Genomic DNA, 57671 nt, shown 5'->3' with positions numbered 1-57671 from the left:
GCTAAAACGATTATTCGCCACGACATCTTTGCTCAAGACCCAGAGCTCGCGATGTCAATCCATCGTCCGTGGATAGCAATTGAGGTAATCAATACGCACTTTCCAGATGAGCAGACATTCAATGCCATGCTCAAGACAAGCGAAGCTCTACCGCTGATGGTTCTTTTCGACTTCGTCGAGCGTAAGGATTACTTCTTGAAAGTCGATGAAGCGAAAAAGACTCTACGCATTCAGGGAACGACCTACTACATTAAAGAAGGCAAACTCTGGAGAGGTGAAAATGCCACGAAAATTGCGAGCTCTAGGGAGTTTGAAACAGAGTACAAAGCGATGATTAAGCGTTGGACTGAGTACCGTAAAAACAATCCTCTCGCTTGAGAGCATCGGAAGTCATTTTTCAAAACCCTATCGAGGGAAAGCGCGTATAGCGAACGATTAACGCGTTAATTCCGGCAGCCCGATTAATCCCGCTGCCACTCTCTCGGCTTCCAGACGTCGTCCAGCCCGGGCAAGCACAGCAAAGTGAACGTTTGGTCGTAATTCTGGGAGCTTACCTTCATCTCCCGCAACATCAATGATTTATCTGCATGTTTGAACCAGAGCGATGCTGATATTGACACTCCCTCTCGATTTATCTCTACAGAACTGTCGTCTGCGAGCGAGCCGACAGGAATCTCAACAGGACTGCCCTTCGACCTGATGAATGCACCTGCCTTGAATGCCGGGTCACTAGCCCATGCCCAATTTATGTATCCATCTCTAGACACAACCAACACTGCTTTTTGGGTTGTATAGCTCAGCCACTTGAGCGTCGCCGCAGTAAGCGATACACCATAGCGCTTTGCGCAAGCACTCAAGATATTAAGGTCGACCTTATCAGGAACTTGATTCCGGAAATCATCAAGTGGCATTAACAAGTACGAAGCGAACATATCGGCTTGAGCCTCGATGTTTTGCTCATCCGGGCTCCAATCCCGCATGTCCTCTTCCGTACATTGGAATGCGTCTCGCGTTAGGCGGTGAAGAATATAGTGTCCAAGCTCATGCGCCTGGGTAAACCTGATTCTGCCTTCCGATGGAAGCGTCTCGTTATAGACCAGCATCCAATTCTTGCGTCCTTCGCTCGCAAACAATCCGCCTTCAAACGACTTGATATCAGCAGCTACAACTTGCGATATCGGGTCTTGCCATTGAAAAATATTTGCTGCTTCAAGCGCTAACTGTTCCACATCTATAGGGAACAAAGGAGTTTTATGGGCGTTAGCCGCTAACTCTGCGAGTTTGAATAAACGAGAAGCCGCGCGAGGCGGAGTCCAGAGTTGGGCGTTCAAAATTTACTTTTTGAAAGTACTTAGAATCTTACGTAGTTGCTCTTTCGCCTCGGGCTCAAGAGTCTGATATCCACGGAAAAAGGCATCGTCTATATGACGTTCCTCTGGAACCCGCGAATCTTCTTCTAGAAAGAAACTTGAAGATACGCCTAATGCATCACCTAATGCAGTTAGCTTTTCTGCAGATGGACGCTGGGACTCTCGATTCTCGAGCTCCCACAAGTAACTTTTACTAAGACTAGCCTTTGCAGCTAATACATCGAGCGTCCAACCACGCTCTTTACGCAATGTGCGTAATTTTTCGCCAAGACGGGTGGGCATTAACTTGGCCTCCTAAAACATATATCGTTAAAAAATAGTATCACTATTCCGAACTTTTTGTTTGACAAAGGAAGGTTAACCTGAAAAACTAAGAATGTTCGCTTTTCCGAACTTTTTCTCCCGATGAACACAAATCATTGAAAGAACCGGATGTCCAGAGCTCATATAGACCATCGCGACCTAATTAGGTTTGCAGAAGACAAAGTAAATCTGTCGAAGAACGACGCTACCGATTATCGCGCTCAGGTACGCCGGTTGCGTGAAAAGCTGGAAACGCACATCAGTGAAAATCCTGACTTTACACTCCGTAAAATGCAGTTGTCCGGAAGTTTGGCAAAAGGTACAGCCCTTCGCACGCTGAACGATATCGACGTTGCCATGTACGTCAGCGGTCCGGATGCACCCGGAAAAATCTCCGACCTGCTTGATTACATCGTTAAGCGTCTGCAGACAGCCTTCCCCAACTTCTCGGACGACCAAGTCAAAAAGCAGACCTATTCAGTCACAGTATCGTTTAGAGGCAGTGGACTTGACGTCGACGTCGTGCCTGTCTTGTATTACGACGAGCCAGATTGGCGCGGCAATCTAGTCAGTCAAGAAGATGGTTCATTCCTCGAGACCAGCATCCCACTTCATCTCGAATTCATCAAAAAACGTAAGGAAAAGCACCCGCAACATTTTGCTCAGGTCGTTCGACTGGTCAAGTGGTGGGTACGCAAACTAAAGCTGGAAGATGAAAACTTCCGCTTTAAATCGTTCATGGTCGAACTTATGTTGGCCAAGCTCAGCGACGACGGGGTCGATTTTTCAGACTATCCGAATGCGCTTCAAGAATTCTTCACATTCCTTGCTGCTGGTGGCCTGGAAAAGCGGATTGTTTTCTCTGACCACTACAAGCCATCAGATGTCCCGGCTTGCAATGATGTAGTCCAGATTTTTGACCCTATCAATCCACTCAATAATGTCGCCAAACTGTACCAGCAGGCTCAAGTCGATGCTATATCAGATGCAGCAAATGATGCTGGCGATGCTATCGATGCAGCTTTAAATGCTCCTACTAAGGAGCTCACGGTGAAGTATTGGCAAAAAGTTTTTGGCAGTTCTTTTCAGGGGTGAACCATGAGCAGCTCTTTTACCGTTTCTTCGTCCTCCACTTTCACTGTGACCCATGCTCGTCACCTCGCGGCTAAGGTGAAAACTGATTTAAAGCGCATGCAACGCTTTTATAACAGCCCATCGGATGTAATGCTGGACAAATATGAAACTGAACTTACCGAGCTTATAAGGAACGGGTACCTTAGCTCTGTAATTTTTGGGTATAAGCGCGATGGTCAGTTCATCGAACCTACCCTAAAGTACACCGCCCAAGAACTTAGTGGTGCAGGCGCCGACGATGACCCAGGCAAGGTAAAACCTGGCGCTGACATCCAAGGGGCATCTTTCTCGAGCTATCTTACATATAGCGCCAAATGGCATGCGCTAACGCTTGATGAACAGAATCGATTCGAAGCTACGTTGCCCTTTCAAAGAAACAGTGTTCCTGAACCCACTTCTGCTGGCTACTACGTCAGCGACAACAACTATTCCTCGGGTGGCCGCACCCTAGGCAGACAATCAATGAGGAGCTACTAATGAGCGACCAGAATCCGTCTTTGTTTGAGCGCACTACGAACTTTCCAGACCCTGATGCCAATCGCCGTCTTCAGCGCCTCATTGGCATGGAAGACAAAATCAAGCGTCTGGCCAATATGTTGGGTGTGCTCGTCAATCCACAGGGCTTGAACGATTGGCTCAAAAAGCATCACTCTGAAGCCACTTCACTTTTGGATACAGTCATGCGCCGTCCTCCTCTCATCATCCTGAATGGCGATGTTGGCTCGGGTAAGACCGAACTCGCAGAGACCATCGGTGATTTGGTTGCACGCCAAGAAAAAATCGAGATTGAGCTGCTGCCGCTGAGCCTTTCTTCACGTGGTCAAGGTCGCGTAGGTGAGATGACTCAGCTGGTTAGCGCGGCTTTTGAGACCGCCTACGATAAGGCTGCAAAGTTGAAGTCGAGTAACGGTGGTCGCGCTCGCGGTGGCGTCATTTTGCTTGTCGATGAAGCAGATGCTCTTGCGCAGTCACGTGAAGAAAGCCAGATGCACCACGAAGACCGCGCTGGCGTCAACGCATTCATTCGTGGAATCGACAAGCTTGCCAACGGTCGAGTCCCTGCCGCAGTCATCATGTGTACCAATCGACTCAACGCCCTCGACCCAGCGGTTAGACGACGTGCTGCTGATATTCTGGACTTCGCGCGACCAACCGACGAGCAGAGGCATCATGTGTTCGAACGTTGGCTGTCTGATGCAGGATTCAAAAAAGCTGAATTGGCACAGTTGACCGAAGCAACCGGTAATAACGGCAATGGTCGTCATGGGTTCACGTACTCCGACCTGACTCAACGCCTCCTGCCTTCGATTGTGTTGGACGCTTATCCAGCAGGACCAATCAAGGCTGCTCGGGCTATTGAGATTGCACGTAGTATGTTGCCGACTCCACCGTTCAAGGACGCTTAAGTAGTCTTTATTACCAACAAGGGAAATCTATGACCACAGCTCTGGCTGCAGTTAATGACGGGATGAGTTTCCAAGCACGACTATTCTGGAAGAAGGCTGTTTATCTCTTTGAAGAGAATCCCTCCATTGTGAAAGTCGCCTTCGAGTCAGGGCCGAAGTCGTTCGACGATATTTGGGTCGAGTACGCTCCCGGGCGTGGTCATAGCGATTTGTATGGTCGCCCCATCCAGCGTGAACACATTCAGTGCAAATGGCATGTTAATGCCGGCGACTTCGGTTATGAAGACTTGACTGACCCTGATTTCATTAATGCCAAGACTAATTCCCATCTCCAAAAAGCATGGGCGGCATATCAGAACTTCGGAGCTATCCCAGACGGGGCCGGTCGCTTCGTACTTCTGTCAAATTGGCACCCCAGAATGACAGACCCCATTAAAAAAATCGTCAATCAGCGAGATGGGGGCATTCAGTTACACAAACTGTTTGACGGCACAACTCAGCGAAGTGAAATGGGAAAAGTTCGAAAAGCTTGGTCCAAACACCTTGGCATAGACGAAGACAAGCTCCAAGAGCTGTGTAAGTCACTGGCGTTTACAACGGACTCACAGACGCTTTTGTATCATCGCAATGACCTAGACTTAATGTTGCAACGTCATGGTCTGCGGCGCGTTCCGGCTAATGAGGATGCCTGCTGGTTTGACACATTACCTTATCAATGGCTCGCTCAAGGACGGATTGAATTCACCTCTCAAACGCTTCGTGACGCGTGCACGCAGCAAAATCTATTCGAGAAGGCATCTAACAAGATTTACTCGTTGGGCGTCAAATCGTTCGAACATCCAATCGACCATCTGGAAGACCGATGCGCGAAAGTGCTAAACCTCACTCACTCATTTAATGAACGCAAGATTCGCTCCCATGAAGAATGGGCACAGACGCTATATCCAAACTTGAAAAGCTTTTTGCTGACAGAAGCCAAAGACCATGAGCGGATTCAGTTAGCCTTAGATGCACATTTGACGCTTTCATTCGCAGCCGGCTCTATTCTGAACATCAAATGCGGCAGACAAATCGAGCTTGAGCAGCGCGTGTTCCGCACCAAAATCTGGCATGCAGAAGATGATGACGTTGATACTAATCTAGCGGCATGGAATTTTGACTACCAAACTCCTGAAGATGAAGGTGTAGAGCCTACAGACCTTTATGTATCTGTCTCGTTAACCCATGACGCCCTGCCAGATGTGAAGAAACACATCCAGATAATTGGTATTCACCCGTCAATACTGGCAGCCAAATTTGTTGATGGAACTGGAAACGCTGTAGTTAAGAACGGTCGACATGCAGCCAAATTGGCCGAAGAATTGACGAAACAGATTAATGCTTTGAAACGTCCAAGGCAGACTATCCACCTTTTCATCTCAGCACCAGCTGCGTTCGCATTCTTCCTAGGCCAACTTCAACCTTCGCTGGGGTGCGTTCGGCTTTACGAGTACGATTTTGGCGGGATGAACGGCGGGGGCTATAGTCAATCGTTGGAATTGCCCATTTAATCTGTGGCAACAGGAAATATATGCAGATTAACAAGCACTATAGACTCACTAATAGCCGCCCACAAAAACAAAAGCCGCACTTAATTAAGTGCGGCTTCGTCGAGCATTGAGCCGCTTAAAAGTTGTTATAAAGTAATGCGCATTTGCATGCTGCGTCTCTAAGAGACCATATCTTTGCCTCATGCAATGGTAAAGCCTGCGCGGTTGAGGCGGCCGAAAAAATTGACATGGTTCTTGCCAATTACCCAAATGCTAGATAATCTACTTTTCAGGTCTATGACCAAACGCTAGAAATTTAGTTAGTTTTACTGCCTTGCTGACCCCGTCAGCAGGTCGATTCGCTATTTGTGAGAGGGTACACAATGGAGAATCGATGGATAAGCGCTTTATATGCTGCCCTAAACAGGCCGCACTATCTAAAGAGATATCAGGCAGACAAAGTCACCGTGCCTTAAAGTTGGCCTTGCCGTTTTCAGCTAACTATGCTCAGGTTCAAAGCCCATATTTCCAATACGTGGCAGCACGCCAGGAAAAGCGCTGCAGCAAAACGTCGACTATTAATTTTTCGATTAAGCCCCTCTGGCGTTTCATAAATTCCCAACTCTTTAAGCCTACGCGGCAGTTCTTTGGCACCGTCTTTGCGCGGCGCCTTTTCATCTACCAACGCTTCTCAGCAGTATGGTTCGTAATCGAACCTGCTATCCGATTGCTATGGTCACACCATAACTTTCAGGTTCGATTACATCGTGTCTTAAAACCTAAAATCGCCACCCACTCCCCAAACTTTTTAACATCACTGACTACGTTTCTATATGTCAGCAGAAACCAATCCATTGGGAATGCTGATGCTAGATAAAACACAACTCGTTGATTTATTCGACCGCCTGGAAACACCACGCTCAGGTCGCGTATTAGTTACAAACGCAAGAACGCAGGCCCCGGTACGTTCCGTCAAATCTCGCGGTAGCAACGTCATTACGCTTTTGGCAAGTCATAAAATGGGGTGCGAAATTCGCACCGAGAGTCGTCACATCGAATTCGCTGCTGCTATCGAGCGAGAGTATGACCCACGAGTTCTTGAATATTACGCACAGCCCTGTGAACTAAAGCTGGAGCTGACCGACCCGGCCACTGGCGAGATTCGCCGCATTACCCACTTCCCTGATTTTCTTGTCATACGCCGAGATGGCTTCACGCTTGAAGAGTGGAAGTCAGAAAGCAAGCTAGAGCGTCTCGCAGAAATGTATCCCTATCGCTTTGTAAAAGGCAGCGACGGGAGATGGTATTCGCCACAAATTGAAAAGCAATTAACCGAGCTTGGCATTGGCTATCGCATCTTTAGTGACTTAGACCTACCTCGACGTCGCGTAGACAACCTATTGCATCTGGCGGATTACTTTCATCCCGCAGCCCCGCCTTGCGACCAGCAGGAACTTGTCCGTCTCAACGCGATACTGGCGCAGCAAGGTTGCCTGCATATCGCTGAATTGATGGCGCAACCATTCAACTTTAGCGCCGATGACTTGTTCAAGGCCATCGCCGATAACCTGGCCGTCGCTGACTTGGACCATGAGCTGCTGTCAGAACCGCGCCGCTCTCGGCTTTATCGCGATGCCACATTCCGAGATTTCGTGCGCGCGGAACAACAGCCCACCGTCGCCCTTGGTCAAGAACGGTTTGTTTTCGAAATCGCAGAAGGAGTCTGCTTTCTCTATGAATCACAGCAACTGGTTATTTCGCTGGTCGGCGAGAAAGACATCGTCTGCCGCAAAGCAGACGGAGCCACTCTTAGCCTCACCCGCACTTGGCTAACCCATGCTTTTGAGTCTGGCCAAATCGTTATGGATAACCCGGCAACACACGCTGGCCTCGATTTGGTACGTCACTCTCAGGAAGCACTCAATTCTGCCTTGCACCGACGAGCAATCTTAAATGATGCTGAGCAGCAGCAAGTCAGCGAACGCACCATGCGCCGCTGGCTTGCGCGCCAACGCGCAGCAACCTCCAACGGTGCCAACGACGTTTTAGCGCTTGTCCCACGTACCACTGCAAGGGGCAATCGAAGTGAGCGATTGAGCACGGAACAGGTCGACATGTTGCATAAAATTTATGAGACGAAATGGCGCACTACTGAAGCAAAGAACTACAAGAACTGTCACAGGGAGTTACGCGTTGCGTGCGATGCGATAGGCATTCAAGCGCCGTCATATCCAACATTGATTAACTACATCAAGACGCAGCAAACCGAAGGTGATGTGCGAACCCGCCATGGAAAACGCATGGCCTACCAAAACAGCGAATGGACTGATTTTTTGCGCTACGACACGCCAATGCATGGCAGTCGTCCATTTCAATACATACACGTCGACCATACACAACTTGATATCGAGCTCATTTCTAGTCGCTCCGACAAGCCACTCGGGCGGCCTTGGCTCTCACTGGCAGTCGATTCATATACAAGGCGCATCGTTGCTCTCTACTTGACCTATGACCCACCGTCATACAGGTCAGTGATGATGGTGATGCGGGACCTTGTAAATCGTCATGAACGACTACCTGAATTTATCGTCGTGGACAACGGTCGCGATTTCATGTCTGAAGCCTTTGAATCATTTTTGCAAGTAATGAAAGTGCACTTGCGGTTTCGTCCTGCCGGCAAGCCACGCCACGGCGCGGTACTCGAGCGGATGTTTGGTCGCGCGCATTCTGAATACGTCCACAACCTAGCAGGCAACACAAAAGAAACCAAAAACGTCAGGTCACTTTCCGGGTCGCACCTACCTGAAAAATTTGCGGAATGGACATTGGAAAATATGTATTGCGGACTGCAAGCCTGGGCATTCGATTACTACAACCAAGAGCGCCACCCCGCTCTGGACTGCAGTCCAATTGAACTACACGCCAAAGGTATCAGGAACAGCGGTGCTCGTCCGCAACGCCAAGTACTTTGCAACCAAGACTTCCTGATTGCAACTTGCCCTCCCGCTGACCGAGGTGGAGTTCGCAAGGTGCACCGACAACATGGCATCAAAGTTAACGACATGTTTTATTGGAATGCTGAATTCAGAGACCACCGTATATCAGGTCAAACCCTGCAAGTGCGATATGACCCGTGGGATGCCTCATCGGTATACGTGCGTTTAAAAAACCAATGGGTTCACGCCCGGTGCCGAGCCATGGTGCAACTGGGCCAGTTAACGGAAACCGAACGGAAAGCCCTTACCGAGGAATACCGCAATCACAGCAAAGACCAGCACGATGACGAGAAGGCTATGCAGCGACTTCGTGAATTCATGCAGATTTTTAAGCCTGAAGGAGCTATGCAAATCGCTATGGACCGTCAACAAGAAAACAAAGCCCTTTATAACCACCTACAACTGAGCAGTATTAACCCAGTTGTTCAGTCAATAAAAACATGTCTTGTAGAAGAAGCATCCGAGTCCGCTGCGTCTTTGGAAATCAGTTCCGTCACACCCAAGCTACCAATGACGCATCCCCAGACAACAGAGCACAACCTTTTACCTGATTTTGATAATTTTTAGAATGAATACCATGACCAAAACAACTAACCAAACCGCTCCATCACTACTGGCAGCACTGCCAGACTCTCCAGAGAAACTCAATGGCGTGCGCATCAAGCACACCCGCATCGGCCAGATGATGAATGAACTGGAAACCCTTATCTATCCTGAAAGCCAAGACAGCATTTTGTTAGTTTGCGGTCCGACTGGTGTGGGCAAAAGCACACTAGCCACACACATAGTTAGCAACGCGCTTCAGAAGGCAACTGAAGAGATGGAGCAAGATGCAGGAGTAATACCGGCGGTATATGTCCAAGCGCCTTCTTCCGGCGAAGACGATTTTTCTTGGCGCCTGTTCTATCAGCGCATTCTGCAACAACTAGAAGGCGAGTTGAGCATGAAGAAAACCGCTTATGGCATCGATACAGAAACTGGAAGGATGGTGCGTCCGCGAGGAGCTACGGGCAATAGCCTTAGTGCATTGCGTACGGCAGTCGAGAAAGCATTGACTGCTCGACAAACGCGTTTCTTGGTGATTGACGAAGCAGCTCATATCATTCGCCAGACGCGACAGAGTCGGCTGGGAATTCAGCTCGACACGCTGAAATCCCTAGCAAACGAATGCGGTACTCAAATGGTCTTGGTCGGCGCGTACGACTTATACCAACTGGTTTCATTGTCTGGTCAGCTTGCTCGGCGCACCCATGTGCTGCATTTCGAGCGATATCGACAGGACAGTGAAGAAGACTTGCGCGCATTTCGAGCTTGCGTTCAGAAATTCCAGAATACTCTGCCCGACTTGTGGGGCGAGCAGCTCATGCCACATGCCGAAGCTCTGCTGGAAAATACACTAGGCTGTGTCGGCACTTTGAGTTGCGTACTGACCCGCGCAGCGAAACTGGCGCAAAAGGACGGACGGTGGTCAGTTGATGCATTGCGACGCGCACTTTTGACGGAGGCGCAACGTCACCAAATTTTGGAGGAGATTATGGATGGTGAAGCAGCCATCAATCCCGGATTAACGAGAACAATGCCACGCTCGCATATTCATAATAATCGCCGGCCTAGCAGGAGCGTTGCATGAGTCAAATTCAACGCAATCCGCGCTCAACCTTGCATGCACTCATTCCATACGGAAAAGGGACTTCTGAAGTTGAAAGTCTGGTGAGCTACTTTTGCCGTTTGGCAGCATCCCACAGTGTTTCGACTCTGGTGCTATCTCGTACGATTGCAGAACATTTCGAACAAATAGTCGCTGCAGGCTTTGATTGGCATGAACGACAAATCGCAGGTATACGGGAGTCGGCATTCACGTGGTCGGCCGGACTATCTGCTTTAACCTCTGTACAAGGTTTGGATAGATTAACCTTCTTGCCATGGCGAGAAGTTATTTCGCAGAACGGGTTATCTATCGTGAAACGGGGTCAATTCTGCAGCGCGTGCTTTGCAGAAGACATCGAATGTGGACGACAACCATATTTCCGTTTGGCATGGGAGTCAGCAGAGGTCTCGGTATGTAGTAAGCACGGCCAACGTTTGACGCGCCACTGCCAACACTGCGGAAAAGACAACGTTCGCCACGCTGCTGCCTTCGTTGTGCCAGGCTGGTGTACACATTGCGGCGTGCCATTAGCGAAAGCAAAAGAATACCAAGCAGATGTTGCGATTGAACCTGATGAATTGTGGCGGGCAAGGCAAGTCGGAGAATTACTTGCCTCGCAAGAAAGCATAACCGCTGAGGTGAGTCGAAACACATATCTCGCAGGCATCACACGAATTATCACTGAGCTGCATAAGGGGCATAGTGCTTCTTTTGCACGCAGAATCGGGATTGCTAAAAGTACGGTGCATCATTGGTTCAAAGGAGATGGCACACCGACATTAGCTATTAGCATGAAGATTGCTGCCCATCACGGCACAAGCCTCAAACAACTACTCACCGGCGACCTAAGTGACTGGCAACCGCCAATGATACAAAAGCAATTAGTTTTGCAGCTATCATCCGCGGTCCCAAAACCGCACAAGACACCAAGAGAAATAGATTGGCTGGAAATCGAGAAGCAACTTTCTACATTTCTGCTTTTACCGACACCAATCAGCGTACTGGAAGCAGCACGCCGACTGGATTTGGAGGCAAGACAGCTTTATTTGCGGGCAAATAAAACCACTCGTCAGTTAGGTGAACGATGGAAAACTTATTTGAAACGACGACAAGAATCCAAAGTCATTGCAGCTTGGCCCTATCTTGAGGTGGCTTGTCTTGATTTATGGGCAGAAGGGAAAGCAGTGACGCGACGAGAAATTGTGGCGAGAGTACCAGAAGAAATTCTGTCGCCGGTCGCCAATTTACTTAATGTCCTGAAGGAAGTTCAGGCGCATCTTCAACGTACCGGTGAAAACGAAAATACCCACACCTAAAACCAATTCTCTTCTTTGTACAAAAACGCCGGCCCTTAGTGGTCGGCTTTTTTATGCGCAGATTTTTTTAATTATTGGAGTGTCACCGGCGGCTAACACATTTTTTGAATAAAGCAAAATGTGGCCTATCGGGAAATAAAGCATAAGCTGTCCAAGTGGCCAAGTTATGCTTAACGGCACATGCTTAACGGCACACAAACTTATGAGGGATTGGCGGAAGCGGTGAGATTCGAACTCACGAACGGGATAAACCGTCGCCAGTTTTCAAGACTGGTGCCTTCAACCACTCGGCCACACTTCCTTTTGGATATACACAGATGAACTGTATCGGCCCGATTCCAACCTTGTTGCACAGAGCGTGCAAGCTATCGGCGACCATGTTCATCAACTTCCAAGAGGTCGCATTATACCTAAATCTCGCTGGAATGCCGACTGCCGGCGATAATTTATCGATTATTCGGTTAGAAACATCTGTTGCAGATCATTCAAAAAGCGCTGGCCCAGCTCGGTCGGCTTGATCGTCTTGTAGTCGCGATACAGCAAGCCTTTGGCTTCCGCATCGTTCAAGGCACGTTCTATCGCGTTCAGCGGCATGCCGGTGCGTTCGGCGAATAAATTCACTTCCACGCCGTTGGTCAAACGCATGGCGTTGAGCATGAATTCAAAACCCAGTTCTGAACGTGTGATTTCTGTTTCTTCCTGTATCGGATTGCCGAGTCGCATCTGCTCCATGTAGGACTTGGGCTGTTTGTAACGTGCCTGCCGCACAACGCGATGCGGGAACGATAATTTGGTATGCGCACCAGCGCCTATGCCGAGGTAATCGCCGAACTCCCAGTAGTTGAGATTGTGACGCGCCTGGCGCTTCGGCTGCGCATAGGCAGAAACCTCGTAGTGTTGATAACCGGCGGCAGTAGTTACTTCCGCAATCATGTCTTGCATGTCGGCGCTGGCATCGTCGTCCGGCACCACCGGCGGATATTTGGCGAAGACGGTATTCGGCTCCATCGTCAGGTGATACAGCGACAGATGCGGCGGTGCGAATGCGATTGCAGTCTGCACATCCTGCCTCGCCTCTTCCAGTGTTTGCGATGGCAAGGCGTACATCAGATCGAGGTTGAAGTTGTCGAAATTCGCCATCGCGATATCAACCGCACGACGCGCTTCATCACCGTCATGAATACGCCCCAAGGCTTGCAGATGTCTCGCGTTAAAACTTTGAATGCCGATAGACAGTCGATTGATGCCGCTATTGCGATAAGACTTGAATTTCTCTGCTTCAAAAGTGCCGGGATTGGCTTCCATCGTGATCTCGACCGCGCCATCCAAAGGCAGCAAAGTGCGTATATCCGATAGCAGACGATCCAATCCTTTTGCCGACAATAAACTTGGCGTGCCGCCGCCTATGAAGATCGTGTAAATCTTGCGGCCCCAGATCAGCGGCAATGCCTGTTCCAGATCAGCACGCAAGGCAGACAAATATTCGTCTTCTGGAAAACCGCCAGTAGCTTCATGCGAATTGAAATCGCAATACGGACACTTCTTCACACACCACGGGAAATGCACATACAGCGATAAAGGCGGTAGCGCAGTCAGGTTCAGTGCACCTGGCTGGAGGTAGGCAGTAGCGGCGCGTGCAGGTTGTGAATTATCCAGATTGAATGCAGCGTCATTGCTTATCGGTTTGATCGGAATCATCGCAACTTCTCTATCAGCGCACGCAAGGCCTGACCGCGATGTGACAGGAGATTTTTTTCTTCTGCGGTTAATTCTGCAGCGGTTTTTTGCAACTCAGGAATCCAGAAGTAAGGGTCATAGCCGAAGCCGCCCTGTCCGCGTGGCTCAGCGATCATTTCACCGTTCCAGCGACCGTCGGCAATCACCGGTTGTGGATCGTCAGCGTGACGCACGAAGACCAGCACGCAATAGTAGTAAGCGGATTTATCTGCATGTGCGGCGAGATCGGCAATCAGTTTTTCATTGTTGCGCTGATCGGATTTTGGTTCGCCTGCATAACGCGCCGAATAGACGCCTGGCGCACCGCCCAAGGTATTGACGCAGACGCCAGAATCATCGGCCAGCGCCGGCTTGCCGGTCAAACGTGAAGCGTGACGCGCTTTGGCAATTGCATTCTCGACGAAGGTGACATGCGGCTCTTCCGCTTCCGGCACATTGAATTCGGACTGTGTATGCAAATCGAAATTGATAGGCGCGAGCAGTGCGCTGAATTCTTTCAATTTACCGGCATTATTGGAGGCGAGGATGAGGGTACGCGACATGAAATCTAATCAATTCAAAATTAAAACGATATAAAAAACCCGGCATCAACAGCAGCCGGGTTATGCAAGGGAAAAAACCTTGGCGATTACATTAAAACAAGTTTGCGGGGCTGGCGTGGCTCTATCGATTTGGCTATTTTACTCAGCAATCGCCAAAGCCTGTTTTTGCATCACGATCAGATCTCGAATACCGTCTTGCGCCAGATCGAGTAAACGGTCCATCGTGGCGCGATCGAAAGCCGCGCCTTCTGCAGTGCCCTGCACTTCAATGAAGTGGCCGGCGTCGGTCATGACGATGTTCATATCGGTATCGCAATCGGAATCTTCAAGGTAATCCAGGTCCAGCACAGGCTGGCCTTTGTACACGCCAACCGAAATCGCTGCGACAAAATGCTTGAGTGGAATTGCCGTGATCACGTTTTGTGCGACCAGCTTGCTGAACGCATCGTAGGCAGCAACCATGGTGCCGGTAATCGCTGCAGTACGCGTGCCGCCATCGGCCTGGATCACGTCGCAATCCAGATGCAGAGTGCGTTCGCCAAATGCCTGCAGATCAAAAGCTGCGCGCAGCGAACGACCGATCAGGCGCTGGATTTCTTGTGTGCGACCGGATTGTTTGCCGCGTGCGGCTTCACGGTCCATGCGGGTGTGCGTCGAGCGCGGCAGCATGCCGTATTCCGCGGTTAACCAGCCTTGGCCTTTGCCCTTCAAAAAGCCGGGAACGCGATCTTCAATACTGGCAGTGCAGATGACTTTGGTGTCACCACACTCGATCAATACAGAACCTTCGGCATGCTTGGTGTAATTGCGGGTGAGTTTGATGGCGCGCAATGCATCAGCGGCGCGTCCGCTGGGACGATTTTCATACGACATGAGACATTAATTCCTGGAAGTGATACGAGATGATTTATCGATGGCATTACGGATTTCTTCTATCGCTTTTTCGATATCCGAATCGTTGTATGTGTCTGCGTTCTCCAGATCGAGGTGCCGCGGCGCCTGGATCGTGGTGGTAACGCTGCCGACCGGTAAGGTATGCGTGGTGATGGTGCTATTGCCTTGCAGGTTTTCGCTGCTTTCCCACATCATTGCCAACGCGGTGACATTATCACCGGTTTTGCCGGCGATGCCCGTGGCAGTCGTCAGCAATTCTGGAACAGCACGCACGATGGTATTGCTGTGCAGGCGCTGCGCCAGTTCGTGATCCGGCAAGACTGACCACAAGCCATCCGAGCACAACAGCATGATGTCGCCGGCTTGCAAGCTGGCCCTACGTGAAATTTCGACGATAGGCATGTTCGGCGCACCGAGACAGTTGAACAGCTTGTTGCGATCCGGATGCGTTTCGCGTTCAGATGCATCGACCTTGCCTTGTGCAATCAACGTTTCGATACGCGAATGATCACGCGTACGCGCCAGAATCTGGCCGCCGCGCATCCAGTACAAACGCGAATCGCCGCAGTGCGCCCACATCGCACTATTGTGCTGAATCAGGCAGGCGACGATGGTGGTACGCGGTGTTTCCGGCAAATTGTTGATGGCGCGATAACGATGGATTTCTCTATGCGCTGCGAAGAAACTATCTTCCAGAAAGCGTTCAGGCTTCTTCACATACGGCGTGGCGTTTTCCTGGAACAGTGAAGCGATGGTTTGCATCGCAATCTGCGCTGCCATTTCGCCCATGATGTGGCCGCCCATGCCGTCCGCTACCAGCAGCAACAAGGCGTCGCGCGTGAAGCTGTAGCCCATGCGATCCTGGTTGTTCTTGCGACCGCCGATGTGGCTTTCTTGATAGACAGAGAATCGCATAGCGTGATTGAGTTAAAAGTTACCGCGATTAATGAAATTAAATACGAACGATTAAATAAGATTACCGCGTGTGTTCTTGTATGGTCGTGTTGACGTTCGACGCCTTCTTGCCCAAGCTGCCAAAAATACTCTTCAACTTGCGCGTAACTTGCTGCAATTTCGCATTACCCTGATCTTCGATCACCGGTTCACGCAAAGCCTTTTGCAAGGCGAACACGCTTTGTGGACGCTCCAGCGGATCGATCATCAGACTCCAGCGTATGACCTTGATCAAATCCGACGAATACACACCTTCCAGCTTGTTGAAATGACCGTCCATCTTGTCATTCAGTTTACGCTGATCTGCCGGTTGCGGCGGTGCGCCTACCATGCAGGCAAACATCGATGCACCTATGCTGTAAATATCCGTCCATGGGCCGAGATTGCCATTCTTCACATACAGTTCTGGCGGCGCAAAACCCGGCGTGTACATCGGGTACAACTTGGGCAAATCCGCCTTCAAGGTTTGGCGTGCTGCGCCGAAATCCAGCAGGATAGGCGTGCCATCGACGCGCAGATAAATATTTGCCGGCTTCAGATCCAGATGCAGCAGTTTGTTGGTATGCACTTCACGCAAACCGTTCATCACATGGCTGAACATCTTGCGGATGAAACGTTCGGATACCAGCGGCTTGTCACCTTTGTCACGGCGGCGCAGGATGTGATCCTGCAGCGAGCGTCCGGATTCGTAACCCATGACCATGTAGACGGTTTCATTGGCGCGGAAAAAATTGGTAACGCTGACGACATTCGGATGCGCGATACGCGCAAGCGCCCTGCCTTCTTCAAAGAAGCATTTCAGGCCTATGCGAAAGACCGGCAGGTTTTCCGGCGAAATCGCAGGCACCAGTTCGCCCGCCTGACGCAATGCCAGCGAACTAGGCAGATATTCCTTGATGGCGACGGCATTGCCATCTTCGTCATAGGCCAGATAGACGATACTGAACCCACCGGACGCAATCTTCTTTACAATGCGATATCCAGCGATTTCCAGTCCATCCGGCAACGGAGCATTGTTTTGCGCAGCCATGTCTTCCTATGTAGTCTCGATCGTACCGGTTGAACAAACGCGGCAAAAAATGGGAATGGCAATATTGTCTGCCTCTTGTCTTGCACTTACCTGCGCGACCGTCATCCGGTAGCAAGGTTCGTTGTGGATTGTGTGGATAAATCGCCGCTTTGTAAAGAAAAACGAGGAACTGATTTTGACCATTTGCAGCATGACCGGTTACGCGGTCAACACTCATGAGACCGCCAACGGCACCTTGACTATCGAAGTCAAAAGCGTCAATTCGCGTTTTCTCGATTTGCAGTTTCGCATCAACGACGACTTGCGCGCTCTCGAACCTTCGCTGCGCGAAGCGATCATGGCGCGCGTCACGCGCGGCAAGGTCGAGTGCCGTCTCAGCTTTGGTCGCAAGGTTGCGTCTGGCGCCACGCAGGCGCTGAATACAACGACTTTGACTGCACTGGCAAACTTGCAGGCAGATTTGCGCAAGCAATTTACCGATGCAGCACCCTTGTCCGTTGGCGAACTATTACGCTGGCCGGGCGTGATCGAAGAAGCCGAAATGGGCCAGGACACCTTGCAAGCCGAAGTCGCCGCTGCGATGCAAACCACGATGGATGCGTTTGTAGAAAGCCGCGCCCGTGAAGGGAATGCGCTTCAAATAATGTTGCTTACACGCGTCAGTGACATGGAAGAAATCGTCACACGCATCACGCCACTGATCCCGCAAGTCGTCGCACAATTTCAGCAAAAAGCCACCGAACGCATGCAGGAAGCATTGGGCCTGGCGACACAAGCCGGCGACGCAAATGCTCAACCGACCATCACGCGCGAAGAGGCGCTGGACAGAATTCGTCAGGAAGTCAGCTTGTACGGCATCCGCGTCGATGTCGCAGAAGAACTGACGCGCCTATCGGCGCATTTGGACGAAACCCGCGCCATTCTGAAAAAAGGCGGCCAGGTCGGCAAACGCCTGGACTTCATGATGCAGGAGCTCAACCGCGAAGCCAACACGGTAGGCTCCAAAGCCGCAGTCAAGGAATTGTCCGACGCATCGATGGCAATGAAATTGCTGATCGAGCAAATGCGCGAACAAGTACAAAATCTGGAATAAAAATCGGGAACAAGTGAGCTACAAACTTCAGCAGGCAGCGCTACAATCTCGCTGTCTGCAACAAGCTTGTACAAGCAAGCCATGACCGCGATATCAAAGCATTACTGATATCGCCAATCAAACCATTTTCATAGTTAGCTCAGGGATAACAATGTCTGATCAAGCCACCTCTTCCGGCAGTCTGTTTTTAGTCGTCGCCCCATCCGGCGCGGGAAAATCCAGCCTGGTCAATGCATTGTTGCAGCAAGAATCGTCACTCAAGTTGTCGATTTCATACACAACACGCCCGCCCCGGCCTAACGATCAGCATGGTCGCGAGTATTTTTTTACGTCGGTCGATGATTTCCTTGAACGCCGGCAGGCAGGCGAATTTCTCGAATCAGCTGAAGTATTTGGCAACTATTACGGTACCTCGCGCATTCGCCTGATGGAACAAATGACGGCAGGCGTCGATGTTTTGCTCGAGATTGACTGGCAAGGGGCGCAGCAGGTCAAAAAGCAGTTCCCGCATGCAGTCGGCATATTCATTCTGCCGCCATCTATTGCCGCACTGGAAGAACGCTTGAAAAAGCGTGGCCAGGATGATCACGACGTGATTACACGCCGAATTCTGGCTGCGGGCGGAGAAATCGCCCACGCTTCCGAGTTCGAATATGTTATTATCAATCAAGAGTTTACAGTCGCTTTAGCCGAGTTGAGCGCGATTGTGAAAGCCACTCGCTGTCGCTTCGCGCAGCAAGCAACTCGGAACGCATCCCTGTTCGCCCAATTGGGCATTCATGCCAATTTAAGCTGATATCGTATTTTTAGGAGCACGTATGGCCCGCATTACTATTGAAGATTGCCTCAAACAGATTCCAAATCGCTTTCAACTGACTTTGTCGGCGACTTATCGCGCACGTCAACTGCTGCAAGGTCACACACCCAAGGTTGATGCGAAAGACAAGCCAACCGTGATCGCATTGCGCGAAATCGCAGCTGGCCATGTCGGCATTGAAATGCTGAAAAAAGTCCCAAGTAATTAATTTATTAACATTACCGCGATGCGGCTGATCATCACAAATCAGAATGAGCCTGACACCTGCAGATTCAACGCTATCCGTCGCTCCAAATAACCGAGCGGTTCCCGACCGCTCGGCCTCAAAAGTCACATCGAACAAATCCCCCGCTTCAGCGCCAGCCCCGGTTCCCGGTGTAGCGTCTGTTACGCAACTGACCAACAAGCTCGCCGAATACCTGACTCCTTCAGAACTGAAGAAGGTCAAGGAAGCCTATCGCTTTTCGGATGAAGCGCATCTTGGTCAAATGCGCATGTCGGGCGAACCCTATATTTCGCATCCTATCGCTGTCGCCGAAATCTGCGCCGACTGGAAGCTGGATGCCCAGGCGATCATGGCGGCACTGCTGCATGACGTGATGGAAGATCAGGACGTACGCAAGGATGAGTTGATCGAACGCTTCGGCGCGCCGGTCGCGAATCTGGTCGATGGTCTGTCCAAGCTGGAAAAAATCGAATTTCAAAGCCAGATCGAAGCGCAGGCGGAAAACTTCCGCAAGATGCTGCTGGCGATGGCGCGCGACGTACGCGTCATTCTGGTCAAGCTGGCCGACCGCCTGCACAATATGCGCACGCTGGGTTCAATGTCAGCCATCAAGAAACGCCGCATCGCGCGCGAAACGATGGAAGTCTATGTACCGATCGCGCATAGACTCGGCCTGAATAATATTTATCGTGAACTGCAGGATCTGTCGTTTTCGCATCTGTATCCGATGCGTTACAAAACGCTGGGCAAGGCAGTCAAGGCAGCGCGCGGCAATCGTCGCGAAGTCGTCAGCAAGATTCTCGATTCGGTCAATAACACGCTGACTGCCACCGGTATTCCGGCGCAAGTCTACGGTCGTGAAAAAACCCTGTACGGCATCTATACCAAGATGCGCAACAAACGCCTGACCTTCTCACAAGTGCTGGACGTCTATGGCTTCCGCGTAGTGGTCGACAGCTTTGCGAATTGCTATGTCGCGCTGGGTACCTTGCACGCGCTGTTCAAGCCCATGCCAGGCAAGTTCAAGGATTACATCGCGATTCCAAAGCTGAACGGCTATCAATCCTTGCACACGACATTAATCGGTCCTTACGGTACGCCGGTCGAGTTTCAGATTCGCACGCAAGACATGCATCGCGTGGCCGAGTCTGGTGTAGCCGCACACTGGCTTTATAAAGATGATGAAGGCAGCCTGAACGATCTGCAGCAGCGTACGCACGCCTGGCTGCAATCGCTGCTTGATATCCAGAAGCAAACCGGTGACTCCGCTGAATTCCTCGAACACGTCAAAGTCGATCTGTTCCCCGATTCGGTTTACGTGTTTACGCCGAAGTCGAAAATCATCGCGCTGCCGCGTGGTGCGACGGCACTTGATTTTGCGTATTCGATTCACACCGATATTGGTGATCAAACCATCGCCGTCAAGATCAATCTGGAGCAAGTACCTTTGCGTACTGAATTGCGTAACGGCGACATCGTGGAAATCATCACATCGCCGAGTTCGCGCCCAAGTCCGAACTGGCTGAACTTTGTCCGTACCGGCAAGGCGCGCTCCGCAATCCGGCATCATCTGCGTACGATCAATCTGGTTGAATCAATTGAACTCGGACGCAAGTTGTTGTCCCAAGCCTTAAGCGCACTGAATCTGACTCAGGATTTACCTCCTGCCATAACGGAACGTTTGTTGAATGAATCCAGCGCAAAATCGCTGGACGACCTGTACGCCGATATCGGCGTCGGCAAACGTATGGCTGCATTGGTTGCGCGCCACATCCTCGGCATGATGGAAAACGATCAACCGCTGGAAACGCCACTGATAGACGTCAATGGTGATGTTGTCGCCAAGAAGATAGATCCTGTTGTCATCTACGGCAGCGAAGGCGTCTCGGTTCAATTGGCTCCGTGTTGCCAGCCGATCCCTGGCGATGCCATCATCGCTCAGATGAAACGCGACCAAGGTTTGACTATCCACAACCTTGAGTGCGATGTCGCTAGAAGACTGCGTTCGAAAGAACCTGATCGCTGGATAGACGTTACATGGGGTGCGGACATTGATAGGCGCTTCGATTGCGGTATCACGCTACTGGCTCGCAATGAAAAAGGCATACTCGCGCGCGTTGCTGCCGAGATCAGCGAATCCGATTCCAACATCACGCACGTTGGCATGGATGAAGACAAAGAACACATGATTACCTACTTGCACTTTACGGTACAAGTCGAAGATCGCGTGCATCTCGCACGTCTGATGCGCAATCTGCGCGCGATTCCCGGCGTTACCCGTTTGTTGCGACACAAAGGCACGGCCTGATATTCCAATCTGCTAATATCAGGCAGCCGATGCCGGATAAGTCACTTCCAGAATCACCAACTCTTCAATACCGCCTGGCGTTTTCAGCGTGACGGAATCGCCTTCGCGCGCCTTCGTCAATGCGCGTGCAACTGGCGAGATCCAGCTGATCTTGCCGTTCAATGGATCCAGCTCATCGATGCCCAATATCGTGACCGTATGCTGTTCACCAGATTGCGTTTCATAGCGCACCGTTGCGCCGAAAAAAATCTGGTCGCTGCCGTAATGCACAGTTGGATCGACGATTTCTGCCAAATCGAGTCGCTTGGTCAGGAAGCGAATGCGTCCATCAATCTGGCGTAAACGTCGCTTGCCGTAAATGTAATCGCCATTCTCGGAACGATCACCATTCGACGCTGCCCATGACACGATCTGCACTACTTCCGGTCTATCGACGTCTATCAATTTCAGCAGTTCGTTTTTCATGCGCAAGTGTCCCTGCGGCGTCATGTAATTCTTGGCACCGGCAGGAATCGGCGGCGCGCCGCCGCCTTCATCATCGTCATTATCTGGAGTAGTTGTTTGATTCATCATGACTTATTTTAACGCCATGTACAGATGACGTTTGCAACAAACACCCTACGCGCACATCAGCGTTTGGAACGTTCATTCTGAAATTGTTACGGAGGAAAAATACTGAAGTAATGACATGAATCCATTTGCACGGATTGGCTTTACTAGATGCGCGACACGTTGTTGCTCCATTCGAATGCCGTTATTTGCAGGGCGTAAAGATCTTCGATGGAAAGTCCCAGCTTCTTCAACGTCGGCATGAGCAAGGGGCCCGTTTTCTCTATGCGCTCTATATATTCGGCAAGCTTCAACAAATCGCCGTAGAAACCTCTGCGATACAGCAATGCGTCACTGACATCATCGACTACTGCAACCTGCGCCAGAATATCGTTCATCGATAGTCCGAACAAGGTATCCATCAAGGACATGATACCAACGGTAAAAGCCGTATCCGCCATCGCACGATCGCCAGGCTTGAGCGTTTCGGCAATCAGTTCCAGCAACTTGCCGCGCGTGGTTGCCAGTTGCAACAACGGTGAGGAGAAATGACTGCCTTTGTGATGTTCTGCGTACAGGATGATTTGCAGCCAGCGTTGCAATTGACGACGACCGAGCACAGTCAAAGCCTGCCCCAGCGAATCAATGCGTTGCGTAATGCCCATCGCCGGCGTATTCGTCAGACGCAACAAGGTAAGTACCAGCGATGCATCCTTCTTGATCGCTGTTTCGATCTCGGCCGTATCTGCATCGGCCACGATCAGGCTTAACAATTGCATGATAGCCAACTGCGATGGCGCGAGTTTTTTGCCGGAAAGAATAACCGGCCGCGCGAAATAATAACCCTGAAAATAATGAAAGCCCAGATCCATGCAATCGGTGAATTGCTCTATAGTCTCGACTTTTTCTGCCAGCAATAATTTACCGGCCTTGTTGAAATGACCGACCAACTTGGCCATATCATCTTTGCTCATCCCGGTGATATCGATCTTGATGATTTTCACCAGCGGCAATAATTTTTGCAGTGATTCCGAATGCGAAATCACGTCATCCAGCGCGAAGGTAAATCCTTGCCCGGCCAATTCCGCCACACGGGCTACCAGCTCAGGTGTGACGTCTACCGTCTCCAGAATCTCCAGTACAACCTTGTCGCACGGCAGGAAATTCACGAAGTCGCACATCAACACTGCCGCATCCACATTGAAAAATCCCAGAGAAGCACCGATCACATTGGCGATACCCAATTCAGAAGCGTGTGCGATCACAGACGCGGTTGCTGCCAGATCGTCGATTACATTGGCTGGGCCGGTTGAAGCGCGTCGAAATAGGAGTTCGTAAGCAACCAGAGTCTGGTCGCTATTCAATATGGGTTGGCGCGCGAGAAAAAATTCTTTCACGCGGGGGAGCTCATCAGGTAGCTGCTGCTTGAGATCGGGAATCATGCTTGTCTCTGATTTCTAGTGGAACGTAAAGATCAGCTACATCGCGTTCTGAACGAACTCTGAAGAAACGAACGGTGCGATTGCCTTCGATCAAACATTCAATTCATTGTCACCGTAGCTTGATTTTTATTCTGTGCTGCTACTGCTGGAATTGCTATTGCAAATGCTGCTTCGACTCTTGAGCTTTAGAAGCAGCATATGCCTATTTCCAACCGACAAATGATAATTCGGTGCAAATTCTTGTTAATTAGCGCTACCCATTATTCCGCTAATATTTCCTTAATGCAAGCATGCTGCCAGCCACGTGCGCATAAACCGCAGCATGTGACATATCAACGTTCTTTATCTGCAAATTCAGGTTTATTTCAGCGTTATACGCGGCGTGTTCCGGTGTTCGTTGCAACCGTCTGCCCGGATTCCAATGTAAAGCCCGCACCTGAATCACCACCCAGCGTCTTGACCAGATACGGCATCAATTCACGCAACATAGGCTCCAGCGTCCACGGCGGGTTATGTATGAACATGCCACTGCTGTGCAGGCCGAATCCATCCGGTGATGGCGTCGTTACCGACAAAGTCACATTGAGCCAGCCGTTAGCTGTTAATCGCTTCAATTTTTCTGGCAACGTGCGCGATTCAAGTCGATTCAACACTGGGTACCAAACAGCGTAAGTGCCGGTCGCAAAACGCGTCAACGCATCAGAAACCGTTTGCACCACGGTACGGTAATCAGTCTTGTCTTCATACGGCGGATCGATCAGTACTAGCGCGCGACGCGATGGCGGCGGCAACAAGGCTTTCAAACCCTGAAAACCATTCCCGCGCTCGATCATGATGCGCTTGCCGCGCACCGTTTGACGTTGGCCCTGCTCTGCAGCATGTGCTTCCAGCTTGCGGAAATTGTCTGCCAGGTTTTTGCTGTCGGCGGGATGCAATTCAAACAAACGCAACCTATCCTGCTCGCGCATGATGCTGTCCGCGCAATACGGCGAACCAGGGTAATAACGCATCTTGCCGCTAGGGTTCAATGCCTTCACGACTTGCATGTATTCAGCCAGCGGCACAGGCAGATCCTTGCGATCCCACAACTTGGCGATACCGGTTTCAAACTCTGCATTTTTCGCAGCGTAATTGCCGTCGAGCGCATACACACCGGCACCGGAGTGCGTGTCGATGTACATATACGGCGTATCTTTTTGATTCATGTACTTCAGCAACTGGATCTGCACCAGATGCTTGAGTACATCGGCGTGATTACCTGCGTGGAAGGCATGGCGGTAACTCAACATAGGGAAGGTCTAACTTGGCAAGAATGAAAGAATGGAGACCGCGCAAAGGCAGCAGTTCCGGGAATACGCCATTCTAACAATTCCCGGCTTGAAACCCTACGATTAACGTTTCCCTGGGCTGTAATGCCTGTCTTTGCCTAATCTCAAATAAAACCCCAGAAATAGAAAACGGGCATGAGGAATAATCCGCATGCCCGTCTTGACCAGCTGAACCAATCAACCCAGGCTTGGGTTGATGTTGCTTGTGACGTAAATTACTGCTGAGCCGCGACTTCAGCGCGCAAGGTACGTGCCGCCAGCACCATGTTTTCCAGCGCTGCCGTCGTTTCCGGCCAGCCGCGGGTTTTCAGGCCGCAATCCGGATTGACCCACAACTGCGCATCAGGAATCACCCCACGCGCCTTGCGCAACAAACGCTGCATTTCTTCCACACGCGGCACGCGTGGCGAATGGATATCGTAGACGCCAGGACCGATGTCGTTTGGATACGCAAACTCGCCGAAGCCGTCCAGCAATTCCATATCCGAACGCGAGGTTTCTATCGTGATCACGTCCGCATCCATCGCGGCAATCCACGGCAGGATGTCGTTGAACTCCGAATAGCACATGTGGGTGTGTATCTGCGTGTCATCCCGCACGCCCGATGCACTGATGCGGAAAGCTTTCACCGCCCAATCCAGATAATGCGGCCAGTCGGCGGCTTTCAAAGGCAAGCCTTCACGGAACGCAGGTTCATCGATTTGGATCATGCCGATGCCGGCTTTTTCCAGATCCACCACTTCATCGCGCAATGCCAAAGCAATTTGCAGTGCGGTCGTGTCGCGCGGTTGATCGTCGCGCACGAACGACCATTGCAACATCGTGACCGGGCCGGTCAACATGCCCTTCATCGGCTTGCTGGTCAGGCTTTGTGCGAACTCGCTCCAGCCGACTGTCATTGCTTCCGGGCGATACACGTCGCCGTAAATGAATGGCGGTTTGACGCAACGCGAACCGTAACTTTGTACCCAGCCATTTGCGGTGAAGCCGTAGCCCCACAACTGTTCGCCAAAATATTCGACCATGTCGTTACGTTCCGGCTCGCCATGTACCAATACGTCGAGACCGATTTCTTCCTGCTTCTGCACCACCAGACGCACTTCGTCGCGCATCTTGTTCAGGTAATCGAGATGACCAATTTCACCACGTTTGTATTGCGCACGTGCTTGACGAATGTCGGTGGTTTGCGGGAAGGAACCGATGTTGGTAGTCGGGAAAGCCGGCAAGTTAAAACGCGCTTGCTGCTTGACGATGCGATCCGCAAAAACATTGTTGCGCGCTGCAGAAATCTTGTTGATCTCGCTCAGACGTTTTTGCACCAATGGGTTGTGAATACGTGGCGACGTATTGCGCGCTGCAACCGCCAATGCAGCGGCATTGAATTGCGCCGCAACCGCATTTTTTTCACCATTCAACGCGCGTTTGATCGCCGTGATTTCATGCGTCTTTTGCGTAGCGAATGACAGCCAGCCTTTGAGCTCTTCATCCAGCTTGTTTTCATTCGCCAGATCGACAGGCACGTGCAGCAATGAGCAGCTCGCGCTGACCCACAATTTGTCGCCGAGTTTTTCTTGCAGCGGTTGCAATGCAGCCAGCGCTGCATCAAGATCAGCGCGCCAGATGTTGCGACCATCGACAATACCGGCGGATAGCACCCGATCCTGCGGCCAGTCTTGCAGGAAGTCATCCAACTGCCCTGCACCGCGCACCAGATCCAGATGTACGCCAGTGACAGGCAGTCTATGCAGCAATGCTGTGTGTTCACGCACTTGATCGAAGTAAGTTGCCAGCAACAATTTTGGTGCAGCCGTGCTCAATACTTCATATGTTGGAGCGAATGCATTGCGCCAGACGGCAGCCAATTCCAAAGCCAAAATCGGCTCATCGATCTGTACCCATTCCACACCTGCAGCCTGCAAACGCTGCAACACGTTTTGATAACCGGCGATGACTTTTGGCAGCAGATCCAGTTTATTCGTGATGCCGGATTTGATCTTGCCAAGGTACAGCAAGGTCAGCGGGCCAACCAGGGTGACCTTGGTTTTGTGACCGAGCGCAACGGCTTCGGCGTTTTCTTCAAACAGCCAATCGACGCCGCCATCAAAGCGCACGTCCGCCGTAAATTCAGGCACCAAGTAGTGATAGTTGGTATCGAACCATTTGGTCATTTCCATCGCGAAGTGCTCAGGATTGCCCCGCGCCAGCGTGAAGTAATCAGCCAGCGTCAGCTTCTTCGGATCGAATTTGAAGCGGGTTGGCACTGCACCCAGCAAAGCCAGCGTATTCAACACCTGGTCGTACCAGGCAAAATCGCCCACCGATACGAAATCAAGGCCGGCGTCGGCCTGTACAGTCCAGTGGCGCTGGCGCAGGGTTTTACCGGTTTCCTGCAACGCGGTCAGATCGGTGTCGCCGCGCCAGAACGATTCGACGGCGAACTTCAATTCGCGCTGCGCGCCTATGCGGGGAAAACCCAGAATGTGTGCCTTTGCCATGCCAAACTCCAATAACGATTTCAAGGCTTGCCATGTTGCGCGCACAAGGTCTATGATTCAAACGATAAATATTAAGAATCATCTTGAATTTAATTCATACACGGTCTGACTATGCAATCTATCCTTGAACTCCGCCACCTCAAAACCCTGATCGCACTGCGCGAAGCCGGCAATCTGCTGCGCGCCGCTTCGCTCTTGAACGTCACGCAATCCGCGCTCTCGCACCAGCTCAAGCAACTGGAAGATCACCACGGCACGCAACTATTCGAGCGCAAGTCGATACCCGTGCGCTTTACGCCAGCCGGAGAACGCCTGCTGAAACTGGCTGACACTGTATTGCCGCAAGTTGCCGAAACCGAACGCGACCTGGTGCGCCTGGCGCAAGGCGTCGCCGGCCAGTTGCGCATTGCGGTTGAATGCCACACCTGCTTCGACTGGTTGATGCCTGCGATGGATGTCTTCCGCGGCCGCTGGCCGGAAGTCGAACTCGATATCGTCTCCGGCTTTCAAGCTGACCCGGTTGGCCTGCTGTATGAACATAAGGCAGACGTCGCCATCGTGGCCGAGATCGATACTGATGAAACCGTCGACTACCACGCCCTATTCCGCTTCGAAATCGTCGCACTGGTCGCGCATGATCATCCTTTGGCCGACAAGGAATTTCTGGTTGCAGAAGATTTCATCGGCGACACGCTGATCACGTATCCAGTACCGGACGACATGCTCGACGTCGTACGCCAGGTTTTGAAACCGGCTGGCGTAAAAGTCGAACGCCGCACGACAGAATTGACAGTCGCGATGCTGCAACTGGTCGCCAGCAAGCGCGGTATTGCGACGCTACCTGTATGGGCCGCGCAGAATTATTTGAATCGAGATTATGTGAAGGCCAAACGGATCACTGCAGATGGTTTGACCGGGCGCTTGTATGCGGCTTGTTTGCCGGAGGTGTCGGAAAAACCTTATCTGGCGGATTTTGTGACGACTACGCGTGAGAGTTGTTATTTGAATCTGGATAGTGTGGAGTTGCTTTAAATGGTTGAACTTAAAAAATCGCTCTGCCGACAAATCGGCTGCGCATCACTATTAAAACACTAGGTTAATTATGATTGGGCATGCATCTTTAATCAAAGCACCCGGCATCTTACATAATGCTTTGAGTCATCTCGTGAATCCATATGGAAATGAACGCGCAAGTGCAGTTGCAACAATCAAAGAAAGCGTAACGGCAATCGAAGCCTTCTTGAATGAACTTGCGGAAGTTGGATATGGCTACGAAATCCACAACCATTCTGAGAAAAATCCGCTTGTACTAATGAGTAGAAAATTAAAAGAGGCCGAAAAAACTAGAGAATCAGTTAAGAGAAAAATTCAAATTACTTGCGAGTCCCTATCTGGAAATAAATTCCAAAAGGGAAATTTCCCCACTTACCAAAAACTCTCACTTATCGTCGATGTTAGGAACGAATTAACCCATCCAAAAGCCTCGGTTATAACAATTGGAAACAACTCGCTTACTCCACCCAAAAATGAAGTCAAACTATTAAAAAAACTAAGGTCTTACGGATTTTCTAGCAGCGAGCATGCAAAGCATGATTGGACAAGCGCTGTTGAAAACAGGGCTTTTGCAAAATGGGCGCATTTGAACGTTGTTGAAATGATGGTTTATATCTTTTCCTTGTGGCCATATCCAGAGGCAATTGATAAATACTTGGAACTGTATGGCCTCGATCGATACAAAAAGACCAGCCCTACTAATACCTAAATGCAAAAGCGCTGCATGGATTAGGCTAACGGAACTCATGCAAGCCCGTAGCATCTACCATCTACTCAAAGCCGAATCAAAACCGCATTGAAAGGAGAATTAAAATGTCCACAGGTACCGTACAACTACATCGCGTGCTCCGTGCACCGCCTGAGCGTGTTTATCGTGCATTCCTGGATGCCGACGCACTGGCCAAGTGGCTTCCTCCTTACGGTTTTACGTGCAAGGTTCATCATCTGGAAGCCAGGGTTGGTGGAACTTTCAAGATGTCATTTGCGAATTTCACCAACGGAAACGAACATTCTTTCGGTGGCGAGTATGTCGAACTTGTTCCGTACGAGAAAATTCGCTACACCGATAAATTCGATGACCCGAATTTGCCCGGCGAAATACAAGTGACGGTGACTTTGAAGCAAGTATCATGCGGAACCGAAATCAATATCGTGCAGGCAGGGATACCAGAAGTGATCCCCGTCGAGATGTGCTATCTCGGCTGGCAGGAATCTCTGGCTCAACTTGCGACACTGGTCGAACCCGAGATTCCAGGCTGACGAGCTGAAGCAAATCAAAAGCACAGAAAAAAACCAGGCAATGCGGCATTGCACGCCGCATTCACATCCCGGTCTGTTGACACATCGCGCGTTCATGCAATTGCCCTTCCTTATTCATCGTCTGAATTTTGGCAGCACAGAATCGTTGCAAACATCGCTGTAACATTCACATGACTTGCATGTAAGATGGAATCGAATGACTCATTCAAACAGGGTGCGTCAATGTCTACACTCATCGCTTCCACGCCATTCCCCGCCTTCGCCGAAGACATTGTCGGCACGCCATCGCCATTGCGCAATGCCATCACCAACGCCTACCGGCGCGACGAAACCGCCGCCGTACAGAACTTGTTGCAACAGGCAGACACCGACCCTGCATTGCAAACTGCAACGCAGACGCTGGCGCGCAAACTGATAGAAACAGTTCGCGCCAATCGCAGCCATTCTTCCGGCGTCGACGCATTGATGCACGAATTCTCGCTGTCGTCAGAAGAAGGCGTCGCGCTGATGTGCCTGGCCGAAGCGCTGTTGCGCATCCCCGATCACCAAACTGCAGACCGTCTGATTGCAGACAAGATAGGCAAGGGAGACTGGCAACGTCATCTGGGCGCATCACCATCGTTGTTCGTCAATGCCGCAAGCTGGGGCTTGCTGGTGACGGGAAAATTAATCAATAGCGCCAGCGAACACAGTTTGGCTGCAACACTCACACGCCTGATCAACAAAGGTGGCGAACCACTGATACGCAAAGGTGTTGATCTGGCCATGCGCATGCTCGGCAATCAGTTCGTCGCTGGAAGAAGCATAGAAGAGGCGCTGGACAATAGTAGTGAACACGAAGCACAAGGCTATCGCTACTCCTTCGACATGCTGGGCGAAGCCGCCATGACGGCAGCGGATGCCGATACTTACTATCAATCTTATGTGGATGCCATCCACGCGATAGGCGAGGCCGGCAACGGTCGCGGCATCAAGAACGGCCCGGGCATTTCGATCAAGCTATCGGCGCTGCATCCGCGTTATGAACGAGCGCAACATGCGCGCGTGATGCAGGAACTGCTACCGCGTCTGCAAACCTTACTTCTGCTGGCGAAACGATACGACATCGGCCTGAACATCGATGCCGAGGAATCGGACCGGCTGGAGCTGTCACTGGATCTGATAGAAGCGCTGGCCCTGGCTCCCGAACTGGCGGATTTCGACGGCATCGGCTTCGTGGTGCAGGCATACCAGAAACGCGCGCCGTACGTCATCGATTACCTGATCGACCTCGCCCGCCGCAGCCATCGCAAACTAATGATTCGCCTGGTCAAGGGCGCGTACTGGGATAGCGAAATCAAGCGTGCACAAGTCGATGGCCTGTCCGGCTATCCAGTCTATACGCGCAAGGTCTATACCGATCTGTCTTATCTCGTTTGTGCGCAACGCCTGCTGGCCGCCGCCGATGTAATCTATCCGCAATTCGCCACGCATAACGCATTGACGCTGGCGGCGATCTATCAGCATGCGCAAGCAATGCAAGCCACCGATTACGAATTCCAGTGCCTGCACGGAATGGGCACAGCCTTGTACGAACAGGTGGTCGGTGCCGACAAACTGAACGTGCCGTGCCGCATCTACGCCCCCGTCGGCTCGCACGAAACGCTGCTGGCTTATCTGGTTCGACGTTTGCTGGAGAACGGTGCCAATTCATCCTTCGTCAATCAGATAGTCGATGACAAGGTGACGCTCGCCACGCTGCTGAAAGACCCGATTGTGCTCGCCACGGAATTGGGCGGTGCGCCGCATCCTGCCATCCCCTTGCCTGCCGAATTGTATGGAATGGAACGCCGCAATTCGGCAGGATACGATCTGAGTGATGAACACGTATTGCGAGCACTCAGCGCAGCCTTGAATGTCTTTGGCACGCAGCAATGGCATGCAACACCACTACTCGCCAATCGCAGTCTGCACACATCATCGTTACCTGTCGCAATACTTAATCCTGCCGATCACGATCAGGTCGGCACGGTACTGGAAACGGCTCCTGATGATGTCGAGCACGCGCTAGCGCTGGCCGCATCCGCTGCTGATGTATGGCAAGCCACTACGACTACACAACGCGCAGCCGCGCTCTGTCGCGCAGCAGAATTACTCGAACAGCATGCTGCTGAATTGATGGCGCTCATGATCAGAGAGTCAGGCAAAACCCTGCCGAATGCCATCGGTGAACTGCGCGAAGCAGTCGATTTTCTGCGCTATTACAGCGCGCAGATCACCACATCCGATCATGCAAATGCGCTCGGCCCTGTGGTTTGCATCAGTCCGTGGAATTTCCCCTTATCCATTTTCATCGGCCAGATCAGCGCTGCACTGGCCGCAGGCAATACCGTGCTGGCCAAGCCAGCTGAACAAACCCCGCTGATCGCATTCCGCACAGTACAACTGATGCATCAGGCTGGCATACCGGAAGATGTTTTACTGTTTGTGCCGGGCCGCGGCGAAACGGTCGGTGCACAACTGGTTTCAGACGCACGAGTATCCGCAGTTGTATTCACAGGCTCGACGCAAGTCGCACAACTCATCAACCAGACGCTGGTGCAAAGAACCATAGCTGAACAGCGAGAGATTGCACTGATCGCAGAAACCGGCGGACAGAATGCAATGATCGTCGACTCATCCGCGTTGCCCGAACAAGTAGTTCGGGATGTGATCACATCGGCTTTCGACAGTGCCGGCCAGCGCTGTTCGGCGTTGCGCGTGCTGTGTCTGCAAAACGATATTGCCGAGCCAACCATGAACATGCTGCACGGTGCATTGCACGAATTGCAGATAGGTCATCCGGATCGACTCGCTACCGATGTCGGTCCCGTCATAGATGAAGAAGCCAAACAGCATCTGCAAATCTACATAGACCATGCGCGCAGCACTTCAAAAAAACTGACGCAACTACCGCTGCCGACAGCAAGCGCAGCAGGCACTTTTATTACACCAACCATTATCGAGATCGACCGCATTGCAGACTTGCAGCGCGAAGTATTCGGCCCGGTATTGCACGTACTACGCTATCAGCGCGATGACTTGCCGCAGCTGCTTGCCGATATCAATGCGACCGGCTTTGGGCTGACGCTAGGCGTGCACTCACGCATAGCAGAAACGATAGACACCATCGTCAACAAGGCGCGCGTCGGCAATATCTATGTGAACCGGAATATCGTCGGTGCCGTAGTCGGTGTACAACCGTTCGGCGGCGAAGGGAAATCCGGCACCGGGCCCAAGGCTGGCGGCCCGCTGTATCTGAAACGCCTGCAACGCAATTCCAGCGTAGCCTTGAATGCAAAGTTTTCGGATAGAGAAATCGAAACGTCGATGCAGTGCTCCACGACAGCAGCACTGGCAGCGCTGCTATCGTGGAGCGAAGCGCACAATCTCTCTGAGCTCGTCGTCAACATCCGCAATTACGCGCGCGATAGCCTGCATGGAAAAATCCTGTACTTGCCCGGCCCCACCGGCGAACTCAATACCTTACGCTTCGCCGCACGCGGCACTATTCTTTGCATGGCCGACAATTCCGTCTCCTTATTGAACCAACTCGCGGCAGTGCTGGCGACCGGTAATCAGGCAGTCTTTTTACAAACGGCTGCAATCCATTTGCCATCCGATTTACCAGCGCAAGTGCGCGCCAGAATTCACTTGATTGATCAACATCAGGACTGCGCTGAATTGGCACTGGCACTTTATGAAAGCGCGTCTGCCAGCAACGCGGCAGAAGTGTTGACGAGCCTGGCTGTACGCGACGGCGCCATCGTGGCTATGCTCGCCACTAGCAGCAACATACCGATTGCGTTATGGCGACTGGTGACGGAACGCACGGTATGCGTTAACACCACGGCGGCCGGAGGAAATGCCAGCTTGATGACAATAGGATGCTGATAGCCAGGCATTGCCAGATTTGCAAAGTTAATCGAATGTTGATCAGACTTTAGTGCTTTTGTTAATACTGTCTATTTTTACGCATATTGAGCTTGGTCAATATGCATGCGGATTTCGGCGAGTATTGTTGTCTTGTAATCCGGCATCCGCCGTGTCACTCGCACTTTTGTCATATCAAACAAGTTAGGCACTGTCATGTCTGTGAACAATACCGAAGGTAATAACGTATTGCCCTTCAAACGTGGAATCAAAGGGACGTCAGCTTCTCCGGCGGCGATGGCAGTCACAGAGCTGAACGAGATGCTGATCATTTACGACCACTTGATCGCACTGCTAAGAGAAACAGACAATGGCGATCTGGATGTTTTAACGGATAGTATTGTCGGCACGGTCGTGCGCTGCAGAGAAAACCTGACAAGCGGAATTGACGACGTCACAGGTCCGAAGATGGCGAAAGAAATGCGCGACGGCTTGCATCAAATTCCTGGGGTGTTGCGTTCGATTTTGCCTGGCCTTGGGGCGCGGCTTGGGGAAAGTATTGAGCGGAAATTAGGGGTACAGTTTTCCAAGTACTAGCACGGTAGATTGGGCTAACGGTTTATCATCAGCCCCACCTATAAACGACCAACTGAATCCTGCCTAAAAAAAGCCGCCATACTTGGCTATGGCGGCTTTCTTGTCGAGCTTAGCCTTTGACGAAGCTCAATTCGCCATTCTCAACGCCGACCTTGATCACATCCTTAGGCCCAAACTTCCCTTCCAGGATCGCCTTCGACAATGGATTTTCGATCTGCTGCTGGATCGCGCGTTTCAAAGGACGTGCGCCATACACCGGATCGAAACCAGCCTCGGCAATCTTCTGCAAGGCGTCTGCGCTGACGTCCATAACCATATCCATGCGTTCCAGACGTTGTTCCAGCGTTGCCAATTGAATTTTCGCAATCGAGCCGATGTTCTTTTCATCGAGCGCGTGGAACACGACGATTTCGTCGATACGGTTGATGAACTCGGGACGGAAATGCGACTGCACTTCGGCCATCACAGCCATCTTGATCAATGCCGGTTCATTACCTTCCATCGCTTGAATCTTGTGTGAACCAAGATTCGAGGTCATCACGATGACGGTATTCTTGAAGTCGACAGTGCGGCCTTGCCCATCGGTCATGCGGCCATCGTCCAGCACTTGCAGCAGGACGTTGAACACATCGGGATGCGCCTTCTCGATCTCGTCGAGCAGGATCACGCTGTACGGTTTGCGCCGAACGGCTTCGGTCAGATAACCGCCCTCTTCATAGCCAACGTAGCCTGGCGGCGCACCGATCAGGCGTGCCACTGAATGCTTCTCCATAAACTCGCTCATGTCGATACGAATCAGCGATTCTTCGGTATCGAACAGGAAACTCGCGAGCGCCTTGCACAGCTCGGTTTTACCAACACCGGTTGGCCCAAGGAACATGAAGGAACCGTATGGCCGACCAGGATCGCCAAGACCCGCGCGTGAGCGACGAATCGCGTCGGAGACTGCAACGATGGCTTCATGCTGACCGACTACGCGCTTGTGCAATGCATCTTCCATCTGCAACAGCTTCTCGCGTTCACCTGTCATCATGCGCGACACCGGAATGCCGGTTGCGCGTGACACGACTTCGGCGATTTCTTCTGCGCCGACTTGTGTTCGTACCAGTTGCGGTTTGCTTTTTTCAGCAGTGGCTTCGCCAGTGACGGCATTCTTGAGCTGCGCTTCCAGCTCGGGCAATGTCTTGTACTGCAACTCGGACACGCGCTGCCAATCACTCTTGCGGGTCGCCTCTTCCATCTGCAGACGCGCTTTTTCAATCGCCTCTTTGATGTTCTGGCTACCTTGTGCTGCAGATTTTTCGGCCTTCCATATTTCTTCCAGATCGGCGTATTCACGGCCTAGACGCTGGATTTCCTCTTCAATCAACGCGAGACGTTTTTGCGAGGCTTCATCTTTCTCTTTCTTGATCGCTTCGCGTTCTATCTTCAATTGAATGACGCGTCTGTCCAGGCGATCCATCACTTCCGGTTTGGAATCGATCTCGATCTTGATCTTGGCTGCCGCTTCATCGATCAGGTCAATCGCCTTGTCAGGCAGAAAGCGATCGGTAATGTAGCGATGCGACAGTTCTGCCGCAGCGACAATCGCCGGATCGGTAATGTCGACGCCGTGATGGACTTCGTATTTTTCCTGCAGGCCGCGCAGGATCGCGATGGTCGCTTCCACCGTTGGTTCATCCACCAGGACTTTTTGGAAGCGGCGTTCCAGCGCAGCATCTTTCTCTATGTATTTGCGATATTCGTCCAGCGTGGTTGCGCCCACGCAATGCAGCTCGCCGCGCGCCAATGCAGGCTTGAGCATATTGCCGGCGTCCATTGCGCCTTCAGCCTTGCCGGCCCCGACCATCGTGTGCATCTCGTCGATGAAGACAATGGTCTGGCCTTCATCCTGTGCGAGTTCGGTCAGCACCGCTTTCAGGCGCTCTTCAAACTCGCCGCGATATTTAGCACCTGCCAGCAGTGATGCCATGTCGAGCGACAGCACGCGTTTGCCTTTCAGGCTTTCCGGTACTTCGCCGTTGATGATGCGTTGTGCGAGACCTTCGACAATCGCCGTTTTGCCCACGCCAGGTTCACCTATCAATACCGGATTGTTTTTCGAGCGACGTTGCAGAATCTGGATGGTGCGACGTATCTCGTCATCGCGGCCAATGACAGGATCGAGCTTGCCGGCGCGCGCGCGCGCGGTCAGATCCATCGTGTATTTCTTCAAGGCTTCGCGCTGACCTTCGCCTTCGGCGGAATCGATTTTTGAAGTTCCGCGTACAGCGGTGATGGCGGCTTCCAGCGCCTTACGGGTCAGCCCGTTTTCGCGCGCAATCTTGCCGGCCTCGGACTTGTCTTCAGTCAGCGCCAGCAACAGCATTTCAGTCGCAATGAATTCATCGCCGCGCTTTTGCGATTCCTTGTCGGCCAGATTCAGCAATGAGGTCAGGTCGCGCCCAACTTGCACTTGACCGCCGGTACCGGATACTTTCGGCAATCGCTCCAGCGCGCTCTTGAGCGCTGTCACCATGCCATTGATATTGGCACCGGCGCGTTGCAGCAACGAGCGCGTGCTGCTGTCATCCTGACTCAACAGGGCAACAAGCACGTGTACGGGTTCTATGTATTGGTTGTCGTTACCGACTGCATGACTTTGCGCATCAGCGAGCGCTTCCTGTAACTTGGTGGTTAATTTATCGAGACGCATTGCATTTCTCCATCAGAATTTCGTTCATGCAGGGAAAAATTGGGTCGGAAAACCCTTTTTCAAGTATGGCGTTGCGCCATATGAAACGAATACCGAACAAATAAGAAACGATTGTGACGAAAATCTTAGGCCTTTACCTGCGCCAGATCAAATTCAGGCGAATGCCTTGTAAGTCGCAAAGCCGGCAATACAGAAGAGAATCGAGCCGACCAGATGCAGCATGATGTGCCCCAGTGCCCAAATATAATCCCCGCGCTGAAGCAGCACAACCGCTTCGGCGGAAAAAGTGGAAAAAGTAGTGAGGCCGCCGAGAAAACCGGTGATCGCAAACAAGCGCCACTCGGGTGAAATCGCGGGATGACTGCTGAAAAAAGCAACGGCAAGGCCGACCAGATAACCGCCGCCCAGATTAGCGGACAAAGTGCCGAGGGGAATTTGCGGATTGACCAGATTAAACCAAAGCCCCAACCACCAGCGTAACCAGGCACCAATCGCGGCACCTGCGCCAACGGCTAGCCAACTCATCATTTGCCGGCGTCCTTGCTTTTGTCATCGCCAGGCACCGCCCATTTCGCCAGCGCCGTATCGTCAGTGCTGCGCGCATCAACCCAGCGTGCGCCGTCTGGTGTTTGTTCCTTCTTCCAGAATGGCGCATCGGTCTTCAGATAATCGATGATGAATTCGCAGGCGGAGAATGCTTCGCCTCTATGCGCAGATGTCACTGCGACCAGTACGATCTGCTCCAGTGGCAGCAAAGGTCCGATGCGGTGTATCACCAAAGCGTCGAAAATCGGCCAGCGTGCTTTCGCCTGTTCAACTATGTTTTGCAAGGCTTTTTCGGTCATGCCGGGGTAATGTTCCAGCTCCATCTCGGCCACGCTGGAACCATCGTTCATGTCGCGCACGGTACCGATGAACGTAACGACAGCGCCGACCTGCGGGCTGTTCGCACGCAAGTCGGCTACTTCTTTGCTGACATCGAAATCTTCGGTTTGAACGCGGATAGCCATGATGTTTTCTCAGTATTGCTTAGCTTGTTGCATTATTTTTTGATTGAATCAACCGCCAGTTACCGGCGGGAAAAAAGCCACTTCGCCACCGTCCTTGATAGTCGCGGCAGCATCGGTCATTTCCTGATCGTAAGCCATACGCAAAGAGCGTTTGTCGGCTAAAGCTTCAGCCCACACGCCGCCGCGTTGCTGGAGAAATGCACGCACGCCACCGACGGTTGTCACATCGGCCGGTACGGTGACTGACTCTTGGGATACGCCCAATGCTTCACGCACGCTGGCAAAAAATCGAAGTTGAATGTTCATGTTGAATGGCTCTCTACTCTGTTTTTTACTGATCCTTCAGTGCATTAAATCACTGAAGGAAATAAAGCGCACGATATCGCCTTTCGCAATCGCCTTGCCCGGTGGATTATCGATCAGACCATCGCCCCACACCGTCGATGTCAACACGCCGGAGCTCTGGTTGGCGAACAAATCAAGGCCGCCTTCAACATTGATTTTCGCACGCAAAAACTCATTGCGTCGGTCGCCTTTCGGCAAGTTGAAATCGGCACGCATCGCATACGCTTTCGGCGCAACCTCGGCCACACCCTGCAAGCGCAGGATGAATGGACGCACAAACAGCAGGAAGGTAACGAAGCTCGACACAGGATTACCCGGCAAGCCGAGGAAAAATGCGCGGTTATTTTCCGTGGATGTTCCTGCGCGATTGACCTCGCCAAATGCGAGCGGCTTGCCCGGCTTGACGGCGATCTGCCACATATTGATATGACCTTCGGCTTCCACCGCCGGCTTGATGTGATCTTCTTCGCCCACCGATACACCACCGGACGTGATGATCAAATCGTGTTCGGCCGCAGCCCTACGCAAGGTGTCGCGCGTGGCGGCCAGGGTATCGGGCACGATGCCGTAATCGGTAATATCGCAACCCAGGTTTTCCAGCAGGCCACGCAAGGTAAATTTATTCGAGTTATAGATTGCACCGGGCTTCAATGCATCGCCCGGCATCGCAAGTTCATCACCGGTAAAAAATACGGCGACACGCAATTTACGCACGACCGGCAATTGCGCCAGACCGACTGAAGCGGCCAAGCCGAGTTCTTGCGCACGCAGACGCTGACCTGCAGCCAGGATCGTGCTGCCGGATTTTATGTCTTCACCAGCGCGACGTATCCATTCGCCGGATTGTGGTGTGTGCTTGACGGTGACCAGATCGCCGTCTGCATCTTTCGACGCGACACAGACTTCCTGCATCACGACGGCATCCGCACCTTGAGGAATCATTGCACCGGTAAAAATACGTGCGGCGCAACCGGCTTCCAGTGGTTGACCAACATGGCCGGCAGGAATGCGCTGGCTGACACGCAAGACCGCTTCGCCACTGACGCAATCTGCTGCGCGCACTGCGTAGCCATCCATGGACGTATTATCGACAGGCGGCACATCCAGTTGCGAAGTTTGCGCGACGGCGAGTATGCGGCCGTTGGCTTCCAGCGTAGGCAGGATGTTCGTTTCCGTAATCTTCCTTGCAGAAGAAAGCAGAAAGCTTAGTGCTTCGGCGACGGTCAACAGCGGTTTTGGCTCAGTCATATGTGACTCAATCAACGGTTGAGATTACAGGCCAGTACGCGCAACGATGAATGCTTTCATCTTGGCTATGTCGTTCGTCATCACATCAAAACGTTGCGGCAAATCTTCAATGTTTTCAAAACCGGCTGGGCGTTCTGCATCGCGGCCCAGGGCTTCACGTATGGTTTCATTGAACTTGGCTGGCAAGGCTGTTTCCAGCACGATCATGGTTACACCCGGGGTCAGGTTTTCACGTGCGACCTTGACGCCATCGGCAGTATGCGTGTCTATCATCAAATCGTATTTTGCTTGCAGATCGCGTATGGTCGCGACGCGATCCGCGTGTGTCGATTTGCCGGACACAAAACCGAAAGCTGCAATGTTCTTGAACTCGTCGCCATCGCTGCCCGGTTTGCCGGACAAATCGAAACCGCCTTGCGTTTCGACTTTCTGGAACAAGGCACGTACACGTTCGCCATCGCGATTCAGCAAATCAAAGATGAAGCGTTCAAAGTTCGACGCCTTGCTGATATCCATGCTCGGGCTGGTGGTGTGATAAGTCTCTGCCGACTTGCGCACGCGATACACACCGGTGCGGAAAAATTCGTCCAGCACATCGTTCTCGTTGGTCGCGGCAACCAGCTTGTCGATAGGCAAGCCCATCATGCGCGCGATGTGGCCGGCGCAGATATTGCCGAAGTTACCGGATGGAACGGTGAACGATACCTTCTGTTCGTTGCTGGTGGTGGCGCTCAGGTAACCACGGAAATAATAAATAACCTGAGCCACAACACGCGCCCAGTTGATCGAATTGACGGTACCGATTTTTTGCTGCTGCTTGAACGCGTGATCGTTGGATACGGCCTTGACCATATCCTGGCAATCGTCGAACACGCCTTCGACTGCGATATTGAAAATATTCGGGTCTTGCAGGCTGAACATTTGCGCAGTCTGGAAGGCGCTCATCTTCTTGTGCGGCGACAGCATGAAGACGCGTATGCCCTTCTTGCCACGCATCGCGTATTCCGCCGCGCTACCAGTATCACCGGAGGTTGCGCCGAAAATATTCAACTCTGCATGTTGTTTGGCCAGCGTGTACTCGAACAGATTACCGAGCAATTGCATCGCCATATCCTTGAACGCCAGCGTCGGGCCATTCGACAGAGCTTGCAGCATCAGCTTGCTGCCGTCCTTCTCTTCGACCAGACGCAAAGGCGTGATACGCGCAGCTTCTTCGCCATGACGCACATTGCGATAGACATCCGCGGTGTAAGTCTTGTGTACCAGGGCATGCAAATCGGCTTCGGGAATATCTGTGGCGAATTTTTTCAGTACTTCAAAAGCCAGATCGGCATAAGACAAGGTGCGCCACGTATCCAGTTCGGCACTCGTGACTTGCGGATATTCGGCGGGTAAATACAAGCCGCCATCGGGCGCAAGGCCGCCAAGCAGGATCTGGGAAAAGGGTAGTGCAGCGGACGCACCGCGAGTCGAGATATATTGCATGTCGTGAGATAGGGTCAAAGGCAGAAAAGCAAGCCATCATTATAACTGCAGCGTCGCCCTCCTTCTGCGTTTTGCTCGCCTAGTGAGTATTCGCACTAATGTTGCCGCTAAATTGCACCACAAAGCTGCCACCCGCTCGCATCCAAGTTTCCACTTGATCTCTAGGGGTATATGAATGTCCGCTTTCGAAGGCGGATTCAATCGGCGAGAATACTAAAGGCTATGGAAATAGCATGAATGTGCAATGACTCGCCGACGCGGCCCAATAGCCGCATCGGGGAATTGCTGCCGCATCACTGGATATCGGCCGACTATTCTTTGCCATCATGGCAAGGTCATGTCTAAACCGAGCCTCCTGACAAGGAAGAAGGTGACGAGCCCCAAGCCCAGGAGCACTAGCACGAAGACTGCGGCCACCTTGACGCTCGCGCGTAGCACCGCGCGCTTGTCCGTCTCCTTCCCCTTCTTCCCTTGATCGTAATGCCACTTGATGGCGAAGAACATACCCGTGCCGAGCACGAGAGCCTTGAACGTAACGAAGACTATAAGGACCCAATCCATGATTTTTAAATATTTCCAGGCTATTACTTGACACTATCTATCGTGAGGAGCACTACCTCAAAACGCTGCATGACATCTCAATTGAAGTCGGTTTATTCTAGGTTAAGCAAACAGCGATCAACATTGGACATAAAGCCCTAGGACATAATGTCCTTAACGACTTGACAGTGGTGGACACTATCGGAAAGACCACGCACGGCTCAAGATGGTTTTCCAGGTGCTTACTCTCAAGTGGCAACTTTGAAATGCGGCTAAGTGGCAACTTTTCTTTGCAAATCGGTGGCAACATTAATGCGAATATTCACCTAGCATTTAGATCGCCATCCAGATGTAAAAAAGCGCTCAATTGAGCGCTTTTTATTTCCTGCCGATTTCTAATTACTTCCTATTGCATCTGCTGCTACATTTTCAGATATATCAGCTCAAATGTTCAAGACGGATCTTGGTGACTTTACCCAGAACGGTAGACAGGGCTTCGATCTTCTTGATCGCAGCTTCCACGTTTTTTTCTTGCGTCTGGTGCGTCAGCATGATGATGTCGGTTTGTGTTTCACCCGGCGCAGGTTCTTTTTGCAGCATGGCATCGATGGAAATCGTCGACTCGGCCAGAATGCTTGTCACTTTGGCCAATACGCCCACTTCGTCCGCCACCGGCATGCGCAGGTAGTAACTGGTCGTCACTTCAGAGATAGGCAGGATAGGCGTATCCGTCATCGCATGCGGCTGGAAGGCCAGATGCGGTACGCGATGCGCAGGATCTGCATCAGCCAGGCGCGTAATATCGACCAGATCGGCAATCACTGCAGAAGCCGTAGGCTCTGCACCTGCGCCTTTGCCATAATACAAAGTCGCACCAACTGCATCGCCCTGCACCAGCACCGCATTCATCGCGCCTTCGACGTTGGCGATCAAACGCTTGGTCGGGATCAGCGTCGGATGCACGCGCAGCTCTATGCCTTGCGGTGTGCGCTTGGCAATGCCGAGCAATTTGATACGGTAACCGAGTTGCTCGGCATAACGGATGTCGACCGCTTCCAGCTTGGTAATGCCTTCCACATGCGCCTTGTCGAACTGCACCGGAATACCGAATGCAATCGCTGCCATCAATGTCGCCTTGTGAGCAGCATCTACGCCTTCGATATCGAAGGTTGGATCGGCTTCGGCGTAACCGAGACGTTGCGCTTCCTTCAAAACGGTATCGAAATCCAGGCCCTTGTCGCGCATTTCGGACAGGATGAAATTGGTGGTGCCATTGATGATGCCGGCGATCCATTCGATGCGATTCGCAGTCAGACCTTCGCGCAAGGCCTTGATGATAGGAATACCACCAGCCACTGCAGCTTCATAGGCGACCATCACGCCTTTGTCCTGCGCGGCCTTGAAAATTTCATCGCCGTGGATTGCCAGTAAAGCCTTGTTTGCAGTAACGACATGCTTGCCGTTGGCGATCGCCTTCAGGACCAAATCCTTGGCGATGCCGTAGCCGCCTATCAGTTCAATCACGATATCGATGTCTGGATTGTTGACGACCAGATTGCCATCCTTGACGACTTCGCATTGCGCGCCGACCAGCTCTTTGGCGCGTGCGACATCCAGGTCTGCCACCATCACGATTTCAATGCCGCGACCTGCGCGACGGGAAATTTCTTCCTGATTGCGCTTCAAGACATTGAATGTACCTGCACCTACGGTGCCGATTCCTAGCAAACCTACTTTGATGGATTTCATAATTTCTGCTTAATTAAATTCGGATGAAGCGGATGTCGAATACTGCACGCGCTCGCTGAACGGCGAACGCATTGCCAATGGCGAAAATCTCAACCCAGACGTTTGCGATAGCCTTCGAGGAAATGCGCAATGCGGCCGATCGCCAATGTCAGATCGTCGGAATTCGGCAGGAATACTACCCTGAAATGATCAGGCGTCGGGCAATTAAAGCCCGTTCCCTGCACAATCAGCACGCTTTCTTCCGCCAGCAATTGATAGGCAAAATCCTGGTCATCCTTGATTGGATACATTTTCGGATCAAGGCGCGGGAACATATACAAGGCCGACTTCGGCTTGACGCAGGTAACACCCGGAATCTCGGTCAACAGCTTGTGTGCCAGATCGCGCTGACGCAACAGGCGGCCACCAGTCCCCACCAAGTCATTAATGCTTTGATAGCCACCAAGCGCGGTCTGGATGGCGTATTGACCAGGCACGTTGGCACACAGGCGCATCGACGCCAGCATGTTCAAACCTTCGATGTAATCCTTGGCATAACGCTTCTCGCCCGAGACGATCATCCAGCCGGCGCGATAGCCGCAAGCACGATAATTCTTCGACAAGCCGTTAAAGGTAATGAACAGCACATCATCGGCCAGCGAGGCCAGCGATGTATGTGTCGCGCCGTCGTACAGCACCTTGTCGTAGATTTCATCAGCGAAAACGATCAGCTGATGCTGACGCGCGACTTCAACGATTTGCTGCAGCAATTCAACCGGATACAGTGCGCCGGTAGGATTATTCGGGTTGATAACAACGATGGCCTTGGTATTCGAATTGATCTTCTTCTTGATGTCTTCGATATCCGGGAACCAGCCGGCTTGTTCATCACAGACGTAATGCACAGGCGTACCGCCAGACAAACTGACGGCTGCAGTCCACAGCGGGTAATCAGGTGAAGGTACCAGCACTTCGTCGCCGGTATTGAGCAAGGCATTCACACTCATCACGATCAGTTCGGATGCGCCGTTGCCGAGGTAAATATCATCGATGGTCACGCCGGCGATTTTCTTTTCCTGCGTGTACTGCATGATCGCCTTGCGCGGAGCGAACAAGCCTTTGGAATCGGTATAACCCGACGCGTTCGACATATTGCGGATCATGTCCTGCACGATTTCATCAGGTGCATCGAAACCGAAAGTGGCGAGGTTGCCGATGTTCAGCTTGATGATCTTGTGACCGTCTTCTTCCATCTGCCGCGCTTTTTCCAGCACGGGTCCACGTATGTCATAACAAACGTCAGCAAGTTTTTTCGATTTCTGGATCGGTCGCACAGCGGTGTTCCTTGTTATTTTTAGAGCTGTCGATACAAGATCCGATCAGCTCTAACGAAAACGCCGGTTCGTCACAGCCGCCGACACAAGATCGACAACCGGAGCCCGGCGAAAAATGACGGCTGCAAGCTTGCAGCGCGAAAGAGGTCCATTTTGCCGAAAGCGACCGATTTTATCAATCGCTAAAGGCTGATTTAAAGCTGAAAACGTTACAATAAGCGTTCTTTATCTTCTAACTATCGGAATTAGGCCCAGTCGATTCCGATTTATATTCTTCCCATACCGTTATGAAGCTCCACAGCAGCAATACCCAGCAATATCAAACCGTCACCTCATATGAAGACAACGGCGTAGAGATCAACCTTATTCCATTCAACAATAGCATCGTCGTTTTACCTGAAATCGCGCCTGCGCCTTGGCCGGTAACGTCTTTCGATGCATTGACGATAGAACATTTTGAGCAGATCAATGCGATCTCGCCGGACGTCGTCATCCTCGGCACCGGCATGCGCCAGCGCTTCGTACATCCGCGTTTGACAGCACCACTGACAACACGTCGCATAGGCGTTGAATGCATGGACAATCAAGCCGCCTGCCGCACTTACAATATTCTGATGACCGAAGGCCGCAAGGTAGCACTGGCACTGATATTTGAAGTCTGAGCAAGCCGCTGAAACTGCAACCTGGCGCGCTTCCTCAGCACCACAGACTTCATGCTGAGCCGGCGTCAACCAGCTTGAACCATCGCGCAAAATTATTGTCTTTTGAATAGTGTAAAGCAAGCTGTGATTCTCATATTGATCCGAAGCACAGGGCGAAGAAGTAAAGAAAGTTTTTCAAGTTTCATTGCTTGAAGGACAAAAATTCGCCCCCATGTTCGGTTCTGGCCGCATTATTTATCTTCGTTCAGATGCCGGAATGACAACGAATCGATAGACTTCCGTGCGCTGCGCACAGTGCCGAAATCATCGACAAAGAGAGTGATAACAAATGGATCAAGACATCGCCGTGCTAGAGCGCCCTTCCGTACTCAACAAGATAGTGCCGGATTTTTCCGCTGCGATGACTGGTGATCAGACATTTCAACTATCTGATTACAAAGGAAAAAATATTGTCCTGTATTTTTACCCCAAGGACAACACACCGGGTTGCACCACGGAAGGCATTCAATTCCGCGAAATGTATCCGCAGTTCCAGCAAGCCAATGCCGAGATTTTTGGCATCAGCCGCGACAGCATCCGTTCACATGAAGGTTTCAAGGCCAAGTTGGAGATGCCCTTCCAGTTGATCTCCGATCCGGATGAAACGCTGTGCACGATGTTCGATGTCATGAAGATGAAAAATATGTATGGCAAGAAAGTGCGTGGCATCGAACGCTCTACATTTGTCATTGACGAGTCAGGCAAATTGGTGAAAGAATGGCGTGGAGTAAAAGTGCCTGGACACATCGATGAAGTACTGGAGTTTGTGAAGGCTCTTGCATAGGTTTGCAGAAACCCATTGAATTCAAAAGAATTTTTCTTCAAGAAAGCCGTTTGCGGATATGGCCACGAGCCTGCCCAAACGGCTTTTTTACTTTTCGATTTGTATCTTCTTCATTTTTCCACCGCTGTATCTCTCTTTAAATCTGTTCCTCAATCTTTTTTTCGCCTCGTCGTCGCCATTCGTACCCGTTTTCATGTTTCCAAACTTACTAGATCGAGGTCCTGATGCCCCTGCCTAAATTACCAAGCAAACCTGCCGCATTGCTGTCACCACAAGACTATCCGAAGGCGGATAAGGACAAAATTGTCAAAGCATTGACATTGATTGAACCGACAGCACGCATTAGCCAACCTGCACCGACTCCGGTCCGTGCCAAAATCACAGAAAAGACGCCGATTGAAAAACCACGTGCAACTTCTGCCCAAACCGTGGCGATTGCACCGAAATCAGGCACCCGCCGCCCGGTCGATAAATCCGGCGTTAAAAAATTGTTTGTGCTCGACACCAATGTGTTGATGCACGATCCGACATCTCTGTTCCGTTTTGAGGAACACGACGTCTATCTGCCCATGATGACGCTGGAAGAGCTGGACGATCACAAAAAAGGCATGTCGGAAGTTGCACGCAGCGCGCGCCAGGTATCGCGTTCACTGGATGCACTCGTCAGCGGCATAGAAGAAAATGCAATCGATGATGGCATTCCTCTTTCCAAGCTGGGCAACAAGGACGCCAAGGGCCGTTTGTTCTTCCAGACCAAATTGCAAAACGTCACGCTGCCGGAAGGTCTGCCCATGGGCAAGGCCGACAATCAGATTCTCGGCGTGGTACGTGCACTGGAGGCGCAATATCCGGGGCGTCCTATCGTGCTGGTATCGAAAGACATCAACATGCGCATCAAGGCGCGTGCGATGGGCTTGCCGGCAGAAGAGTATTTCAACGATCACGTGCTGGAAGATACCGACCTGCTCTATTCCGGCATCATGCAATTGCCGGATGATTTCTGGGTCAAGCACGCGAAGGGAATGGAATCGTGGCAGGAGAACAAGCACGGTACTGGTTACACCTTCTATCGCCTGAGCGGCCCGGTCGTACCGGCGATGCTGGTCAACCAGTTCGTCTTCATGGAACCAAAGAACGGCGAAGCATCGTTCTACGGTCAGGTACGCCAGATCAATGGCAAGACAGCGGTTATCCAGACCTTGCGTGATTATGCGCATACCAAGAACAGCGTATGGGGTGTGACTGCACGTAATCGTGAACAGAATTTTGCGCTGAATCTGTTGATGGATCCAGAATGCGATTTCGTTTCATTGCTAGGTCAGGCCGGTACCGGCAAGACTTTGCTGGCATTGGCAGCAGGTTTGGCACAAGTACTGGAAACCAAGCTCTACAGCGAAATCATCGTGACACGCGTAACGGTGCCAGTGGGTGAAGACATCGGCTTCTTGCCAGGCACGGAAGAAGAGAAGATGTCGCCATGGATGGGCGCCTTCGACGACAATCTGGAAGTGTTGAACAAGTCCGACAACGATGCCGGTGAATGGGGTCGTGCTGCAACGCAGGATCTGATTCGTTCACGTATCAAGATCAAGTCGCTGAACTTCATGCGCGGCCGGACCTTCGTCAACAAGTTCCTGATCATCGATGAAGCGCAAAACTTGACGCCGAAACAAATGAAAACTCTGGTCACCCGCGCAGGCCCGGGTACCAAGATCGTTTGTCTCGGTAATATCGCTCAAATCGATACACCTTACCTGACTGAAGGTTCCAGTGGCTTGACCTACGTCGTCGATAGGTTCAAGAGTTGGAGCCACGGCGGTCACGTCACACTGGCACGCGGCGAACGTTCACGTCTGGCAGATCACGCGAGCGAAGTCCTGTAAAAATCCGAATCGCCGAATGCAAAAAAGCCTGCTGAATCAGCAGGCTTTTTTTATGGTTCGCTTATCGTGCAATGCATAAACGCATTACATAATCATCGTACCTATCCACCACGCGATCGCTGCCACGAAGGCCGAAGCAGGAATCGTGAAGATCCATGCCCAAACGATATTACCGGCGACGCCCCAGCGCACTGCTGACATTTTCTGCGATGCACCGACACCGACGATGGCGCCGGTAATCGTATGCGTAGTCGAAACCGGAACACCGATCGCCGTAGCCAGGAACAAGGTAATCGCGCCACCTGTTTCGGCACAGAAACCACCGACCGGTTTCAATTTCGTGATTTTTTGCCCCATGGTTTTGACGATGCGCCAACCGCCGAACAAGGTACCCAGGCTGATCGCGCTATAGCAACTGATGACCACCCACCATGGCAAAGCTTCGTCGGCCGTCGATACGCCGGCAGCGATCAACAACATCCAGATAATACCCATGGTTTTTTGTGCATCGTTACCGCCGTGACCCAGGCTATACATAGCGGCCGAAGCCAGTTGCAAGCGACGGAACCATTTATCCACATTGCGCGGTGTAGAACGCACGAACAACCACGACACCAGAATCATCATCAAAGATCCAAAGATAAAGCCGAGCAATGGCGACAAGACGATGAAGGCGATAATCTTCAGCAAGCCGGATGCAATCAATGCATCAGTACCAGACTTGGCGACGGCAGCACCAACCAGACCACCGATCAATGCATGCGACGACGACGATGGCAAACCGAAATACCAAGTCAAGGCATTCCAGAAGATCGCGCCCATCAACGCACCAAACACAACGTAATGATCAATGACGATAGGGTCAATCGTCCCCTTGCCGATCATCGATGCCACCTTGAGGTGGAAAACGCCGATCGCGATAAAGTTGAAAAAGGCCGCCATCATCACCGCATTTTGCGGCTTCAAGACACCGGTCGACACCACAGTCGCAATCGCATTCGCTGCATCGTGGAAGCCATTCATGAAATCGAATAGCAACGCCAATGCAATCAAAAAGGCGAGGACATAAAGGCTCATGTTAAGAGTTTGCATGGGATTTTAATTTCTGTTCTATCTGCGCGCGGTGCCGAGAATGCCAACAACCGCGAAACTTGCAAGACGTGGCTCGGTAAAAATCCCCGAGCCAGATGCAGTGAAAATACGATTACATCCTCAAGCGTTTTCTACGATGATGCCTTCGATGATATTGGCAACATCTTCGCAACGATCGGTGACGGTTTCCAGCAATTCGTAAATCGCTTTCAGCTTGATCAGATTGCGGACATCCGGCTCTTCACGGAACAGTTTGGACATCGCCGCACGCATTACATGATCGGCATCGGATTCGAGGCGATCGATCTCCTGGCAGATGGCCAGAATTTCACGCGAGTTATCCATGTTGTGCAACAAGGCTACGGCTGCTTTTACTTTTTCGGTACAAGCCAGGCACAGTTCGGCCAGACGTTTGGCTTCTGGCGTGATGGCCTTGATGTCGTACAGAGAAATCGTTTGCGCTGCATCCTCAAGCAAATCGAGAATGTCATCCATGCGTGTAATCAGTTGATGGATATCGTCGCGATCCAGCGGCGTGATGAAGGTCTTGTGCAATGCATCCAGCGTTGCATGCGTCACCTTGTCGGCCTGCTTCTCGATACCTTCGATCGCATGTACGCGAATCTCCAGATCGTCGAAGTTGGTCATCAAGGCCACCATCTCTTTTGCACCCTTGACACAAAATTCCGCGTGCTCATTGAAGAGATCGAAAAATTTGCCTTCTTTAGGCATCAGTCGTCCGAACATAATTACTCTCTTTGAATATTAAAATGTTGAAATAAGATGGTGCGCACGCAATGCTTTGGTGCCGCAGGAAAAATTTTAAATATTGGAAATTGTTTTCATCATTAGCCGCGCATCAATCACCTTGATACAGCGCCGCCGAACCAGTGTAATTTTCAAACTTGGTGTACTGGCCGAGGAAGGTCAACCGCACACTGCCAATCGGGCCGTTACGCTGCTTACCAATGATGATTTCCGCCGTGCCTTTATCCGGCGAATCGGGGTTATACACTTCATCACGATAGATAAACAAAATCACGTCGGCATCTTGTTCGATAGCGCCGGATTCACGTAAATCGGACATCACAGGACGTTTGTTCGGGCGCTGTTCCAGCGAGCGGTTCAACTGCGAAAGCGCAATCACCGGGCAATTCAATTCTTTGGCCAAACCTTTCAGGCTACGCGAGATTTCGGAAATTTCCGTTGCGCGGTTCTCACCTGAGGTATTGGCCGACATCAGCTGCAGGTAATCGATGATGATCAAACCAAGCTTGCCGCATTGACGCGACAAACGACGCGAACGTGCGCGCAACTCAATCGAATTGAGTGCTGGCGTTTCATCGATGTACAACTGCGCATCGTTCATCTTTTGAATCGCATGCGTCAGGCGTGGCCAGTCTTCATCTGCCAGACGACCGGTACGCAGGCGATGCTGATCCAGACGACCAACCGAACCCAGCATACGCATCGCCAACTGAGTGCCACCCATCTCCATCGAAAACACGGCGACCGGCAAGCCGCTTTCAATCGCGACGGTTTCACCAATGTTGATCGAAAATGCGGTTTTACCCATCGATGGACGGCCTGCGACAATGATCAGATCGCCAGGCTGCAAGCCAGATGTCATACGATCCAAATCGGCGAAGCCGGTCGGGACACCAGTAATATCGCTAGTGCTGTCGCGGTTATACAGTTCATCAATACGCTCGACGACTTGCGTCAGCAGTGGTTGAATTTCCTGGAAACCTTGCGCACCGCGTGCGCCTTCTTCAGCGATCGAAAAAATCTTGGATTCCGCTTCGTCCAGCATCTGCTTGACTTCCTTGCCTTGCGGATTGAAAGCCTGGCCGGAAATTTCATCTGAAACGGTAATCAGTTTGCGCAACACGCCGCGGTCACGCACGATTTCTGCATAACGACGGATGTTCGCAGCAGACGGCGTATTTTGCGCCAGCGCATTCAGATACGAAACGCCGCCGACTTCCTCTGCCTTGCCGCTGTTGGTCAACGCTTCAAACACAGTGATGACGTCGGCTGGACGGGATCCATTGATCAGCTTGACGATGTGCTGAAAAATAATCCTGTGATCGTAACGATAAAAATCGTCCTGATTCACAAAGTCGGCGATCCTGTCCCACGCGGCGTTATCGAGCAGCAAACCGCCGAGGACGGATTGCTCAGCCTCTATCGAATGCGGGGGAACGCGAAGGGAGTCTACTTGCGGATCGGCACGGTTGTTCATGGCGCGAATTATACCTGCTACGAGGGGGCGCTTTCAGAAAATGGGCAATAAAAAAGCCGGGAAAACCCGGCTTTTTTGCGGCAACAAGTGCCAGACTTACTTTCAACAGATTTAAGCGTGGTCGCCTATAACTGCGATCGTGACGTCAATCACAACATCCGTGTGCAATGCAACGGAAACGACGTGGTCGCCAGCAATTTTCAGAGGGCCGTTAGGCAAGCGAACTTGTGCTTTTTCAACTGCGAAACCTTGCTTGGTCAACGCGACAGCGATATCAGCATTGGTAACGGAACCGAACAAACGGCCGTCAACACCTGATTTTTGCGAAATTTGAACGGTTTGACCGGTCAATTTTTCACCTTGCGCTTGCGATACTGCCAATTTTGCAGCGGCGATGTTTTCCAGTTCTGCACGTTTGACTTCAAATTCAGCCAATGCAGTCGTCGTTGCACGACGAGCTTTGCGTTGTGGAATCAGGAAGTTACGTGCGTAGCCGTCTTTGACTTTAACGACTTCACCGAGGTTGCCGAGATTAACGACTTTTTCTAACAGAATGACTTGCATGTTTTTCTCCTATTTCAGTCGTTAATTATGCGTGGTGCAAATCGGTGTACGGCAACAGCGCGAGGAAACGTGCGCGTTTGATTGCTGTATCGACTTGACGTTGATAGATTGCTTTGGTGCCAGTCAAGCGTGCCGGCATGATTTTGCCGTTTTCTTGAACGAAATCTTTCAGTGTGTCCACGTCTTTGTAGTCAACTTGTTCTACATGTGCAGCGGTGAAGCGGCAGAATTTTTTACGCTTGAACAAAGGGTTTTGTTGTTTGCGTTTTTCTTTGAGTTTGCTTTTGTCGAATTTTTTACCGAATGCCATTTTGGGCTCCTGTATCTAAATGTGGGTCTCGAAATCTGTGAGATGGAAAACAAGGCTTTTGCTGTTACGGCTCTTACGTGCCAGGAAACCGGTGAACTGAAATGTCCCGCCTAATTCGGCTTGATTGAATCTGCCTGAAATTTCTCCCGCGGCAATCGCGGCAATCTCAAACTCGACCAATCGTGGAATACCTGCTTCATTCTGTTGCGAACTGTGTAGCAAAACTGCTGACACAATCGGGACACCGGCCGGTGTGTAGCGCAAAATTTCACGCTCGGCGATGGTGGCTACGATTTTGCAATGATTCTGAAGCTGATTCACTCTCCTGATACGTCTTTGCAATAATTAGGCAGCAGGTGCCTCGGTACGATGGCTCTTGGCAGCATCTTCCTTCTGCACAGCCTTCATCATTGGCGATGGCGCTGTTTCAGCCTTCTTCATTTTCACTGTCAGATGGCGCAGAACGGCATCGTTGAATTTGAAGCCGGTTTCGATTTCAGCCAGTGTTTCGCCATCACATTCGATGTTCAGGCAGACGTAGTGGGCTTTAGCCAGTTTTTGGATCAGGTACGCCATTTGACGGCGACCCCAGTCTTCCACGCGATGAACAACACCACCGCGTGCGGTGACGATGCCTTTGTAGCGTTCGATCATTGCGGGCACTTGCTCGCTTTGATCCGGATGGACGATAAATACGATTTCATAATGACGCATGTAAGCTCCTTTTGGACGGATTGAAGATTGCCCACCTCGGCGTCAAGACGAGTGTGGGAAGAGGAAAACGCGCAATCATACGCCCTCACGCCAAAAAACTCAACGCTTTCAAGCATTTATCGCACGATTACCGGTGTTTTTCCTGGAAGAATCGGCGAATTTGCTTGCGCTCCTGCATATACTGTATAAAAATACAGACTGTTTATATAGACAGCCCGAAAGACAGTTCGCGCTAACGCGTCATCTCACGCAAGACTCAAGCTAGGCCATGCAATGATCAAACTAACTGCTCGCCAGGAACAAATCCTGAATCTGATCCGCGACGCGATTGAAAACACTGGTTTCCCACCAACCCGTGCCGAAATCGCAACAGAACTCGGTTTCCGCTCCGCCAATGCCGCTGAAGAACATTTGCAAGCATTGGCCCGCAAAGGCGCGATTGAAATTTCGCCGGGCACTTCACGTGGTATCCGCTTGCGCGATATGGGTAGCAATGGTGAAGAACGCCATCCTGGCAGACAGATGGCATTGCCGCATCCAGCGTTGATGCAATTAAGCCTTCCGCTGGTTGGACGGGTTGCTGCCGGCTCACCCATCCTCGCGCAAGAACATATAGAAGCCACTTATAACGTCGACAAATCGCTGTTCTCCGCCAAGCCCGACTTTTTGCTAAAAGTCCGCGGCATGTCGATGCGCGATGCGGGAATTTTGGATGGTGATTTGCTGGCCGTGAAAAAAATCGACAGTGCAAAAAACGGTCAGATCGTCGTAGCGCGCTTGGGTGACGATGTCACCGTCAAGCGTTACAAGAAGACCGGCTCCTTGATTGAACTGCTACCGGAAAATCCTGATTTCCAAACTATCCGCGTCGATCTTGAGCACGATGATTTTGCGTTAGAAGGTTTGGCCGTTGGCTTGATGCGTAGCTGGCACTGACGTTATTAAGAGTTAATCGCGGCGCAGTTTTTATTTAAAGCGCCGCGAGTTAAGCACTCACGTTGCCTACAGATTTAAAGTCTCAATTCAGCAAGATAAGACCTGCCTTTATTTTTTGCACTTCGCTAGAATCTGCTTCGCGATTCCACGCAAAATATTGACCTCTTCCGTCTCCAGTTGAGTACGGGAGAACAATCGCTTCAGGCGCGGCATCAGCTTCTTCGGATTGTCCGCATCCAGAAAGTCGATGGCCACCAGCGCCTGTTCAAGATGGGTATACATGCCATCGATCTGCGTTCTACCTGCCGCTTCACCTTGAAAACCGATAGTCGGATTCACAGCAAGCGTCTCGCCGATACTAGCCATGCGCGCCTCATACGCCACGACTTGTATCGCTTGCGCTAGATTCAATGATGAATAATCAGGATTGGCGGGGATATTGATCAACACGTTGCATTTCTCAACAATCTCATTCGGCAAACCAAAGCGCTCATTGCCGAACACAACAGCGGCACGCAGAGTCGTTTCTTCATTCAACCGCGTTGCCAAAGTGCGTGGCGAAATAACCGGCGGCGAAAATTCTCTTAAACGCGCCGTAACCGCCGCCGCATAATTGCAATCAAGCAGCGCTTCCTCTATCGAGCCAACGATGCGCGCCGATGCCAACACATCATTGGCACCACTGGCAAAGGCAACCGCCTCTTCCTGTTGCGCAGCATCGGCGAAGCGCGGATTGACCAGCACCAGCTCGGAAAAACCCATGTTTTTAATCGCTCGCGCCGCCGCGCCGATATTGCCTGGACGACTGGTTTCGACCAGTACAAAACGCAGGCGATTGAAAAGAGGCGTGTCAGTTTGGGGCAGGTTCATTTAAAATAGCGGCATTGCGCGGTAAGAATCATGTCGAAATGGCATATCTATACCGCATCGCTCATTAATTTCAATTTAGGTGGTACCCTCTTCGCTTACGCGATGGTGCCGCCATTTTAACGGAATCTCTATGCATCCCATGCTTAATACGGCGGTTAAAGCGGCTCGCCGTGGCGCTGCCATCATCAACCGCGCATCCTTCGATCTTGATCGCGTCAAGGTGACGGAAAAAAATCCTAACGACTTCGTTACTGAAGTCGATCAGGCGGCCGAGCAGGCGATCATTGAGGTTCTGAAAACCGCGTATCCCGATCACGCGATCCTCGCCGAAGAATCCGGCGCCTCTGCCAATCTGCACGACGAAAACGAAAACGTCTGGATCATCGATCCACTGGACGGCACAACCAATTTCATTCACGGCTTTCCACAATATTGCGTATCGATCGCCTTGCAACAACGCGGCCAAATCACGCAAGCGGTCATCTACGATCCAACTCGCAATGATCTGTTTACCGCTACCAAAGGTGCAGGCGCTTATCTGAATGAAAAGCGCATACGCGTCACCAAGCGCGACAAGATTGCCGACGCTCTGATAGGCACAGGCTTCCCTTTCCGTGGCACGGACAACATCGACCAATACCTGAAAATGTTCAAGATCATGTCGCAAAGCTGCGCCGGTCTGCGCCGCCCAGGTTCCGCTGCACTCGACTTAGCTTATGTAGCTTGCGGTCGCCTCGATGGCTTCTTTGAAAAAGGTTTAAAGCCGTGGGATCTGGCAGCAGGCTCATTGCTAATCACAGAATCCGGCGGCATCGTCGGCACCTTTGAAGGCGAATCCGATTACTTGTACAAAGGCGATATCCTTGCCGGCACGCCGAAAGTATTCGCGCAAATGGTTTCGCTATTGAGCCCATTTGCAAAATAAACAACTCCAATAATTTGCCAACGCGAGTTATTCAATGAAGAGAAAATAATGGCCACAGATTCATTCGGTGCCTATGTTTTCTCTTCATTTTTCTTTTGTGCTTTCAAACGCAACGTAACAAGATGAATTAAGCAGCAACTATTCCGCGGTATGCCGCGCGCTGCTGTTATACTCGCCGCACCCGGCAACGCTCCAGTCACCTTGCCGCCGTCCCACGACTTCAGTTTTCCAATCCCGTTTGCCTGCGACTGGCGCCCTCTGCGGCGACAGGCCGATATTTTTCTATTGAGTTTTCATGTTATTTACTGACCTCGGCTTGGCCGAAGGAATTGTGCGCGCCGTTTCCGAAAGCGGTTATACCTCCCCGACCCCGATTCAAGCACAGGCAATTCCTGCCGTGCTCGCTGGTGGCGATCTGCTGGCCGGCGCACAAACCGGTACCGGCAAAACCGCCGGCTTTACCTTGCCTATCCTGCATCGCCTGGCGACCAGCGGCGTACCGCATGCCTCGAAAACTGGTGCACGCCCTATCCGTGCACTAGTCTTGACACCTACGCGCGAACTCGCCGCACAGGTAGAAGAAAGCGTACAAACCTACGGCAAATATTTAAATCTGAATTCCGCGGTTATTTTCGGCGGCGTTGGTATCAATCCGCAAATCAAGATGTTGAAGCATGGTGTCGATATTCTGGTCGCCACACCTGGCCGCCTGCTGGATCACATGCAGCAAGGTACCGTCAATCTGACCAAGATTGAAATCCTGGTGCTGGATGAAGCCGACCGCATGCTGGACATGGGCTTTATCAAGGACATTCGCCGCGTACTCGCCGTCCTCCCGAAAAATCGCCAGAATCTGTTGTTCTCCGCGACTTTCTCCAACGAGATCAAGGCACTGGCGGAAGGCTTGTTGAATGCACCGCAAGTGATTGAAGTTGCACGCCGCAATTCGACAGTCGAAGTCATCGAACAAAAAATCCATCCGGTTGATCGCGACAAAAAACATCCTATGCTCGCGCATTTGATCAAGACCAATAACTGGTCGCAAGTGTTGGTATTCACGCGTACCAAGCACGGCGCCAACAAACTGGTTGAACAACTGGAAAAAGACGGCATCAGCGGCATGGCGATCCACGGCAATAAAAGCCAGTCGGCACGCACACGTGCACTGAGCGAATTCAAGGATGGCAGCTTGCAGGTTCTGGTCGCCACCGACATCGCCGCGCGCGGTATCGATATCGATCAACTGCCACACGTCGTCAACTACGATTTGCCTAATGTGCCGGAAGATTACGTACATCGCATCGGTCGTACCGGCCGTGCTGGTGCTACCGGTGAAGCTGTATCACTCGTTTGCGTCGATGAACTCGATATGTTGAAAGACATCGAAAAACTGATCAAACGCAAATTGGTATCAGAAGTGATTCCCGGTTTCGAACCTGATTTGAATGCCAAGCCGCAGCCGATCCAACGTCGCAGCAACGATGCCCCTGGTCGCAGACCGCAACAAGGTCGCGGTAATGCGCCAGCTAAATCTGCCAAGGCTCCTGGCGCAAAACCAAGTGGACCAAACGGTCAGGCGCGCAGCTTTGGCGGCAATGCCAACGCACGCCCCGCCTCACCTCACCGTTCAGGCGGCCGCGGCCGATAAAACTCAACGCAGATGCAGAATCTGCATTGATGTTCCAACTAAAAAGCCATGTCACGAACAATCTCGTGGCATGGTTTTTTTATTGATGCCCCATGGAAAGCTAGGCAAAAAACAGGCATGCGTGAATTACGCTGAAAACAGAGACGCCAAGACAATAATTTCATTGAAAACTGCACCAGATATACTCCATACTGCCTGCTGCAAATCTCTACCGGCATCGGGACATCCTAAGGCGCATTACAACGCTGTAAATGTCGTAGAAAACATTCCATACTTTTAACGCAATGACAAAAAAAGAAATCGCAGAAAAACCGCAGCATTCACCATATATGCAGCAATATTTGCGCATCAAGGCTGAGCATCCAACGACCTTGCTGTTTTTTCGTATGGGCGATTTCTACGAACTTTTTTTCGAAGATGCAGAAAAAGCTTCGCGCCTGCTCGGCATTACCCTCACCGCACGCGGCACATCCAACGGCAACCCAATCAAGATGGCTGGTGTGCCTTTTCATGCGGTCGATCAATATTTGGCCAAACTGGTAAAGCTGGGCGAATCCATCGCTATATGCGAACAAATCGGCGATCCCGCCACCAGTAAAGGCCCTGTAGAACGCAAGGTCATGCGCGTCATTACTCCCGGCACGCTCAGCGATTCCGATCTATTGCCGGAAAAATCCGAACAGCCTTTGCTCGCGC

The 57671-nt window shown here is 51.5% G+C and carries 53 protein-coding genes and 1 tRNA gene (2 of these 54 only partly in view); 24 read left to right on the top strand and 30 right to left on the bottom strand.

The window, feature by feature from the left end; genetic code table 11:
- Positions 1–378: the final stretch of a hypothetical protein gene (locus Hfont_RS06540; protein ID WP_112991465.1), read on the top strand. It extends 414 nt beyond the left edge of the window; the window shows 378 of its 792 coding nt (coding positions 415–792); its start codon lies beyond the left edge, outside the window; it ends in the stop codon at positions 376–378.
- A gap of 83 nt (positions 379–461) precedes the next feature.
- On the opposite strand, the gene Hfont_RS06535 is transcribed toward Hfont_RS06540, so the two are convergent.
- Both Hfont_RS06535 and Hfont_RS06530 read right to left on the bottom strand, forming a co-directional pair.
- Positions 462–1331: an ImmA/IrrE family metallo-endopeptidase gene (locus Hfont_RS06535; RefSeq protein ID WP_206604463.1), complete on the bottom strand. Its 870-nt coding sequence runs from the start codon at positions 1329–1331 to the stop codon at positions 462–464.
- 3 nt (positions 1332–1334) lie between these two features.
- On the bottom strand, positions 1335–1652 hold the full coding sequence (locus Hfont_RS06530) for a helix-turn-helix domain-containing protein (RefSeq protein WP_112991463.1): 318 nt from the start codon (positions 1650–1652) through the stop codon (positions 1335–1337).
- Positions 1653–1802: 150 nt separating this feature from the next.
- On the opposite strand from Hfont_RS06530, the gene Hfont_RS06525 reads away from it, so the two are divergent.
- The 4 genes from Hfont_RS06525 to Hfont_RS06510 are packed head-to-tail and all read left to right on the top strand — an operon-like array spanning position 1803 to position 5763.
- On the top strand, positions 1803–2768 hold the full coding sequence (locus Hfont_RS06525; protein ID WP_112991462.1) for a CBASS oligonucleotide cyclase: 966 nt from the start codon (positions 1803–1805) through the stop codon (positions 2766–2768).
- A 3-nt stretch (positions 2769–2771) separates the two neighbouring features.
- Positions 2772–3284 carry an HORMA-1 domain-containing protein gene (locus Hfont_RS06520; protein ID WP_112991461.1) on the top strand — a complete coding sequence of 171 codons (513 nt, stop codon included), beginning with the start codon at positions 2772–2774 and terminating at the stop codon, positions 3282–3284.
- The gene (locus tag Hfont_RS06515; RefSeq protein WP_112991460.1) at positions 3284–4213 is read left to right on the top strand and encodes an AAA family ATPase; all 930 of its coding nucleotides are present in this window, start codon (positions 3284–3286) and stop codon (positions 4211–4213) included. The genes Hfont_RS06520 and Hfont_RS06515 overlap by 1 nt, the downstream gene beginning before the upstream one ends.
- 29 nt (positions 4214–4242) lie before the next feature.
- A complete protein-coding gene (locus tag Hfont_RS06510) occupies positions 4243–5763 on the top strand; it encodes an SAVED domain-containing protein (RefSeq protein WP_112991459.1) in 1521 nt (506 codons plus the stop codon).
- Positions 5764–6235: 472 nt separating this feature from the next.
- On the opposite strand, the gene Hfont_RS15305 is transcribed toward Hfont_RS06510, so the two are convergent.
- Positions 6236–6427, bottom strand: coding sequence for a DUF6471 domain-containing protein (locus tag Hfont_RS15305; protein WP_421800983.1), 192 nt, complete (start codon positions 6425–6427; stop codon positions 6236–6238).
- 148 nt (positions 6428–6575) lie between these two features.
- Between Hfont_RS15305 and Hfont_RS06505 the strand changes: the two genes are divergently transcribed.
- Genes Hfont_RS06505 through Hfont_RS06495 form a run of 3 tightly spaced genes read left to right on the top strand, consistent with a single transcriptional unit; the run spans position 6576 to position 11702 of the window.
- Positions 6576–9305, top strand: a complete 2730-nt coding sequence (locus tag Hfont_RS06505; protein WP_241523019.1) for a Mu transposase C-terminal domain-containing protein — start codon at positions 6576–6578, stop codon at positions 9303–9305.
- A gap of 10 nt (positions 9306–9315) precedes the next feature.
- Entirely contained in the window at positions 9316–10368 is a 1053-nt protein-coding gene (locus tag Hfont_RS06500) for a TniB family NTP-binding protein (protein WP_112991751.1), read from the top strand.
- The gene (locus Hfont_RS06495) at positions 10365–11702 is read left to right on the top strand and encodes a helix-turn-helix domain-containing protein (RefSeq protein ID WP_112991458.1); all 1338 of its coding nucleotides are present in this window, start codon (positions 10365–10367) and stop codon (positions 11700–11702) included. Before Hfont_RS06500 ends, Hfont_RS06495 begins: the two co-directional genes overlap by 4 nt.
- Positions 11703–11913: 211 nt before the next feature.
- Here the strand turns inward: Hfont_RS06495 and Hfont_RS06490 are convergent.
- The 6 genes from Hfont_RS06490 to Hfont_RS06465 all read right to left on the bottom strand — a co-directional run bounded on the left by Hfont_RS06490 (position 11914) and on the right by Hfont_RS06465 (position 16859).
- Positions 11914–12003 (bottom strand) — tRNA-Ser (locus Hfont_RS06490).
- A gap of 152 nt (positions 12004–12155) precedes the next feature.
- The gene (hemW, locus tag Hfont_RS06485) at positions 12156–13400 is read right to left on the bottom strand and encodes a radical SAM family heme chaperone HemW (RefSeq protein ID WP_112991457.1); all 1245 of its coding nucleotides are present in this window, start codon (positions 13398–13400) and stop codon (positions 12156–12158) included.
- Positions 13397–13981 (bottom strand): RdgB/HAM1 family non-canonical purine NTP pyrophosphatase, encoded by a 585-nt coding sequence (gene rdgB, locus Hfont_RS06480; protein ID WP_112991456.1) that lies wholly within the window; start codon positions 13979–13981, stop codon positions 13397–13399. The genes hemW and rdgB overlap by 4 nt, the downstream gene beginning before the upstream one ends.
- Before the next feature lie 138 nt (positions 13982–14119).
- Positions 14120–14854, bottom strand: a complete 735-nt coding sequence (rph, locus tag Hfont_RS06475) for a ribonuclease PH (protein ID WP_112991455.1) — start codon at positions 14852–14854, stop codon at positions 14120–14122.
- Positions 14855–14860: 6 nt separating this feature from the next.
- Positions 14861–15790 (bottom strand): PP2C family protein-serine/threonine phosphatase, encoded by a 930-nt coding sequence (locus Hfont_RS06470; protein ID WP_112991454.1) that lies wholly within the window; start codon positions 15788–15790, stop codon positions 14861–14863.
- Positions 15791–15851: 61 nt separating this feature from the next.
- Positions 15852–16859, bottom strand: a complete 1008-nt coding sequence (locus tag Hfont_RS06465; RefSeq protein WP_112991453.1) for a serine/threonine protein kinase — start codon at positions 16857–16859, stop codon at positions 15852–15854.
- Between the two features lie 190 nt (positions 16860–17049).
- On the opposite strand from Hfont_RS06465, the gene Hfont_RS06460 reads away from it, so the two are divergent.
- From Hfont_RS06460 to Hfont_RS06445, 4 genes are all read left to right on the top strand, one after another.
- Positions 17050–17952 carry a YicC/YloC family endoribonuclease gene (locus tag Hfont_RS06460; protein WP_112991750.1) on the top strand — a complete coding sequence of 301 codons (903 nt, stop codon included), beginning with the start codon at positions 17050–17052 and terminating at the stop codon, positions 17950–17952.
- A 151-nt stretch (positions 17953–18103) separates the two neighbouring features.
- Positions 18104–18748, top strand: a complete 645-nt coding sequence (gene gmk, locus Hfont_RS06455) for a guanylate kinase (protein ID WP_112991452.1) — start codon at positions 18104–18106, stop codon at positions 18746–18748.
- 22 nt (positions 18749–18770) lie between these two features.
- Entirely contained in the window at positions 18771–18977 is a 207-nt protein-coding gene (gene rpoZ / locus Hfont_RS06450) for a DNA-directed RNA polymerase subunit omega (RefSeq protein ID WP_112991451.1), read from the top strand.
- A gap of 43 nt (positions 18978–19020) precedes the next feature.
- Positions 19021–21303: a RelA/SpoT family protein gene (locus tag Hfont_RS06445; protein WP_112991450.1), complete on the top strand. Its 2283-nt coding sequence runs from the start codon at positions 19021–19023 to the stop codon at positions 21301–21303.
- An 18-nt stretch (positions 21304–21321) separates the two neighbouring features.
- Here Hfont_RS06445 and greB read toward each other — a convergent pair whose 3' ends face one another.
- The 4 genes from greB to metE all read right to left on the bottom strand — a co-directional run bounded on the left by greB (position 21322) and on the right by metE (position 27117).
- The gene (greB, locus tag Hfont_RS06440) at positions 21322–21876 is read right to left on the bottom strand and encodes a transcription elongation factor GreB (protein WP_421800982.1); all 555 of its coding nucleotides are present in this window, start codon (positions 21874–21876) and stop codon (positions 21322–21324) included.
- Positions 21877–22019: 143 nt separating this feature from the next.
- Complete coding sequence (locus tag Hfont_RS06435) at positions 22020–23294, bottom strand: EAL and HDOD domain-containing protein (protein ID WP_112991449.1); 1275 nt, start codon at positions 23292–23294, stop codon at positions 22020–22022.
- A 371-nt stretch (positions 23295–23665) separates the two neighbouring features.
- Complete coding sequence (locus Hfont_RS06430) at positions 23666–24583, bottom strand: 23S rRNA (adenine(2030)-N(6))-methyltransferase RlmJ (RefSeq protein ID WP_112991448.1); 918 nt, start codon at positions 24581–24583, stop codon at positions 23666–23668.
- 254 nt (positions 24584–24837) lie between these two features.
- Positions 24838–27117: a 5-methyltetrahydropteroyltriglutamate--homocysteine S-methyltransferase gene (gene metE / locus Hfont_RS06425; protein ID WP_112991447.1), complete on the bottom strand. Its 2280-nt coding sequence runs from the start codon at positions 27115–27117 to the stop codon at positions 24838–24840.
- A gap of 111 nt (positions 27118–27228) precedes the next feature.
- On the opposite strand from metE, the gene Hfont_RS06420 reads away from it, so the two are divergent.
- The 5 genes from Hfont_RS06420 to Hfont_RS06400 all read left to right on the top strand — a co-directional run bounded on the left by Hfont_RS06420 (position 27229) and on the right by Hfont_RS06400 (position 33918).
- Positions 27229–28149, top strand: coding sequence for a LysR family transcriptional regulator (locus Hfont_RS06420; RefSeq protein ID WP_112991446.1), 921 nt, complete (start codon positions 27229–27231; stop codon positions 28147–28149).
- 70 nt (positions 28150–28219) lie between these two features.
- Positions 28220–28879 carry a hypothetical protein gene (locus Hfont_RS06415; protein ID WP_112991445.1) on the top strand — a complete coding sequence of 220 codons (660 nt, stop codon included), beginning with the start codon at positions 28220–28222 and terminating at the stop codon, positions 28877–28879.
- 104 nt (positions 28880–28983) lie between these two features.
- Complete coding sequence (locus Hfont_RS06410) at positions 28984–29430, top strand: SRPBCC family protein (protein ID WP_112991444.1); 447 nt, start codon at positions 28984–28986, stop codon at positions 29428–29430.
- Between the two features lie 222 nt (positions 29431–29652).
- Entirely contained in the window at positions 29653–33342 is a 3690-nt protein-coding gene (gene putA / locus Hfont_RS06405; RefSeq protein WP_112991748.1) for a trifunctional transcriptional regulator/proline dehydrogenase/L-glutamate gamma-semialdehyde dehydrogenase, read from the top strand.
- A gap of 195 nt (positions 33343–33537) precedes the next feature.
- On the top strand, positions 33538–33918 hold the full coding sequence (locus Hfont_RS06400; RefSeq protein WP_112991443.1) for a hypothetical protein: 381 nt from the start codon (positions 33538–33540) through the stop codon (positions 33916–33918).
- 109 nt (positions 33919–34027) lie between these two features.
- Here the strand turns inward: Hfont_RS06400 and clpB are convergent, their stop codons facing one another.
- The 9 genes from clpB to Hfont_RS06355 all read right to left on the bottom strand — a co-directional run bounded on the left by clpB (position 34028) and on the right by Hfont_RS06355 (position 44303).
- Positions 34028–36613 carry an ATP-dependent chaperone ClpB gene (gene clpB, locus Hfont_RS06395; RefSeq protein ID WP_112991442.1) on the bottom strand — a complete coding sequence of 862 codons (2586 nt, stop codon included), beginning with the start codon at positions 36611–36613 and terminating at the stop codon, positions 34028–34030.
- 153 nt (positions 36614–36766) lie between these two features.
- Complete coding sequence (gene crcB / locus Hfont_RS06390; RefSeq protein WP_112991441.1) at positions 36767–37138, bottom strand: fluoride efflux transporter CrcB; 372 nt, start codon at positions 37136–37138, stop codon at positions 36767–36769.
- Positions 37138–37623 (bottom strand): molybdopterin synthase catalytic subunit MoaE, encoded by a 486-nt coding sequence (gene moaE, locus Hfont_RS06385; RefSeq protein ID WP_112991440.1) that lies wholly within the window; start codon positions 37621–37623, stop codon positions 37138–37140. Before moaE ends, crcB begins: the two co-directional genes overlap by 1 nt.
- Before the next feature lie 48 nt (positions 37624–37671).
- Positions 37672–37929: a molybdopterin converting factor subunit 1 gene (gene moaD / locus Hfont_RS06380; protein WP_112991439.1), complete on the bottom strand. Its 258-nt coding sequence runs from the start codon at positions 37927–37929 to the stop codon at positions 37672–37674.
- Positions 37930–37965: 36 nt separating this feature from the next.
- Positions 37966–39216 (bottom strand): molybdopterin molybdotransferase MoeA, encoded by a 1251-nt coding sequence (locus Hfont_RS06375; RefSeq protein ID WP_112991438.1) that lies wholly within the window; start codon positions 39214–39216, stop codon positions 37966–37968.
- A 24-nt stretch (positions 39217–39240) separates the two neighbouring features.
- Positions 39241–40701 (bottom strand): threonine synthase, encoded by a 1461-nt coding sequence (thrC, locus tag Hfont_RS06370; protein ID WP_112991437.1) that lies wholly within the window; start codon positions 40699–40701, stop codon positions 39241–39243.
- A gap of 324 nt (positions 40702–41025) precedes the next feature.
- The gene (locus tag Hfont_RS06365; protein ID WP_421800981.1) at positions 41026–41262 is read right to left on the bottom strand and encodes a hypothetical protein; all 237 of its coding nucleotides are present in this window, start codon (positions 41260–41262) and stop codon (positions 41026–41028) included.
- Between the two features lie 417 nt (positions 41263–41679).
- A complete protein-coding gene (locus tag Hfont_RS06360) occupies positions 41680–42990 on the bottom strand; it encodes a homoserine dehydrogenase (RefSeq protein ID WP_112991435.1) in 1311 nt (436 codons plus the stop codon).
- 89 nt (positions 42991–43079) lie between these two features.
- Positions 43080–44303 (bottom strand): pyridoxal phosphate-dependent aminotransferase, encoded by a 1224-nt coding sequence (locus Hfont_RS06355; protein WP_112991434.1) that lies wholly within the window; start codon positions 44301–44303, stop codon positions 43080–43082.
- Positions 44304–44590: 287 nt separating this feature from the next.
- Between Hfont_RS06355 and Hfont_RS06350 the strand changes: the two genes are divergently transcribed.
- The 3 genes from Hfont_RS06350 to Hfont_RS06340 all read left to right on the top strand — a co-directional run bounded on the left by Hfont_RS06350 (position 44591) and on the right by Hfont_RS06340 (position 47671).
- The gene (locus tag Hfont_RS06350; protein ID WP_112991433.1) at positions 44591–44965 is read left to right on the top strand and encodes an Mth938-like domain-containing protein; all 375 of its coding nucleotides are present in this window, start codon (positions 44591–44593) and stop codon (positions 44963–44965) included.
- A 328-nt stretch (positions 44966–45293) separates the two neighbouring features.
- Positions 45294–45788, top strand: coding sequence for a peroxiredoxin (locus tag Hfont_RS06345; RefSeq protein ID WP_181666421.1), 495 nt, complete (start codon positions 45294–45296; stop codon positions 45786–45788).
- Positions 45789–46012: 224 nt separating this feature from the next.
- Positions 46013–47671: a PhoH family protein gene (locus tag Hfont_RS06340; protein ID WP_181666420.1), complete on the top strand. Its 1659-nt coding sequence runs from the start codon at positions 46013–46015 to the stop codon at positions 47669–47671.
- An 84-nt stretch (positions 47672–47755) separates the two neighbouring features.
- On the opposite strand, the gene Hfont_RS06335 is transcribed toward Hfont_RS06340, so the two are convergent.
- The 7 genes from Hfont_RS06335 to rpsF form a co-directional block, all read right to left on the bottom strand.
- On the bottom strand, positions 47756–48763 hold the full coding sequence (locus Hfont_RS06335; protein ID WP_112991432.1) for an inorganic phosphate transporter: 1008 nt from the start codon (positions 48761–48763) through the stop codon (positions 47756–47758).
- Between the two features lie 120 nt (positions 48764–48883).
- Positions 48884–49510 (bottom strand): DUF47 domain-containing protein, encoded by a 627-nt coding sequence (locus Hfont_RS06330; RefSeq protein WP_112991431.1) that lies wholly within the window; start codon positions 49508–49510, stop codon positions 48884–48886.
- 112 nt (positions 49511–49622) lie between these two features.
- A complete protein-coding gene (locus Hfont_RS06325) occupies positions 49623–51008 on the bottom strand; it encodes a replicative DNA helicase (protein ID WP_112991430.1) in 1386 nt (461 codons plus the stop codon).
- A 111-nt stretch (positions 51009–51119) separates the two neighbouring features.
- Positions 51120–51572, bottom strand: coding sequence for a 50S ribosomal protein L9 (gene rplI / locus Hfont_RS06320; RefSeq protein WP_112991429.1), 453 nt, complete (start codon positions 51570–51572; stop codon positions 51120–51122).
- A gap of 25 nt (positions 51573–51597) precedes the next feature.
- Positions 51598–51882, bottom strand: coding sequence for a 30S ribosomal protein S18 (gene rpsR, locus Hfont_RS06315; RefSeq protein WP_076591749.1), 285 nt, complete (start codon positions 51880–51882; stop codon positions 51598–51600).
- A gap of 15 nt (positions 51883–51897) precedes the next feature.
- Positions 51898–52203 (bottom strand): primosomal replication protein N, encoded by a 306-nt coding sequence (gene priB / locus Hfont_RS06310; RefSeq protein WP_112991428.1) that lies wholly within the window; start codon positions 52201–52203, stop codon positions 51898–51900.
- Between the two features lie 24 nt (positions 52204–52227).
- On the bottom strand, positions 52228–52596 hold the full coding sequence (rpsF, locus tag Hfont_RS06305; RefSeq protein WP_112991427.1) for a 30S ribosomal protein S6: 369 nt from the start codon (positions 52594–52596) through the stop codon (positions 52228–52230).
- A gap of 273 nt (positions 52597–52869) precedes the next feature.
- Between rpsF and lexA the strand changes: the two genes are divergently transcribed.
- Complete coding sequence (lexA, locus tag Hfont_RS06300; protein WP_112991426.1) at positions 52870–53532, top strand: transcriptional repressor LexA; 663 nt, start codon at positions 52870–52872, stop codon at positions 53530–53532.
- Positions 53533–53640: 108 nt separating this feature from the next.
- Here lexA and Hfont_RS06295 read toward each other — a convergent pair whose 3' ends face one another.
- Positions 53641–54402: an RNA methyltransferase gene (locus Hfont_RS06295; RefSeq protein WP_112991425.1), complete on the bottom strand. Its 762-nt coding sequence runs from the start codon at positions 54400–54402 to the stop codon at positions 53641–53643.
- Between the two features lie 139 nt (positions 54403–54541).
- Between Hfont_RS06295 and Hfont_RS06290 the strand changes: the two genes are divergently transcribed.
- The 3 genes from Hfont_RS06290 to mutS form a co-directional block, all read left to right on the top strand.
- Positions 54542–55327 carry an inositol monophosphatase family protein gene (locus Hfont_RS06290; protein ID WP_277740097.1) on the top strand — a complete coding sequence of 262 codons (786 nt, stop codon included), beginning with the start codon at positions 54542–54544 and terminating at the stop codon, positions 55325–55327.
- A gap of 295 nt (positions 55328–55622) precedes the next feature.
- Positions 55623–56975, top strand: coding sequence for a DEAD/DEAH box helicase (locus Hfont_RS06285; protein WP_112991424.1), 1353 nt, complete (start codon positions 55623–55625; stop codon positions 56973–56975).
- A 284-nt stretch (positions 56976–57259) separates the two neighbouring features.
- Positions 57260–57671 carry the start of a DNA mismatch repair protein MutS gene (gene mutS, locus Hfont_RS06280; RefSeq protein WP_112991423.1) on the top strand. 2237 nt of this gene lie beyond the right edge of the window, so 412 of the gene's 2649 nt are visible here — the first part of the coding sequence; the start codon lies at positions 57260–57262; the stop codon falls past the right edge of the window.

It is taken from the genome of Herminiimonas fonticola (genome assembly GCF_003293745.1).
In the GTDB taxonomy this organism is placed as follows: Bacteria; Pseudomonadota; Gammaproteobacteria; order Burkholderiales; family Burkholderiaceae_D; genus Oxalicibacterium; species Oxalicibacterium fonticola.
Note: the sequence above shows the minus strand (reverse complement) of the source record. Positions and strands in the feature narration are given on the sequence as shown.

What these genes read in the sequence shown, in the direction of transcription:
- Hfont_RS06530 (WP_112991463.1), bottom strand. Translation starts at nt 1,652, where the DNA reads ATGCCCACCCGTCTTGGCGAAAAATTACGCACATTGCGTAAAGAGCGT.
- Hfont_RS06525 (WP_112991462.1), top strand. Translation starts at nt 1,803, where the DNA reads ATGTCCAGAGCTCATATAGACCATCGCGACCTAATTAGGTTTGCAGAA.
- Hfont_RS06520 (WP_112991461.1), top strand. Translation starts at nt 2,772, where the DNA reads ATGAGCAGCTCTTTTACCGTTTCTTCGTCCTCCACTTTCACTGTGACC.
- Hfont_RS06515 (WP_112991460.1), top strand. Translation starts at nt 3,284, where the DNA reads ATGAGCGACCAGAATCCGTCTTTGTTTGAGCGCACTACGAACTTTCCA.
- Hfont_RS06510 (WP_112991459.1), top strand. Translation starts at nt 4,243, where the DNA reads ATGACCACAGCTCTGGCTGCAGTTAATGACGGGATGAGTTTCCAAGCA.
- Hfont_RS06505 (WP_241523019.1), top strand. Translation starts at nt 6,576, where the DNA reads ATGTCAGCAGAAACCAATCCATTGGGAATGCTGATGCTAGATAAAACA.
- Hfont_RS06500 (WP_112991751.1), top strand. Translation starts at nt 9,316, where the DNA reads ATGACCAAAACAACTAACCAAACCGCTCCATCACTACTGGCAGCACTG.
- Hfont_RS06495 (WP_112991458.1), top strand. Translation starts at nt 10,365, where the DNA reads ATGAGTCAAATTCAACGCAATCCGCGCTCAACCTTGCATGCACTCATT.
- hemW (WP_112991457.1), bottom strand. Translation starts at nt 13,400, where the DNA reads ATGATTCCGATCAAACCGATAAGCAATGACGCTGCATTCAATCTGGAT.
- rdgB (WP_112991456.1), bottom strand. Translation starts at nt 13,981, where the DNA reads ATGTCGCGTACCCTCATCCTCGCCTCCAATAATGCCGGTAAATTGAAA.
- rph (WP_112991455.1), bottom strand. Translation starts at nt 14,854, where the DNA reads ATGTCGTATGAAAATCGTCCCAGCGGACGCGCCGCTGATGCATTGCGC.
- Hfont_RS06470 (WP_112991454.1), bottom strand. Translation starts at nt 15,790, where the DNA reads ATGCGATTCTCTGTCTATCAAGAAAGCCACATCGGCGGTCGCAAGAAC.
- Hfont_RS06465 (WP_112991453.1), bottom strand. Translation starts at nt 16,859, where the DNA reads ATGGCTGCGCAAAACAATGCTCCGTTGCCGGATGGACTGGAAATCGCT.
- Hfont_RS06460 (WP_112991750.1), top strand. Translation starts at nt 17,050, where the DNA reads ATGACCGGTTACGCGGTCAACACTCATGAGACCGCCAACGGCACCTTG.
- gmk (WP_112991452.1), top strand. Translation starts at nt 18,104, where the DNA reads ATGTCTGATCAAGCCACCTCTTCCGGCAGTCTGTTTTTAGTCGTCGCC.
- rpoZ (WP_112991451.1), top strand. Translation starts at nt 18,771, where the DNA reads ATGGCCCGCATTACTATTGAAGATTGCCTCAAACAGATTCCAAATCGC.
- Hfont_RS06445 (WP_112991450.1), top strand. Translation starts at nt 19,021, where the DNA reads ATGAGCCTGACACCTGCAGATTCAACGCTATCCGTCGCTCCAAATAAC.
- greB (WP_421800982.1), bottom strand. Translation starts at nt 21,876, where the DNA reads ATGATGAATCAAACAACTACTCCAGATAATGACGATGATGAAGGCGGC.
- Hfont_RS06435 (WP_112991449.1), bottom strand. Translation starts at nt 23,294, where the DNA reads ATGATTCCCGATCTCAAGCAGCAGCTACCTGATGAGCTCCCCCGCGTG.
- Hfont_RS06430 (WP_112991448.1), bottom strand. Translation starts at nt 24,583, where the DNA reads ATGTTGAGTTACCGCCATGCCTTCCACGCAGGTAATCACGCCGATGTA.
- metE (WP_112991447.1), bottom strand. Translation starts at nt 27,117, where the DNA reads ATGGCAAAGGCACACATTCTGGGTTTTCCCCGCATAGGCGCGCAGCGC.
- Hfont_RS06420 (WP_112991446.1), top strand. Translation starts at nt 27,229, where the DNA reads ATGCAATCTATCCTTGAACTCCGCCACCTCAAAACCCTGATCGCACTG.
- Hfont_RS06415 (WP_112991445.1), top strand. Translation starts at nt 28,220, where the DNA reads ATGATTGGGCATGCATCTTTAATCAAAGCACCCGGCATCTTACATAAT.
- Hfont_RS06410 (WP_112991444.1), top strand. Translation starts at nt 28,984, where the DNA reads ATGTCCACAGGTACCGTACAACTACATCGCGTGCTCCGTGCACCGCCT.
- putA (WP_112991748.1), top strand. Translation starts at nt 29,653, where the DNA reads ATGTCTACACTCATCGCTTCCACGCCATTCCCCGCCTTCGCCGAAGAC.
- Hfont_RS06400 (WP_112991443.1), top strand. Translation starts at nt 33,538, where the DNA reads ATGTCTGTGAACAATACCGAAGGTAATAACGTATTGCCCTTCAAACGT.
- clpB (WP_112991442.1), bottom strand. Translation starts at nt 36,613, where the DNA reads ATGCGTCTCGATAAATTAACCACCAAGTTACAGGAAGCGCTCGCTGAT.
- crcB (WP_112991441.1), bottom strand. Translation starts at nt 37,138, where the DNA reads ATGAGTTGGCTAGCCGTTGGCGCAGGTGCCGCGATTGGTGCCTGGTTA.
- moaE (WP_112991440.1), bottom strand. Translation starts at nt 37,623, where the DNA reads ATGGCTATCCGCGTTCAAACCGAAGATTTCGATGTCAGCAAAGAAGTA.
- moaD (WP_112991439.1), bottom strand. Translation starts at nt 37,929, where the DNA reads ATGAACATTCAACTTCGATTTTTTGCCAGCGTGCGTGAAGCATTGGGC.
- Hfont_RS06375 (WP_112991438.1), bottom strand. Translation starts at nt 39,216, where the DNA reads ATGACTGAGCCAAAACCGCTGTTGACCGTCGCCGAAGCACTAAGCTTT.
- thrC (WP_112991437.1), bottom strand. Translation starts at nt 40,701, where the DNA reads ATGCAATATATCTCGACTCGCGGTGCGTCCGCTGCACTACCCTTTTCC.
- Hfont_RS06365 (WP_421800981.1), bottom strand. Translation starts at nt 41,262, where the DNA reads ATGGATTGGGTCCTTATAGTCTTCGTTACGTTCAAGGCTCTCGTGCTC.
- Hfont_RS06360 (WP_112991435.1), bottom strand. Translation starts at nt 42,990, where the DNA reads ATGAAATCCATCAAAGTAGGTTTGCTAGGAATCGGCACCGTAGGTGCA.
- Hfont_RS06350 (WP_112991433.1), top strand. Translation starts at nt 44,591, where the DNA reads ATGAAGCTCCACAGCAGCAATACCCAGCAATATCAAACCGTCACCTCA.
- Hfont_RS06345 (WP_181666421.1), top strand. Translation starts at nt 45,294, where the DNA reads ATGGATCAAGACATCGCCGTGCTAGAGCGCCCTTCCGTACTCAACAAG.
- Hfont_RS06340 (WP_181666420.1), top strand. Translation starts at nt 46,013, where the DNA reads ATGCCCCTGCCTAAATTACCAAGCAAACCTGCCGCATTGCTGTCACCA.
- Hfont_RS06335 (WP_112991432.1), bottom strand. Translation starts at nt 48,763, where the DNA reads ATGCAAACTCTTAACATGAGCCTTTATGTCCTCGCCTTTTTGATTGCA.
- Hfont_RS06330 (WP_112991431.1), bottom strand. Translation starts at nt 49,510, where the DNA reads ATGTTCGGACGACTGATGCCTAAAGAAGGCAAATTTTTCGATCTCTTC.
- Hfont_RS06325 (WP_112991430.1), bottom strand. Translation starts at nt 51,008, where the DNA reads ATGAACAACCGTGCCGATCCGCAAGTAGACTCCCTTCGCGTTCCCCCG.
- rplI (WP_112991429.1), bottom strand. Translation starts at nt 51,572, where the DNA reads ATGCAAGTCATTCTGTTAGAAAAAGTCGTTAATCTCGGCAACCTCGGT.
- rpsR (WP_076591749.1), bottom strand. Translation starts at nt 51,882, where the DNA reads ATGGCATTCGGTAAAAAATTCGACAAAAGCAAACTCAAAGAAAAACGC.
- rpsF (WP_112991427.1), bottom strand. Translation starts at nt 52,596, where the DNA reads ATGCGTCATTATGAAATCGTATTTATCGTCCATCCGGATCAAAGCGAG.
- lexA (WP_112991426.1), top strand. Translation starts at nt 52,870, where the DNA reads ATGATCAAACTAACTGCTCGCCAGGAACAAATCCTGAATCTGATCCGC.
- Hfont_RS06295 (WP_112991425.1), bottom strand. Translation starts at nt 54,402, where the DNA reads ATGAACCTGCCCCAAACTGACACGCCTCTTTTCAATCGCCTGCGTTTT.
- Hfont_RS06290 (WP_277740097.1), top strand. Translation starts at nt 54,542, where the DNA reads ATGCTTAATACGGCGGTTAAAGCGGCTCGCCGTGGCGCTGCCATCATC.
- Hfont_RS06285 (WP_112991424.1), top strand. Translation starts at nt 55,623, where the DNA reads ATGTTATTTACTGACCTCGGCTTGGCCGAAGGAATTGTGCGCGCCGTT.